Source organism: Microvirga roseola (genome assembly GCF_020866965.1).
Taxonomy (GTDB): Bacteria; Pseudomonadota; Alphaproteobacteria; order Rhizobiales; family Beijerinckiaceae; genus Microvirga; species Microvirga roseola.
The window spans coordinates 54,365-111,441 of sequence record NZ_JAJATX010000009.1; the positions used below are offsets into that span (position 1 = coordinate 54,365).

At 65.0% G+C, this 57,077-nt stretch carries 48 protein-coding genes and 1 tRNA gene (2 of these 49 running past the window's edge); 25 read left to right on the forward strand and 24 right to left on the reverse strand.

Annotated features, from left to right (window positions below):
• The 4 genes from LG661_RS08280 to cpdR all read right to left on the reverse strand — a co-directional run.
• A protein-coding gene (locus LG661_RS08280) for a tetratricopeptide repeat protein (protein WP_230531401.1) crosses the window boundary here: on the reverse strand, nt 1–245 show its 5' portion. 388 nt of this gene lie to the left of the window's left edge; the window shows 245 of its 633 coding nt (coding positions 1–245); the start codon lies at nt 243–245; the stop codon falls past the left edge of the window.
• Between the two features lie 43 nt (nt 246–288).
• Nucleotides 289–414, reverse strand: coding sequence for a type B 50S ribosomal protein L36 (ykgO, locus tag LG661_RS08285; protein WP_009763379.1), 126 nt, complete (start codon nt 412–414; stop codon nt 289–291).
• Between the two features lie 41 nt (nt 415–455).
• Nucleotides 456–530 (reverse strand) — tRNA-Val (locus LG661_RS08290).
• A gap of 93 nt (nt 531–623) precedes the next feature.
• Entirely contained in the window at nt 624–980 is a 357-nt protein-coding gene (gene cpdR / locus LG661_RS08295) for a cell cycle two-component system response regulator CpdR (RefSeq protein WP_230531402.1), read from the reverse strand.
• Between the two features lie 177 nt (nt 981–1,157).
• Here cpdR and LG661_RS08300 point away from each other — a divergent pair, with 177 nt between their 5' ends.
• Nucleotides 1,158–2,048 (forward strand): N-formylglutamate amidohydrolase, encoded by an 891-nt coding sequence (locus LG661_RS08300; RefSeq protein WP_230531403.1) that lies wholly within the window; start codon nt 1,158–1,160, stop codon nt 2,046–2,048.
• 167 nt (nt 2,049–2,215) lie between these two features.
• Here LG661_RS08300 and LG661_RS08305 read toward each other — a convergent pair whose 3' ends face one another.
• Nucleotides 2,216–3,469 carry an MFS transporter gene (locus LG661_RS08305; protein WP_230531404.1) on the reverse strand — a complete coding sequence of 418 codons (1,254 nt, stop codon included), beginning with the start codon at nt 3,467–3,469 and terminating at the stop codon, nt 2,216–2,218.
• Nucleotides 3,470–3,587: 118 nt separating this feature from the next.
• Between LG661_RS08305 and hisN the strand changes: the two genes are divergently transcribed.
• Nucleotides 3,588–4,370 carry a histidinol-phosphatase gene (gene hisN, locus LG661_RS08310; protein ID WP_230531405.1) on the forward strand — a complete coding sequence of 261 codons (783 nt, stop codon included), beginning with the start codon at nt 3,588–3,590 and terminating at the stop codon, nt 4,368–4,370.
• On the opposite strand, the gene LG661_RS08315 is transcribed toward hisN, so the two are convergent.
• Entirely contained in the window at nt 4,290–5,351 is a 1,062-nt protein-coding gene (locus LG661_RS08315) for an alpha/beta fold hydrolase (RefSeq protein ID WP_230531406.1), read from the reverse strand. The two genes, hisN and LG661_RS08315, sit on opposite strands and share 81 nt — an antisense overlap.
• A gap of 189 nt (nt 5,352–5,540) precedes the next feature.
• Between LG661_RS08315 and LG661_RS08320 the strand changes: the two genes are divergently transcribed.
• Nucleotides 5,541–5,999 carry an Hsp20 family protein gene (locus LG661_RS08320; RefSeq protein WP_230531407.1) on the forward strand — a complete coding sequence of 153 codons (459 nt, stop codon included), beginning with the start codon at nt 5,541–5,543 and terminating at the stop codon, nt 5,997–5,999.
• Nucleotides 6,000–6,167: 168 nt separating this feature from the next.
• On the opposite strand, the gene LG661_RS08325 is transcribed toward LG661_RS08320, so the two are convergent.
• On the reverse strand, nt 6,168–7,244 hold the full coding sequence (locus LG661_RS08325) for a threonine aldolase family protein (protein ID WP_230531408.1): 1,077 nt from the start codon (nt 7,242–7,244) through the stop codon (nt 6,168–6,170).
• Between the two features lie 495 nt (nt 7,245–7,739).
• Between LG661_RS08325 and gltB the strand changes: the two genes are divergently transcribed.
• Nucleotides 7,740–12,458 carry a glutamate synthase large subunit gene (gltB, locus tag LG661_RS08330; protein ID WP_407666680.1) on the forward strand — a complete coding sequence of 1,573 codons (4,719 nt, stop codon included), beginning with the start codon at nt 7,740–7,742 and terminating at the stop codon, nt 12,456–12,458.
• Nucleotides 12,459–12,476: 18 nt separating this feature from the next.
• A complete protein-coding gene (locus LG661_RS08335; RefSeq protein WP_230531409.1) occupies nt 12,477–13,898 on the forward strand; it encodes a glutamate synthase subunit beta in 1,422 nt (473 codons plus the stop codon).
• A gap of 84 nt (nt 13,899–13,982) precedes the next feature.
• Here LG661_RS08335 and LG661_RS08340 read toward each other — a convergent pair whose 3' ends face one another.
• The gene (locus LG661_RS08340; protein WP_230531410.1) at nt 13,983–15,242 is read right to left on the reverse strand and encodes an SGNH/GDSL hydrolase family protein; all 1,260 of its coding nucleotides are present in this window, start codon (nt 15,240–15,242) and stop codon (nt 13,983–13,985) included.
• Nucleotides 15,243–15,298: 56 nt separating this feature from the next.
• Complete coding sequence (locus LG661_RS08345) at nt 15,299–16,525, reverse strand: lytic murein transglycosylase (RefSeq protein ID WP_230531411.1); 1,227 nt, start codon at nt 16,523–16,525, stop codon at nt 15,299–15,301.
• 321 nt (nt 16,526–16,846) lie between these two features.
• Between LG661_RS08345 and galU the strand changes: the two genes are divergently transcribed.
• Nucleotides 16,847–17,713 (forward strand): UTP--glucose-1-phosphate uridylyltransferase GalU, encoded by an 867-nt coding sequence (gene galU, locus LG661_RS08350; protein WP_230531471.1) that lies wholly within the window; start codon nt 16,847–16,849, stop codon nt 17,711–17,713.
• A 51-nt stretch (nt 17,714–17,764) separates the two neighbouring features.
• Complete coding sequence (locus LG661_RS08355) at nt 17,765–18,760, forward strand: KpsF/GutQ family sugar-phosphate isomerase (protein ID WP_230531412.1); 996 nt, start codon at nt 17,765–17,767, stop codon at nt 18,758–18,760.
• A gap of 64 nt (nt 18,761–18,824) precedes the next feature.
• Here the strand turns inward: LG661_RS08355 and LG661_RS08360 are convergent, their stop codons facing one another.
• A complete protein-coding gene (locus tag LG661_RS08360; RefSeq protein ID WP_230531413.1) occupies nt 18,825–20,630 on the reverse strand; it encodes a methyl-accepting chemotaxis protein in 1,806 nt (601 codons plus the stop codon).
• A 450-nt stretch (nt 20,631–21,080) separates the two neighbouring features.
• Between LG661_RS08360 and LG661_RS08365 the strand changes: the two genes are divergently transcribed.
• Entirely contained in the window at nt 21,081–21,803 is a 723-nt protein-coding gene (locus LG661_RS08365; protein WP_230531414.1) for an alanyl-tRNA editing protein, read from the forward strand.
• A 9-nt stretch (nt 21,804–21,812) separates the two neighbouring features.
• Here LG661_RS08365 and hemH read toward each other — a convergent pair whose 3' ends face one another.
• The 3 genes from hemH to LG661_RS08380 form a co-directional block, all read right to left on the reverse strand.
• The gene (gene hemH / locus LG661_RS08370; RefSeq protein ID WP_230531415.1) at nt 21,813–22,874 is read right to left on the reverse strand and encodes a ferrochelatase; all 1,062 of its coding nucleotides are present in this window, start codon (nt 22,872–22,874) and stop codon (nt 21,813–21,815) included.
• 140 nt (nt 22,875–23,014) lie between these two features.
• Nucleotides 23,015–25,150, reverse strand: a complete 2,136-nt coding sequence (locus tag LG661_RS08375) for an HWE histidine kinase domain-containing protein (RefSeq protein WP_230531416.1) — start codon at nt 25,148–25,150, stop codon at nt 23,015–23,017.
• Nucleotides 25,151–25,468: 318 nt separating this feature from the next.
• The gene (locus LG661_RS08380; RefSeq protein ID WP_230531417.1) at nt 25,469–26,977 is read right to left on the reverse strand and encodes a bifunctional metallophosphatase/5'-nucleotidase; all 1,509 of its coding nucleotides are present in this window, start codon (nt 26,975–26,977) and stop codon (nt 25,469–25,471) included.
• 218 nt (nt 26,978–27,195) lie between these two features.
• Between LG661_RS08380 and LG661_RS08385 the strand changes: the two genes are divergently transcribed.
• Together LG661_RS08385 and LG661_RS08390 are read left to right on the forward strand one after the other, a co-directional pair.
• Complete coding sequence (locus LG661_RS08385) at nt 27,196–27,903, forward strand: uracil-DNA glycosylase (protein ID WP_230531418.1); 708 nt, start codon at nt 27,196–27,198, stop codon at nt 27,901–27,903.
• 132 nt (nt 27,904–28,035) lie between these two features.
• Complete coding sequence (locus LG661_RS08390; RefSeq protein ID WP_230531419.1) at nt 28,036–29,244, forward strand: amino acid aminotransferase; 1,209 nt, start codon at nt 28,036–28,038, stop codon at nt 29,242–29,244.
• 88 nt (nt 29,245–29,332) lie between these two features.
• On the opposite strand, the gene LG661_RS08395 is transcribed toward LG661_RS08390, so the two are convergent.
• Together LG661_RS08395 and LG661_RS08400 are read right to left on the reverse strand one after the other, a co-directional pair.
• Nucleotides 29,333–30,094 carry a DUF2243 domain-containing protein gene (locus tag LG661_RS08395; protein ID WP_230531420.1) on the reverse strand — a complete coding sequence of 254 codons (762 nt, stop codon included), beginning with the start codon at nt 30,092–30,094 and terminating at the stop codon, nt 29,333–29,335.
• Nucleotides 30,095–30,195: 101 nt separating this feature from the next.
• Nucleotides 30,196–33,696, reverse strand: coding sequence for an indolepyruvate ferredoxin oxidoreductase family protein (locus LG661_RS08400; protein ID WP_230531421.1), 3,501 nt, complete (start codon nt 33,694–33,696; stop codon nt 30,196–30,198).
• A 195-nt stretch (nt 33,697–33,891) separates the two neighbouring features.
• Between LG661_RS08400 and LG661_RS08405 the strand changes: the two genes are divergently transcribed.
• From LG661_RS08405 to LG661_RS08415, 3 genes are all read left to right on the forward strand, one after another.
• On the forward strand, nt 33,892–34,539 hold the full coding sequence (locus LG661_RS08405; protein WP_230531422.1) for a DUF1007 family protein: 648 nt from the start codon (nt 33,892–33,894) through the stop codon (nt 34,537–34,539).
• Nucleotides 34,530–35,555, forward strand: coding sequence for a nickel/cobalt transporter (locus LG661_RS08410; RefSeq protein ID WP_230531423.1), 1,026 nt, complete (start codon nt 34,530–34,532; stop codon nt 35,553–35,555). The genes LG661_RS08405 and LG661_RS08410 overlap by 10 nt, the downstream gene beginning before the upstream one ends.
• 125 nt (nt 35,556–35,680) lie before the next feature.
• Entirely contained in the window at nt 35,681–36,295 is a 615-nt protein-coding gene (locus tag LG661_RS08415) for a YitT family protein (protein WP_230531424.1), read from the forward strand.
• 9 nt (nt 36,296–36,304) lie between these two features.
• Here the strand turns inward: LG661_RS08415 and LG661_RS08420 are convergent, their stop codons facing one another.
• Nucleotides 36,305–37,900: a gamma-glutamyltransferase family protein gene (locus LG661_RS08420; protein ID WP_230531425.1), complete on the reverse strand. Its 1,596-nt coding sequence runs from the start codon at nt 37,898–37,900 to the stop codon at nt 36,305–36,307.
• A 151-nt stretch (nt 37,901–38,051) separates the two neighbouring features.
• Here LG661_RS08420 and LG661_RS08425 point away from each other — a divergent pair, with 151 nt between their 5' ends.
• Nucleotides 38,052–38,234, forward strand: a complete 183-nt coding sequence (locus tag LG661_RS08425; RefSeq protein WP_230531472.1) for a hypothetical protein — start codon at nt 38,052–38,054, stop codon at nt 38,232–38,234.
• A gap of 2 nt (nt 38,235–38,236) precedes the next feature.
• Here the strand turns inward: LG661_RS08425 and LG661_RS08430 are convergent, their stop codons facing one another.
• The 3 genes from LG661_RS08430 to LG661_RS08440 all read right to left on the reverse strand — a co-directional run bounded on the left by LG661_RS08430 (nt 38,237) and on the right by LG661_RS08440 (nt 41,969).
• Nucleotides 38,237–38,605 (reverse strand): DUF1850 domain-containing protein, encoded by a 369-nt coding sequence (locus LG661_RS08430; RefSeq protein WP_230531426.1) that lies wholly within the window; start codon nt 38,603–38,605, stop codon nt 38,237–38,239.
• Nucleotides 38,602–40,905: a TRAP transporter permease gene (locus LG661_RS08435; RefSeq protein ID WP_407666681.1), complete on the reverse strand. Its 2,304-nt coding sequence runs from the start codon at nt 40,903–40,905 to the stop codon at nt 38,602–38,604. The genes LG661_RS08430 and LG661_RS08435 overlap by 4 nt, the downstream gene beginning before the upstream one ends.
• Before the next feature lie 95 nt (nt 40,906–41,000).
• Complete coding sequence (locus LG661_RS08440; RefSeq protein ID WP_230531427.1) at nt 41,001–41,969, reverse strand: TAXI family TRAP transporter solute-binding subunit; 969 nt, start codon at nt 41,967–41,969, stop codon at nt 41,001–41,003.
• A gap of 153 nt (nt 41,970–42,122) precedes the next feature.
• On the opposite strand from LG661_RS08440, the gene LG661_RS08445 reads away from it, so the two are divergent.
• The 6 genes from LG661_RS08445 to LG661_RS08470 all read left to right on the forward strand — a co-directional run bounded on the left by LG661_RS08445 (nt 42,123) and on the right by LG661_RS08470 (nt 47,657).
• A complete protein-coding gene (locus LG661_RS08445) occupies nt 42,123–43,700 on the forward strand; it encodes a glucan biosynthesis protein (protein WP_230531428.1) in 1,578 nt (525 codons plus the stop codon).
• A 93-nt stretch (nt 43,701–43,793) separates the two neighbouring features.
• The gene (locus LG661_RS08450; RefSeq protein WP_230531429.1) at nt 43,794–43,943 is read left to right on the forward strand and encodes a hypothetical protein; all 150 of its coding nucleotides are present in this window, start codon (nt 43,794–43,796) and stop codon (nt 43,941–43,943) included.
• Nucleotides 43,944–43,946: 3 nt separating this feature from the next.
• Nucleotides 43,947–44,702: a zinc ABC transporter ATP-binding protein AztA gene (gene aztA / locus LG661_RS08455; RefSeq protein ID WP_230531430.1), complete on the forward strand. Its 756-nt coding sequence runs from the start codon at nt 43,947–43,949 to the stop codon at nt 44,700–44,702.
• A gap of 12 nt (nt 44,703–44,714) precedes the next feature.
• Nucleotides 44,715–45,581, forward strand: a complete 867-nt coding sequence (locus LG661_RS08460; RefSeq protein ID WP_230531431.1) for a metal ABC transporter permease — start codon at nt 44,715–44,717, stop codon at nt 45,579–45,581.
• Between the two features lie 24 nt (nt 45,582–45,605).
• Complete coding sequence (locus LG661_RS08465; protein ID WP_230531432.1) at nt 45,606–46,535, forward strand: metal ABC transporter solute-binding protein, Zn/Mn family; 930 nt, start codon at nt 45,606–45,608, stop codon at nt 46,533–46,535.
• A gap of 159 nt (nt 46,536–46,694) precedes the next feature.
• The gene (locus tag LG661_RS08470; RefSeq protein WP_230531433.1) at nt 46,695–47,657 is read left to right on the forward strand and encodes a CobW family GTP-binding protein; all 963 of its coding nucleotides are present in this window, start codon (nt 46,695–46,697) and stop codon (nt 47,655–47,657) included.
• Between the two features lie 60 nt (nt 47,658–47,717).
• Here LG661_RS08470 and LG661_RS08475 read toward each other — a convergent pair whose 3' ends face one another.
• A complete protein-coding gene (locus LG661_RS08475; protein ID WP_230531434.1) occupies nt 47,718–48,962 on the reverse strand; it encodes a Gfo/Idh/MocA family protein in 1,245 nt (414 codons plus the stop codon).
• Nucleotides 48,963–49,225: 263 nt separating this feature from the next.
• On the opposite strand from LG661_RS08475, the gene LG661_RS08480 reads away from it, so the two are divergent.
• From LG661_RS08480 to LG661_RS08490, 3 genes are read left to right on the forward strand one after another with little or no spacing between them, the layout of a single operon-like run.
• Nucleotides 49,226–50,233 carry a WD40 repeat domain-containing protein gene (locus LG661_RS08480; protein WP_230531435.1) on the forward strand — a complete coding sequence of 336 codons (1,008 nt, stop codon included), beginning with the start codon at nt 49,226–49,228 and terminating at the stop codon, nt 50,231–50,233.
• A gap of 8 nt (nt 50,234–50,241) precedes the next feature.
• Nucleotides 50,242–50,520, forward strand: a complete 279-nt coding sequence (locus LG661_RS08485) for a hypothetical protein (RefSeq protein ID WP_230531436.1) — start codon at nt 50,242–50,244, stop codon at nt 50,518–50,520.
• Between the two features lie 11 nt (nt 50,521–50,531).
• Nucleotides 50,532–51,056: a DUF2937 family protein gene (locus tag LG661_RS08490; RefSeq protein ID WP_230531437.1), complete on the forward strand. Its 525-nt coding sequence runs from the start codon at nt 50,532–50,534 to the stop codon at nt 51,054–51,056.
• Nucleotides 51,057–51,058: 2 nt separating this feature from the next.
• Here the strand turns inward: LG661_RS08490 and LG661_RS08495 are convergent, their stop codons facing one another.
• The gene (locus LG661_RS08495) at nt 51,059–51,397 is read right to left on the reverse strand and encodes a hypothetical protein (protein WP_230531438.1); all 339 of its coding nucleotides are present in this window, start codon (nt 51,395–51,397) and stop codon (nt 51,059–51,061) included.
• Nucleotides 51,398–51,504: 107 nt separating this feature from the next.
• A complete protein-coding gene (locus tag LG661_RS08500; protein ID WP_230531439.1) occupies nt 51,505–52,935 on the reverse strand; it encodes a homospermidine synthase in 1,431 nt (476 codons plus the stop codon).
• Nucleotides 52,936–53,182: 247 nt separating this feature from the next.
• Here LG661_RS08500 and LG661_RS08505 point away from each other — a divergent pair, with 247 nt between their 5' ends.
• Nucleotides 53,183–54,412: an MFS transporter gene (locus tag LG661_RS08505; RefSeq protein WP_230531440.1), complete on the forward strand. Its 1,230-nt coding sequence runs from the start codon at nt 53,183–53,185 to the stop codon at nt 54,410–54,412.
• Between the two features lie 10 nt (nt 54,413–54,422).
• Here LG661_RS08505 and LG661_RS08510 read toward each other — a convergent pair whose 3' ends face one another.
• Complete coding sequence (locus LG661_RS08510) at nt 54,423–54,995, reverse strand: GNAT family N-acetyltransferase (protein ID WP_230531441.1); 573 nt, start codon at nt 54,993–54,995, stop codon at nt 54,423–54,425.
• A gap of 131 nt (nt 54,996–55,126) precedes the next feature.
• Nucleotides 55,127–56,281, reverse strand: coding sequence for a type III PLP-dependent enzyme (locus LG661_RS08515; protein WP_230531442.1), 1,155 nt, complete (start codon nt 56,279–56,281; stop codon nt 55,127–55,129).
• 638 nt (nt 56,282–56,919) lie between these two features.
• On the opposite strand from LG661_RS08515, the gene LG661_RS08520 reads away from it, so the two are divergent.
• Nucleotides 56,920–57,077, forward strand: partial view of a glucan biosynthesis protein gene (locus LG661_RS08520; protein WP_230531443.1) — the beginning only. Its footprint extends 1,414 nt past the window's final position; 158 of the gene's 1,572 nt are visible here — the first part of the coding sequence; its start codon is at nt 56,920–56,922; its stop codon lies off the right edge, out of view.

Sequence of the window (57,077 nt, forward strand, 5' to 3'; positions counted from 1 at the left end):
AAGCGCCGCTCGATGAGGGAGGCTATGCCCTCGGCTTCCCGCTCGGATTCGGCCCTGGCCAGCCGCTCGAAAAGGGTATCGAGGCGCGAGGCGTCCGAACTCGGCCGCGCTGCGGGCGCGGCTTCTCCGGCAGGAGCCTCAGGGCGAACGGCCTCCTGCGCCCCGAGGGGGAACGCGGCGAGGCTCAGCGAAGCGGTCAACAGGCACGCGAAAAAGCGCATGCCGGGATTGTAGGATCCCGGCATGCGTGGTCAATTCAAATTGGTGTGCGGCATCGCCGCAGCGGACTTAGCCCTGACGAGCCTTGTAGCGCTTCTGGGTCTTGTTGATGATGTAGACCCGGCCCTTACGACGTACCAGCTGGTTGTCGCGGTGACGGCCGCGGATCGACTTCAACGAGTTGCGGATCTTCATATCCGGTCTCCTGCGGCCCTTCGGGAAGGCCGGAAAAACAATGGTGGGCGCGGCTGGGATCGAACCAGCGACCCCTACGATGTCAACGTAGTGCTCTCCCGCTGAGCTACGCGCCCGGGAAACGGTGATCCTGTGCAGGTCCCGCTTCACGCGTGGAGGGCGATATACCCACAAGCGGTCGCGGACGCAAGCCGGATAGCCAACCTTTTTCAGGCGGCCATCATTTTATCGACCTCGGTCACAAGATCGCGCAGGTGGAAGGGCTTCGACAGGACCTTGGCGTCCCGGGGAGCCTGGGAATCGGGGTTGAGCGCCACGGCGGCGAAGCCCGTGATGAACATCACCTTGATGTCGGGATCGAGCTCGGTGGCCCGGCGGGCCAGCTCGATTCCGTCCATCTCCGGCATGACGATGTCGGTCAGGAGGAGTTCGAAGGGTTCCTCGCGCAGCCGGTTATAGGCGGCAAGGCCGTTGTCGAACGAGGCCACGTCGTAGCCCGCGTTCTGCAGCGCCTTCACCAGGAAGCGCCGCATATCGTTGTCGTCTTCGGCAAGAAGGATCTTCATCGGTTGCCAGCCCCGAATCGTGGCGGATTGCTATCAAGCCTTCATGAGGGCTCTGGGTAAATAAGCCGTGAAAGAACGACGCGGTTTCCAGTCGATATTCTCATGGACAGAACGCAGCGCTGCCTTACACTAATCCGACGCCGCCGCCTGTCCAGCACAACAAAGACAAAGATCCTGATGCGTCCAGTCATCGCTGACGAGTTCGATCCCCCCTTCGCCGTGATTGAGCCCGATGGGCAGACGATTCCCTTCGTCTTCAATGTTCCGCACTCGGGGGCGATCTATCCGGCCTCCTTTCTCGCCGCATCCCGGCTCGACGCCATGGCGCTGCGCCGCTCTGAGGACGCCTTCGTGGACGAGCTCTTCGCTCCGGCCGTGGGGCTTGGCGCTCCCCTCATGACCGCGCATTTCCCGCGGGCCTATCTCGACCTGAACCGGGAGCCGTACGAACTCGACTCGCGCATGTTCGATGGGCGGCTGCCGCCCTTCGCCAATACGCGCTCGATGCGGGTCGCCGGGGGCCTGGGCACCATTCCCCGGATCGTCGCCGACGGACAGGAAATCTACCGTTCGCGCCTTCCCGTCGAGGAGGCCCTGCGCCGGATCGAATGGCTCTACAAGCCCTACCACCGGATGCTGCGCCAGCTCGTGCGCCGCACGGCCCAGGTCTTCGGGCACGCGGTCCTGATCGACTGCCATTCCATGCCCTCCTCCAGCGTGAGCCGGGAGGACGGAGCCAAGGCGGACATCGTTCTCGGCGACCGCTACGGCACGAGCTGCGCCACGCTGCTGGTCAATCTGGTGGAGGCGGCCCTGCGCGAGCGCGGCTATACGGTTCTGCGCAATAAGCCCTATGCGGGCGGCTTCATCACCGAGCATTACGGCGAACCGGCCCTCGGACGCCATGCCCTGCAGATCGAGATCAACCGGGCTCTGTATATGGACGAGCGGTCCATGCAAAAGAAGCCGGGTTTCGCCTCCCTGAGCCACGATCTCACCCGGGTCTTCGCCCAGGTTATCGCGGAGATCGACGGGGAGCTCACGGTCAGGCCTATCGCGGCCGAGTAGGTCCGCAGGATTCCGGGCAAGAAAAAAGGCCGCCTTGTGAGCGGCCCGAAGTTTAGGGAGGAAACGCCCAAGAAGGGCTGCGATACGGCGACGCCATCGCCATATCGCACTGCAATATTTACGCCGCGTCGCACAAATTGCAACTATAATTTCGGCTTTAGCCATGCCTAGCGCGCATGTCTGCTCGGATGTAGATCGATAGCCCTTGTGTAGAAGACAAGGCTTAGCAGTAACCAGCCTGCGAGGGCCGCAAAGACGAGACGGTAGCCCTCCGGATCGTAGACCCCGCTTTCCGTTCGGTCCGCCAGGTCCATCAGGCCGCCGGTAGCGCTCTGGGATAGGAAGGCTCCTCCGATGGTGCCGATATTCATGAGCGTGATGCCCCTCCCCGTCAGCTCGGGCGGGAACAGGGATTTGCCGTGCGCCGTCAGGATGGGCGTGAAGGCAATAAACATCCCGAACAGAGCGATCCAGACCGTGGCGGCGGGCAGTCCGAGTGGGGTGAAGGCCGCGATGGCTAGAAGCGTCACCGTCGTCAAGCCCCCGATGAGAACCGGCTTCTTGTAGCTCCCCCAGAACCGGTCCATCGCGCCCCAGAGCAGGAGCCCGCCCATCTGCGCCGTCGCGCCCAGGAGCAGGATGTTGCCCCGCGTGGTCAGGTCCGCCCCGTGGACATCGGTGAGCCAGGGCCCGCCCCAGAGGCCGATCACGGTGACGAAGCAGGAATAGCCCGTCAGGTGCACGAAGAAGACGGTCCAGAAGGAGCGCACCCGGAAGGCGGCGGCCACGCCCCGGAAGGTCTCGGCCCAGCTTTCCCGCGCCTTGGTCGGGGCCGGCTCCTTCGGGACGGCCCAGACGATCACGAGGACGACGGCGACGGTGATCACTGCAACGGCGAGGAAGGATTCACGCCACCCGATCAGCGCGGTCGAGGCTGCGAGCGGCGCGGTGGCGGAGAGCGTGCCGATATTGGCGAGCCCCATCTGCAAGCTCGTGAGGCTCGCGAATCGCACGGGCGGAAAGCGTCGCGCATAGAGGACGAGCGGGGCCATGAAGAAGGTGGAGCAGCCGAGCCCCATGAGGGCACGCGCCGCGATCAGCCAGGGGGCGGAGGGCGCCAGCGCGAAGAGCACCGTGCCCGACACCGCCAGCACCGCCGTCGCCAGCATGGCGCGCTTGGGGCCATAGCGGTCGATGGCGATTCCCACCGGGATCTGAGCCGCCGCGAAGGCGAAGAAGAAGGTGCTGGAGAGAAGCCCCACCTGGGTCGCGGACAGGTCGAGCTCGGCGGCGAGATTGGTGGCGATAACGCCGATGGAGTTTCGCAGGAACTGGCTGATCGCATAGATCGCCACCAGCGCAGCGATCAGGAACAAGGCCGTCTCGGAGCGGCTCGAAACGGTAGTGGGCGCAGTATTCATGGCTGTGGTATTCCCCTGGGACCAAACCGTCCCTTGCCGCACGAGAGGCGGCTGATAAAAGCGGATCGGCGACGGGACGCCAAGGCCGTCCGACAATATTCGAGGGGATTCGCGCATCATGGGGCTCATCGACTTCACGCATTTCGTCAACGAGCTCGCGACCCAGTCGGGCCAGGCGATCCTGCCCTTCTTCCGCACGGCCATCGCTTCGGAGGACAAGTCCCGCGGGGGCGCCTTCGATCCGGTGACGGAGGCCGACCGGGCGGGCGAGGCCACCATGCGCCACCTTATCAAGCGGAGCTTCCCCACCCACGGCATCGTCGGCGAGGAATTCGGCGCCGAGCGTGAGGATGCGGATTACGTGTGGGTGCTCGATCCCATCGACGGAACCCGCGCCTTCATTTCCGGGCTCCCCACCTGGGGCACCCTCATCGGCCTCACCTACAGACGCAACCCGGCCTTCGGCATGATGCACCAGCCCTTCACGGGCGAGCGCTTCTTCGGCGACTGCGGCAGCGCGACCTATCGCGGTCCCGGCGGCGAGCGCAAGCTCAGGACCCGCCGCTGCGCCTCCCTCAAGGAGGCGGTGATTTCCACCACGAGCCCGCGGCTCTTCGCCGGCGACGAGCTCAGGGCCTATGACCGGGTCGAGAGCGTCGCCCGTCTCGCCCGCTACGGGTGTGATTGCTACGCCTATTGCATGCTGGCTGCCGGCCACATCGACCTGATCGTGGAATCGGGCCTCAAGCCTTACGACATCGTCGCCCTGATCCCGATCATCGAAGGGGCAGGCGGCGTGGTGACGGCCTGGGACGGCGGCTCAGCGGCCGAGGGCGGGCGCATCGTCGCCGCCGGCGACCGCCGCGTCCATGCCGCCGCCGTCGAGCTCCTCAGCCGGTAGGCGCTCCGCCGCCGGCTCCGGTTCGGCCTCCAGGACCCTGTCCGGCGTGCCCGGAATGAAGGCGTCGAAGGCGGCCCAGAACTGCTCGCGGATCTCGTCCCGCTCCATCAGGATCTCGTGCTTCGCGCCGGGAATCACGATGGCATGGCCCGCCTTCAGATGCGCGGCGAAGCGCTCCGTGGCCGGCGTCGCGCAGATCGGGTCCGCGCCGGCCGCCACGATCAGCGTCGGCAGGCGGATCCCGAGGGCGTAGCGCGGATCGGTGAAGCGGCTCATGAAGCGGAAGGCGGAGGAGAGCCACGCGACAGTCGGCGCACCGACGGCTCCCGCGCCGATGGCGGTCGCAGCCTCGGCATTGCGGGAATAGCGGACGGGATCGGTGGTCAGCCGGTTTCCCTTGAAAGGCATGGTCGAGATGGAGGTCTCGCCGCCGCCCGGGATGAAAGACTTGCCGAAGCCCAGCATGTGCAGGAGGCGCGCGAGGAACGCCGCGGATCGGGTGCGCTTGACGATGCAGAGCGCGATCATGGGGGTCGTGGTGACGAGGCGGCGGAAGGGCAGCCACTCGTCATGGGCAGCCCCGAGCGCGATGGCGCCGCCCATGGAATGGGCGAGGCCGAAATGCGGCTCCGGCATCAGCGGCACCAGGACCTGATCGCGGATCGCCTCCAGGTCGCGGCGGTAATCGGAGAAGCGCCGGACATGGCCCTTGCGGTGATTGCTCACCTGCCGGCCGGAAAGGCCCTGCCCGCGCCAGTCGAAGGCGACCACGGCGAAGCCCCGAGCGAGCAGCTCGCCCACCACTTCGAAATATTTCTCGATGAACTCCGCCCTGCCTTGCAGGAGACACACGGTGCCCCTGGGCTTCTTGGCCTCCGGCATCCAATAGGCCACGCGCAGCGGAATGCCGTCACCCGTGGTGACGGTCAGAAGCGTCGCCTCGCCGGGCGGGGGATTGTCGGGCGTGATGATGAATTCCACGGCAGGTCTCGAGGTACGGGCTTGAGCTCTTTATAGAGCGTTTCCGACAGGGAAGACGAGCCTCTTGAAAGCAACTTTATCCATTCCCACATGGATATCGTGCCGGCCATGACGGCGGCGCGACACCCGGATCCAGCCTGATAAGGTGGATCTTCATTGATGCATGTCGCTTCAAGCGGAGGATATGCCATGCGACAATTCGATCTTTCCCCCCTCTACCGCAACACGGTCGGTTTCGACCGCCTGTTCTCGATGCTCGACCAGATGGTCGGCGTCGATGCGGCTCCCAGCTACCCGCCCTATAACATCGAGCGCACCGGCGAGAATGCCTATCGCATCTCGATCGCGGTGGCCGGCTTCACCGATCGCGACCTGACCATCGAGGTCAAGGAGAACACCCTCTCCGTGCGCGGCGAGAAGAAGCCCTCCGAGGATCGCAAAGCGGAAGTCCTGCACCAGGGCATCGCGGCGCGCAGCTTCGACCGGCGCTTCCAGCTGGCCGACGGTGTCCAGGTCACGGGAGCGGCCCTCGAGAACGGTCTTCTTCATGTGGACCTCGTGCGCGAGATCCCCGAGCAGAAGAAGCCGAAGCTCATTCCAATTTCGTCGAACGGCGCCCAGACCATCGAGGCTCAGCAGGCCGCGTAACGGTTTCGCGTCGAACGCCCAAAAAGAGAGCGCCCCGGTTCGTCCGGGGCGCTTTTTTTATGTTTGAAACCTGGTCCTTTGGTCCCGCCGGGGTTGGAGGAGCCCCGTTGGCTTAAAGGTCTCGTTGCGGCACAGATCACGGGAGAATGCGGCAAGGATAGGGCAGGATCACTCCGCAGCCAGCCGGGACATGGCCGAACGGGCAATCTCCACGACCTTGTGAACGTCCTCCTCCCGGGTGGCGAAGGAGACGACGAGGCGGATCAGAGCCTCCTCCGCACCAACCGATTCGCCTTTCGGCAGGCTCGTTCCCGGCCAGGGGTGATAGATGACTCCGGCATCCTTCAGGGCCTTGTCGAGGACCTGCGGGACGATGGGGAAGACCTCGTTGGCTTCCGTCGGCCAGCCCATGCGTACGCCGGGGATTCGGGCGAGACCGTCGGCGAGCAGCTGCGCCAGCCGGTTGGCATGGCGGGCATTGGCGAGCCAGTGCCCGTCCGCGAAGTAGCCCTCGAACTGCGCCGAGGCGAGGCGGCCCTTGGAGATGACCTGTCCTGCGCGCTTTGCCCGGTAGTCCAGCGCCTCCGCGAGTTCCGGCTTGACCACCACGATGGCCTCGGCCATGAGGCAGCCGTTCTTGGTGGCGCCGAAGGAAAGAATGTCGACGCCCTGCTTCCAGGTCAGCTCGGCCGGGGTGCAGCCGAGCGCGACCAGCGCATTGGCAAAGCGCGCCCCATCCATATGGAAGTGAAGGCCGTGCTCGCGACAGACCCGGCCGAGGGCCGCGATTTCGTCGAGGCCGTAGACGAGCCCGCATTCGGTCACCTGGGAGATCGAGAGCGCCTTCGGCGGCATCTGCTTGATCGACTTCGACAGGCCGTGGAGATAGGCCGACACGTCTTCGGCCCCGAGCTTCGCCCCGGCGCCGGGCAGGCCCGCGAGCTTCGCGCCGCCCATGTAGAATTCAGGGGCGCCGCACTCGTCGTCGATCACATGCGCCTCCTTGTGGCAGACGCAGAGCCCGTAGGGCGGCACGGCGGAAGAAAGCGCCAGCGCGTTGGCGGCGGTTCCCGTGGTCACCAGGAGAACGGTGACGTCCTTCTCGAAGATTTCGGAAAAGCGCGCCTTGACCCGCTTCGTGATGTCGTCCGCCCCATAGGCCGCCATCGCCCCGTCATTGGCCTTTACCAGAGCCTGGAGAACGGGGTCGCTGGCGCCCACGATGTTGTCGCTCGCAAAGTTCATGAATCAACTCCTCGGGGGTGAAGCCTCGCGACTGGGGCGCACATGTCAAGATCATTGACCCATCGGCGCAGACTTTCGTCTCCAGTGGCTGAAATGTTGTTTTTGTTACACGCCGCAGGCCTGACTTGTAACTTTTGTCTAAAATTATTCCAAACCCTCTTGTGCCCTTGGGCGAAGTCTGGCAATTTGAGCCCATTAGGACAGCGATACTGTCCCATTTGGGGTGCCCGCACCCCTTCGGCCCCGAGGTTTTCTTGATGCTTCGCCAGACGCGAACGAAACGAGATACCAAAAAATCCGCCCGCAAAACGTGGGCGGAGCGGGCGATGCTGGGCTGACACAAGCCCAGGATGCCCGCGAGGAGCGGGCTTCCCTGACGGACCCAACCCTCGAAACAGCGCTGGAAGCGGCGAGCATCCGGAGATCCGATCATCCGGCAGGCCCAAAAGCCGCCTCAAAGCACCATAATGACGTGTTCGGATGTGAGGATCTGATATGAGCGACGTGCCGATGAAGAGACTGGACGATGGAGCCTCGACCCGCACGGCCGCCAAAACGGATACGCTGAAAATCGTCCGGGACCCAGCCCTGCCCGCATCCCAGGGTCTCTACAATCCCGCAAACGAGAAGGATTCCTGCGGCGTCGGCTTCATCGCCGACATGAAGAACCGCAAGTCCCATTCCATCGTCCAGCAGGGTCTCGACATTCTGGAAAACCTCGACCATCGCGGCGCGGTGGGCGCGGACCCGAAGATGGGCGACGGCTGCGGCATTCTCGTCCAGATCCCGCACAAGTTCTTCGCTGCCGAATGCGCCAAGCTCGGCATCTGGCTGCCCGAGGAAGGCCAGTATGGCGCCGGTCACCTTTTCATGCCCCGCGACCCGGAGGGCTTCAAGCTCGTGGAGGAGATCGTCGCCAAGGCGATTGCCGACGAGGGCCTGCAGTTGCTCGGCTGGCGCGACGTGCCGGTGGATTCGAGCGACCTCGGCGAGAGCGTGAAGGCGTCCGAGCCGCAGCACCGCCAGATCTTTGTCGGCAAGGGCAAGGGCATGGACGACCAGGAGACGTTCGAGCGTCGCCTGTTCCTCGCCCGCAAGGTGATCTCGAACGCCGTCTATGACATGAAGGACCCGCGCACCGCGGGCTACTACCCGGTCAGCCTGTCCTCGTGCACCATCGTTTATAAGGGCATGGTGCTCGTGCGCCAGCTCAGGCATTATTACCTCGACCTGCAGGATCCGCGCTTCGAGAGCGCCATCGCGCTCGTGCACCAGCGCTTCGCCACCAACACCTTCCCGACCTGGCAGCTCTCGCACCCCTACCGGATGGTCGCGCATAACGGCGAGATCAATACGCTGCGCGGCAACGTGAACTGGATGGCGGCGCGCCAGGCCTCCGTCGATTCCGAGCTCTTCGGCAACGACATCTCGAAGATCTGGCCGATCTCCTACGAGGGCCAGTCCGACACTGCATGCTTCGACAACGCGCTCGAGTTCCTCGTGCGCGGCGGCTACTCGCTGGCGCATGCCATGATGATGCTGATCCCGGAAGCATGGGCCGGCAATCCGCTCATGAACGACGACCGGCGCGCCTTTTACGAGTATCACGCCGCCCTTATGGAGCCGTGGGACGGCCCCGCCGCCATCTGCTTCAGCGACGGCAGGCAGATCGGCGCGACCCTCGACCGCAATGGCCTGCGTCCCGCGCGCTACCTCGTGACGGAGGACGGGCTCGTGGTGCTCGCCTCCGAGATGGGCGTACTGCCGATTCCGGAAGAGAAGATCGTCGAGAAGTGGCGCCTGCAACCAGGCAAGATGCTCCTCATCGATCTCGAGGAAGGCCGCATCATCTCGGATGACGAGATCAAGCAGCAGCTTTCCGAGGCCCATCCTTACAAGGAGTGGCTGAAGCGCACGCAGATCGTGCTGGAGGACCTGAAGCCCGTTCAGGCGCGCGAGTCCCGCACGGACGTGTCGCTCCTCGACCGCCAGCAGGCCTTCGGCTACACGGCGGAGGACCTCAAGCTCCTCATGCAGCCCATGGCCGTCACGGGTCAGGAGGCGGTCGGCTCCATGGGATCGGACACGCCGATCTCCGCGCTCTCCGACAGGCCGAAGCTACTCTACACCTATTTCAGGCAGAACTTCGCGCAGGTGACGAACCCGCCGATCGATCCGATCCGCGAGGAGCTCGTCATGAGCCTCGTGTCCTTCATCGGTCCGCGTCCGAACATCCTCGATCTCGAGGGCACCTCGCGCCGCAAGCGCCTCGAGGTGCGCCAGCCGATCCTCACCAACGAGGACCTGGAGAAGATCCGCTGCATCGGCCATTTCGAGGACCGCTTCGACACGAAGACCCTCGACATCACCTATGATGCGGAACTCGGCGCGGCCGCCCTCGACGGCGCGGTCGACCGGCTCTGCGACCGCGCGGAGGCGGCGGTTCATGGCGGCTACAACATCATCATTCTCTCGGACCGCATGGTCGGTCCGGACCGCATCCCGATCCCGGCCCTGCTCGCCACCGCCGCCGTGCACAATTACCTCATACGCAAGGGCCTGCGCACCTCGGTCGGCCTCGTCGTCGAGTCCGGCGAGCCGCGCGAGGTGCATCACTTCGCCTGTCTTGCGGGTTACGGTGCGGAGGCGATCAATCCCTACCTCGCCTTCGAGACCATCGAGGCCATGCACGAGGCGGGCGAGCTGCCGCAAGAGGTGGACGCGGACGAGGCGATCAAGCGCTACATCAAGTCCATCGGCAAGGGCCTGCTCAAGGTCATGTCGAAGATGGGCATCTCCACCTATCAATCCTATTGCGGCGCGCAGATCTTCGATGCGATCGGCCTGAAGTCCACCTTCGTGAACCGCGACTTCTTCGGAACCGCGACGACCATCGAAGGCATCGGCATGGACGAGGTGGCGGAGGAGAATGTCCGTCGCCACCGCGACGCCTTCGGCGACGCGCCGGTCTACCGCACCGCCCTCGATGTCGGCGGCGAATACGCCTACCGCCAGCGCGGCGAAGTGCATGCCTGGAACCCGGATACCGTCGCGACGCTTCAGCACGCCGTGCGCCTCAACGCGCAGGAGCGCTATCGCGAGTTCGCCCGCCTCGTGAACGAGCAGGAGAACGAGCTCAAGACCATCCGGGGCCTCTTCCGCATCAGGACGGCGGAGGAAAGCGGCCGCGCGCCCGTTCCGCTGGATGAGGTGGAGCCCGCGCAGGAGATCGTGAAGCGCTTCTCCACGGGTGCCATGTCCTTCGGCTCGATCTCGAGGGAGGCGCACGAGACGCTGGCGCTCGCCATGAACGCCATCGGCGGCAAGTCCAATACCGGCGAGGGCGGCGAGGAGCCGGAGCGCTTCCGGCCGCTCGCCGACGGACGCTCCAAGCGCTCGGCGATCAAGCAGATCGCTTCGGGCCGCTTCGGCGTGACGACGGAATATCTCGTTAATTCCGACATGATGCAGATCAAGGTCGCCCAGGGCGCGAAGCCCGGCGAGGGCGGTCAGCTCCCCGGCCACAAGGTGGACGTGAAGATCGCCCGCGTGCGCCACTCCACCCCCGGGGTCGGCCTCATCTCGCCGCCGCCGCACCACGACATCTATTCCATCGAGGACCTGGCGCAGCTGATCTTCGACCTGAAGAACGTGAACCCCGGCGCGGACGTGTCGGTGAAGCTCGTCTCGGAAGTCGGCGTCGGCACCGTGGCGGCGGGCGTCGCCAAGGCGCGCGCCGATCACATCACGATCTCGGGCTTCGAGGGCGGCACGGGCGCGTCTCCCCTCACCTCGCTCAAGCATGCAGGCTCGCCCTGGGAGATCGGCCTCGCCGAGACCCAGCAGACCCTCGTGCTCAACCGCCTGCGCGGACGCGTGGCGCTGCAGACGGATGGCGGCCTGCGCACGGGGCGCGACGTGGTGATCGCGGCGCTGCTCGGAGCCGACGAATACGGCTTCTCGACCGCGCCGCTGATCGCGGCGGGCTGCATCATGATGCGCAAGTGCCATCTGAACACCTGCCCTGTCGGCGTCGCGACGCAGGATCCGGTACTGCGCAAGCGCTTCAAGGGCCTTCCCGAGCACGTCATCAACTACTTCTTCTTCGTCGCCGAGGAAGTGCGCGAGCTGATGGCCGAGATGGGCTTCCGCTCCATCGACGAGATGGTCGGCCAGTCCGACGTGCTCGACAAGAACGGCGCCATCGACCACTGGAAGGCGAAGGGCCTCGACTTCACCAAGCTCTTCCACAAACCGGAAGTCGGGCCTGAGGTCGCGATCCGCCACACGGAGCGGCAGTCACACCCGATCTCCGACGTGCTCGACCGCCAGTTCATCGCGCAGGCCCTGCCCGCGCTGGAGAACGGCGAGGCGGTCGTGATCGAGGCGGGTGTGCGCAGCGCCGACCGCGCCGTGGGCGCGATGCTCTCCGGCGAGGTCGCCAAGCGCTACGGCCATGAGGGCCTGCCCGACGACACGATCACCGTGAACCTGAAGGGCACCGCAGGCCAGAGCTTCGGCGCATGGCTCGCGGCGGGCGTGACGCTGACGCTCGAGGGCGAGGCCAACGACTATGTCGGCAAGGGCCTTTCCGGCGGCAAGCTGATCATCAAGCCGTCGCCGGACTCCAAAGCCGTGCCGGAGTGCTCCATCATCGTGGGCAACACGGTGATGTACGGCGCGATTGCGGGCGAGGCCTATTTCCGCGGCGTCGCGGGAGAGCGCTTCGCCGTGCGCAACTCGGGCGCCATCGCGGTGGTCGAGGGCACGGGCGATCACGGCTGCGAGTACATGACCGGCGGCCTCGTGGTCGTGCTCGGCCAGACGGGCCGCAACTTCGCGGCGGGCATGTCGGGCGGCATCGCCTATGTGCTGGACGAGGACGGCACTTTCGCCAAGCGCTGCAATCTCTCCATGGTCGATCTCGAACCCGTCGAGGAGGAGGAGGACCTCATGCGCCGCCTCCACCACCATGGCGGCGACCTGGAGACCAAGGGCCGCATCGATATCCTGGCCAACATGTCCGGCCCGGATGAGGAGCGCCTGATGCAGCTCATCACCAATCATCACACCTATACCGGTTCCGTGCGCGCCAAGGAGATCCTCGACAATTGGACGACCTACCGCACGAAATTCGTGAAGGTCATGCCGGTCGAGTATCGCCGCGCGCTCCAGGAGATGGATCGTCTCCGGAACCTGCAGGCGGCGGAATAAGGATTAAGGGGCACACCCATGGGCAAGGTCACAGGCTTTCTCGAATACGACCGGCAGGAGCAGAAGTATCAGCTCGCCGGTGAGCGCGTGCGCCACTTCCGCGAGTTCACGCTGCCGCTCGACGACAACGATCTGAAGAAGCAGGCGGGGCGCTGCATGGATTGCGGCATCCCCTTCTGCCACGGTCCGACGGGCTGTCCGGTGCACAACCAGATTCCGGACTGGAACGATCTCGTCTGGCAGAACGACTGGGAGGAGGCTTCCCGCAACCTCCACTCCACCAACAACTTCCCCGAGTTCACCGGGCGCATCTGTCCGGCGCCCTGCGAGGAAGCCTGTACGCTCAATCTCGAGAACCAGCCGGTCACCATCAAGACCATCGAGCAGGCCATCGCGGACAAGGCCTGGGAGATGGGCTGGGTGAAGCCGGAGCCTGCGGAGCTGCAGACCGGCAAGCGCGTCGCCGTCATCGGCTCAGGCCCCGCCGGCATGGCTGCCGCCCAGCAGCTCGCCCGCGCAGGCCATGAGGTGCATGTCTATGAGCGCCAAGCGAGGCCCGGCGGTCTGCTGCGCTACGGCATCCCGGACTTCAAGATGGAGAAGTACCACATCGACCGGCGCGTGAAGCAGATGCAAGCCGAAGGCGTCGTCTTCCATTGCGGCGTCAATGTCGGCGTCGACAAGAGCTTCGCCTCGCTTCACAACGAGTTCGATGCCGTGCTCTTTGCCGGCGGAGCTGAGGATCCGCGCAACCCGAACCTGCCGGGGCAGGATCTGGCAGGCGTTCACTACGCGATGCCCTATCTCACCCAGTCCAACAAGCGCCTCGGAAACGAGGAGGTCGTCGACGAGCCGATCCTCGCTTCGGGTAAGCATGTGGTCGTGATCGGCGGCGGCGACACGGCGTCCGACTGCGTCGGCACCGCCTTCCGTCAGGGCGCGCTCTCGGTGACGCAGCTCGATATCCGCCCGAAGCCGCCGGAGCGGGAGGACAAGCTCACCGTATGGCCCTATTGGCCCACGAAGATGCGCACCTCGTCCTCTCAGGCAGAAGGTGCGGAGCGCGAGTTCCAGGCGGCGACCCTTGGCATCGAGGGCAAGAAGGACCGCGTCACCGGTGTGCAATGCGCCCGTGTCGATGAAAAGCGCCAGCCGATCCCCGGCAGCGAATTCGTCCTCAAAGCCGACCTCGTTTTCATCGCCATCGGCTTTGTCGGCTCGGTGAAGGAAGGTCTTCTGGAGGAATCAGGCGTTGCCATGGACCGCCGCGGCAATGTCGTCGCCACGGACAAGGACTACCGCACCTCGAACGACAAGGTGTTCGTGGCCGGCGACATGCGCCGCGGCCAGTCCCTCGTGGTCTGGGCCATCCGCGAGGGCCGTCAGGCCGCGCGCGCCATCGACACCTACTTGGTGGGTTCGAGCAACCTGCCGGTCTGAGGCGGGTCCCCTATAGGGGCTTCCAATCGAAAATCATGATGAAGCTCACCTCTCCCCGGCGGGGAGAGGTGAACGCCGCGTCGATCAGGGATTCGGCCAGCGGAAATCGTCTGCCCGGCCCGGCTGGGCGCTGGGGGCAACCCCGGCCCGCAGGGCGCGCTGCACGGAATGGGCCTGATCGCCGTTCAGCTTCGGTGCCCCGGTGACCAGCGTGCCGCCCGGCGCCGTGTCCTGACGGGTGAGCGGCAGGACGGGCCCGACCAGCGGCTTGACGGGCACCACGGGCGTGGCGGCATCGGGCGGCGCGGGAATCGAGGCCTCGATGGAGGCTGCCTCCTGATCGCCGGCAGGGATCGCCGGTGCGCGTACCTGCCGGGTCTCCAGGATATGGTCGATCTCCTTGTCGGCGAAGTGGGCGACCTTTCTCGCCCCGGCCCGGGTGAAGGAGATGCCGTTGCTGGCCCGAAGCTTAGCGAGCTCGCCGCGAACATCGGGGCCGGTCGCCGTATAGCGGTTCTCCTCGTCCACAAAGCCCGGCCAGATGTCCACATACGCTCCGCCGAAGCGCTCCACGCTCTCCCGGTAGATCTCGTTCAGGGTCACCATGTCGGCCGAGGCGGCGCTGTTCTTCATAGGCGGCAGGCCGATCCAGACCACGGGAATGGCGCGCTCCCGGAAAACCTGCAGGATCGCATCGACGCGCTGACGGTACAGCTCCTTCCAGCGCTCGGACGGGAGTTCGACCCGGTCATCGCCGTCCTTGAGGGGCTGCCTGTCGTTCCTGCCCATCATCACGACGGCGAGCGTGATCTTCTGACCTCCGTCCAGGGTCGTCTTGACGAAATTCGGCCAGTCGGCGGGATCGCTCCTGACGAGGCTTGCATCCCGCGCCTTGGTGACGACCGCCACGTTCTCGTTGTCGGCGAAGAGCTCGTCGAGGCCCCGGCCGGCATCGTTGGCGAAGGCATCGCCGAAGACCACCAGATGCGTGGCGGCATTGGCTTTGCGCTTCTCCTGCCGCGCGACGGAAGCGGCCGGCGGTGCGGCCCGGCGCGGACGCACGACGGGCCGCGGCGCCGGAGGCGGAGCGTCCGGGACGCCGAAGAGGCGGCGGAGGCTGAACCCTTGCGGCGGCGCCTGTGGACCCGGCTGGACCAGCTTGCCCGGATAGTAGCCGGGCGGGTAGGCCCTGGGATCGCGATAGGCCGGCTGCGGAGGATAGCCCTGCGGGGCATAGCCTTGCCGTGGCTGCGGATAGCCTTGCTGGGCAACGGCCGCGACGCCGCTCCCCGCCACGAGGAGCAGGGCCATGACCAAGCGAATAAGGGCTGTCGCCAAACTCATGAGCGGCTCCCTGTCGTTTGCGGACCCACTCTTTATAGGGCTTGTTGTCGGATCCGTCAGCGGGCAGCGCGCAATTCGCGCAAGACTGCGTAATCGGCATAGCCGTCAGCAATCAAGCCGCGTGCGAGCTGGAAGTTCCGCACGGCCTCTCGGGTCTTGGAGCCGAACTTGCCGTCTGCCTCGCCCTCGTAAAGACCCATGGCCATGAGGCGCTTCTGCAGTTCCTCGCGCTCGTCCTTGCCGAGCATCGGCTCGTTCTTCGGCCAGGCGCCCTGGATCGGCTTGCCGCCCATGAGCCGGTCGCCGAGATGGGCCACGCCCATGGCATAGGCGTCCGAGGAATTGTAGGTCTTGATGACGTCGTAGTTCTTGGTGACGAGGAAGGCGGGCCCCTGTGCCCCGCCGGGCAGGAAAAGCCTCGCATTGCCCGCGGAAGGCATCGCCTTTCCGTCGACCCGGCGCAGGCCCAGGGTCTGCCATTGCGGAAAGTTCAGCTCAAGATACCGGAAGTCGAAGCCTTTTGGCAGCTGAACCTCGAATCCCCAGGGCAGCCCCGGCTGCCAGCCCTGCTTGCGCAGGTAATTGGCCGTGGAAGCCATGGCATCCGGCACGGAGGCCCAGATGTCGCGCACCCCGTCCCGGTTGCCGTCGACGGCGAATTTCATGAAGCTGGAGGGCATGAACTGGGTCTGGCCCATGGCCCCGGCCCAGGACCCCACCATCTTGCTGCGGTCGATGTGGTCCGCCTCAAGGATCTGGAGTGCGGTGATCAGCTCGTCCCTGAAGAAGTCGCCGCGGTAGCCGGTATAGGCCAGGGTCGCCAGGGCCCGGATCACATAGATCGAGCCGGTGAAGCTGCCGAAATTCGTCTCCATCCCCCAGATGCCGAGAATGACAGAGCGCGGAACGCCGTAGGTCTTCTCGATGGCGGTCAGGGTCTTGGGCCACTCGGCCACCATCTCCCGGCCGCGCTTGAGGCGCTGGGCCGAGACCGCCCCGTCGATATAATCCCATATCGGGCGCACGAATTCGGATTGCTTCTTCGTGAGCGCGATGATCTTGGCATCGGGCTCCACGCCGCTGAACGCGGCGTTGAAGGTCGCCCGCGAGACGCCGCGCGTCTTGGCTGCGGGCCAGAGGCTTTCCACAAAGCGGTCGAAGCTCGCCTGGGATGTCTGCTGGGCCTGGGCTGGAGCAAAGGCTCCGCTCAGCGGCAGAGCCAGGCTCAGACCAAGGGTAAGGGCGCCACTGAGGCGGCGCACCGATCGAAACGGCTGGCGCATAGGAAACGCTCGCAAGGACAGGACTAGGTTCATTCCCCTATTGCGACACTAAGAGGGTTAACGGGCCGTTGAAAGAGGGGCCGGATGCGGCGTTCCGTTGCGCCTCAAGATCTTTGTGGGCTAAGTCCTTTAACCGAAAAGCTTCAGCTTCAATTCATGTCCGGGAACGCAAGGAGGAGCCTGCGGCGGCGCGAAGGGATTACCCCTCAGCGAAGCTTGCCGGGGAGAAGCTTGGCCGTACAGGTTTCCTTTTCGCCCACGTGACTTAGATTTCCAGCACACTATGTCCTCCACGACCCCGATAGACCCATGGCTCGTTCAATGAAGCGCATCCGCAAAGCAGTCCTTCCCGTCGCAGGCCTTGGAACCAGGTTTCTTCCGGCCACCAAGGCCGTTCCCAAGGAGATGCTGTGCGTGGTCGACCGCCCCGTCGTCCAGCATGTGGTGGACGAGGCGCGAGCCGCCGGGATCGAGCATTTCATCTTCGTCACCGGCCGCAACAAGGCGGTGATCGAGGACCATTTCGACATCGCCTACGAGCTGAACCGCACCCTCGAGGCGCGGGGCAAGACCAAGGAGCTGGAGCTCCTGGCCAAGGACCAGCCCCAGGCCGGCCAGACGAGCTTCACCCGCCAGCAGGAGCCCCTTGGCCTCGGACATGCGGTCTGGTGCGCCCGGGAACTCGTGGGCGACGAGCCCTTCGCGGTCATCCTCCCCGACATGCTCAGCCGCGGCTCCATGGAGCAGATGATCGCGGCCTACGAGAAGCACGGCGGCAACGTCATCGCCGTGGAGGAGGTGCCGGAGGACCAGACGCACCAATACGGCATCGTCTCGGTGGGCCAGGAATTCGGCCAGACCTTCGAGATCACCGGCATGGTGGAAAAGCCCCCGAAGGGCACCGCCCCCTCGAACTACATCATCTCCGGCCGCTATATCCTCCAGCCCAAGATCTTCGATCTGCTCTCCAACCAGGAGCGCGGCGCGGGCAACGAGATCCAGCTTACCGACTCGATGATCCGCCTGATGAAGGACCAGAAGTTCTTCGGCATGAAGTACCGGGGCAAGACCTACGACACCGGCTCCAAGGTCGGTTTCCTCATGGCGAACGTCGCCTATGCCCTGGAGCGCGAGGATCTGGGCCCGGCCTTCCGGCAGGAGCTCGAGGCCTTCCTGCGGCAGAGTTAAGCAGAGCGGCAAGGGTTCCGCAGGGCCGCCCCGATATGCTAGAGGGCGGCCATGGCACTCGCACAACCGACCCCCTCCCCGTCCGATCAGGCCGTTTCCTCGGCCCTGCGGACCCTCGCCACCGAGCGGGATGGCCTGACCATCCTCATGGACGCCATCGGCAACGGCCTCGGCGCCCTGTTCACGGCGGCGGTCGAGACCATCGCCGCCTCGCAGGGCCGGGTCATCGTCACGGGGATCGGAAAGTCGGGCCACATCGCCCGCAAGATCGTCGCCACCCTCGCCTCGACGGGAACTCCCGCCCATTACGTCCACCCGGCCGAAGCCAGCCACGGCGATCTCGGCATGGTGCAGGCCGAGGACGTGATCGTCGCCCTGTCCTGGTCCGGCGAGACTGCGGAGCTCGCCGACATCATCGGCTATTCCAGGCGCTTCCGGGTGCCCCTGATCGCGCTTACCTCCAATGCGTCCTCAAGCCTTGGCCACGCGGCGGATATCTGCCTGGCGCTCCCCAAGGCGAACGAGGCCTGCCCCAACGGGCTCGCCCCCACCACCTCGACCACCATGCAGCTGGCGCTGGGTGACGCGCTCGCCATCGCGCTCCTGGAAAAACGCGGCTTTACGGCGGAGCATTTCCGGGTCTTCCACCCCGGCGGCAAGCTCGGCGCGCGCCTCAAGCTCGTGCGGGACATCATGCACAAGAACGAGCGCCTCCCCATCGTCGGCATCGAGGCGCGCATGGACGAGGCCATCGAGGAGATCGGCCGCAAGGGCTTCGGCTCGGTCATCGTCGCGCATCCGGACGGGACGCTCGCGGGCATCGTCACGGACGGCGACCTGCGCCGCAATCTCCGGCCCGATCTCGGCACGCTCCCCGTCTCCGCCATCATGACGAAGACGCCGCGCACCATCGCGCCGGACGACCTCGTGGCGACGGCCCTGGAGATCCAGGAGACCTCCAAGATCACGGCGCTGATCGTGGTCGAGAACGACAGGCCCGTGGGCCTCGTCCACTATCTCGATCTGCTTCGCGCAGGCGCTGCCTGACGTCTGAACGAAAATGGCCGCCGTGGATCATCCACGGCGGCCGCTCTCCAATCTCCAGGATTGCTTAGGCAGCCTTGACGCCGGAGAGGAAGTTCGCGACCTCGCGGCCGAGATCCTCGGAGTGGCGCGCCAGCTCCTGGGCCGCGCCCAGAACCTGGGCCGCGGCGGATCCGGTCTCGCCTGCACCCCGACGAACCTCGCCGATATTGCCGGTCACCGCTTCCGTGCCGCGCGCCGCCTCCTGCACATTGCGCGAGATTTCACGCGTGGCCGCGCCCTGCTCCTCGATGGCGGCCGCGATGCCGGTCGAGATCTGAGCCATCGAGCCGATCGTCTGCGCGATCTCCTGAATGGCCCCGACCACGTCCTGTGTCGCCTGCTGCACCGAGGCGATCTGCGTGCCGATCTCCTCGGTCGCCTTGGCGGTCTGGTTGGCCAGCTCCTTCACCTCGCTCGCGACAACGGCGAAGCCCTTGCCGGCCTCGCCTGCCCTGGCCGCCTCGATGGTGGCGTTGAGCGCGAGCAGGTTCGTCTGGCCGGCGATGGTGTTGATGAGCTGGATGACGTTGCCGATCTTCTCCGCCGTCTCGGCGAGGGCCTGGACCGTGACGTTGGTGCGCTGGGCGCCTTCCACCGCCTGGTTGGCGATCTGGGAGGACTGCGTCACCTGAGAAGCGATCTCCTGGATCGAGATCGACATCTCTTCCGTGGCGGCGGCGACCGTCTGCACGTTGGCCGAAGTCTGCTCGGCGGCAGACGCCACCTGCACCGACTGGCCCGTGGTCTGGTCGGCGATCCCGGTCATGGACTGCGCCGNGGCGGCGGCGACCGTCTGCACGTTGGCCGAAGTCTGCTCGGCGGCAGACGCCACCTGCACCGACTGGCCCGTGGTCTGGTCGGCGATCCCGGTCATGGACTGCGCCGTGGCTTCCATCTCAGTGGCCGCACTGGAGAGGCTCTGCGTCAGAGCCGAGACATTGGCCTCGAACTGCTTCGTGAGCTGGTCGAGTCTCTGGGCGCGGCGCATCTTGGCCTCGTTCTCGACCTCCTGCTCGCCGGCGAGACGGCGGGCCTCAATGGCATTGTCCTTGAACACCTGCAGCGCACGGGCCAATTGGCCGACCTCGTCCTTGCGCTCGGCCCCGCTCACGTTCACCGTCAGATCGCCATTGGCGAGACGGCTCATAGAACCGGTCATGCTACCCAGCGGGCGAACCACACCATAGAGGGCAATCGCCCCGAGCAGGCCCACGGCGATAAGAATACCAACTGCACCCGACAAGATGAGCATCGTTGAGGTGCTTGAGGCGAGGTCTTCTGCCTCGTGCTTGGCGTTGTCGAGCAACTTCTCACTCGCAACAATGTTCTCGCTCAGAATATCGCGCACCTTAATCCGCCAGTCCCGACCTTCCCCATTAGAGATCACGATCGCCTCGGCGTCGTTGTCTTTAGCCGCAAGCGCGACACTCTTGTCCATAAGCTCGAAATACTTGGATACCGTTGCCTTGATATTCTCGTTGATAGCGCGGCGCTCGGAACTCCTCGAGAGTGCAACCAAGTCTTCCAGGTGCTCATGCGCCTTCGCCCTGAATTCCTGATAGACATTGAAGGTTCGCTCGATACGGTCCGGCTGGGCCGCCGACAGCATGATCAGGTTCTTTTCCTGAATGGTTGCCTCGTTCACCTCAGCATTGATCTGCAGAATCCCGGTCAGGCGAGCTGCATCGTACTCGACCAATTCCTGGGTGTCGGCCGACATTTCGTCCAAGCCGATTTTCGCAAAAGCAACCAGTCCGACGGTGATGGCAATAAAGATTGCGACCGGGATCGCCAACTTTGTGATGAGCTTGAGATTGTTGAGAAGCTGCATTGTCTTTCGATGGCCTGCCCGCATCGCCGCGGGAAGCGCGCGCCCCCTGACGCGACATTTCCAGGCCCATCAATATCTGCGAGGAGAAGGTGAACAGTTCCTTTCTGGAAGTATTCAAAATAAGCAAAAAGCTGAGGTAAATTCTATTACTTAGGCATTTATCCTTTGCCGGCGTAAAAAATCAGAACAATATTCCTAACGCACAGCATCTACAACCCTGCGTATACATTGAACAACTTTTGCGAAACGGCTTATGCGCTTCCGGCAGCTACGACAACTTGAAGTATTCCTGAGAATAGTCATGCATCTCCGAGTGCGGGAATGTGTCATCCATTCTCGGAGCACCAAACGCCCGCTATGCTCACGATGCATTTTTTGGTGAACTGAATCCGGTTCGCCGCCAGAATGCTCTGCTGTAGAGAAGAGAGCCGAAAACCGAAGGCTGTGACCATGCCCCGCATCTTCTGTCAGGACCATCCTGACGTGCTCGAGCTTGCAGCAGAAGTGCTGGACGCGCATCCCGGCGCGGTCCTGCTCGACCGCTCGCCCTTCTTCCCGGGCGGCGGCGGCCAGCTGGCCGACAAGGGTAGCATCGAGTGGTCCGGCGGCATCATCAGGGTCACTCGCATCCAGGCCGACAGTGGCGGCCTATGGCATGAGTTCGAGGGATCGGCCGAACCGCATAGCAGCGTCCTGGCCAAGGTCGATCCGGACTTCCGGCACCTCATGTGCGAGCTTCACACCCTCGCCCATGTAGCCAACAGCATCGTCTATCGCGATTTCGACGGAGCGCTCCTGACGGGAGCTCAACTGGCAGAGGACGGCACATTCCGGGTTGATTTCGATCTCTCCGGCGGCGATGCCGAGCGGCTTCGGCAACTGGACGGCCCGATCAACGACGTGATCCGCGCAGACTACGAAATCCGGACCCATTCCATGCCCTGGGCGAAAGCGGAGGCCGAGCCCGGCACGTTCCGCAGCAAGACCGTCTCCCCTCCCCCGCAGGAAGACGGGACGGTCAGGATCGTGGAGATCGCAGGCCTCGACCGGCAGGCCTGCGGCGGAACGCATCTGCGCTCCACCGGGCAAGCCCGCCTGGTTAAAATCCTCAAGGTCGACAACAAGGGCCGGCAGAACCGGCGCATCCGTGTCGGATTCGCGCGATCCCTCTAGCGCCTAGTCTCAGAGCCAGCCCTGCAGCTCGCGGCGCACGATGTTGCTGATCACCCGCATGCCATCGTCGCTGTCATTGAGGCAGGGCAGATAGGCGAACTCCTCGCCGCCATTGTGCATGAAGATCTCACGGTTCTCGCCATCGAGCTCCTCCAGCGTCTCCAGGCAGTCGGCGGAGAAGCCGGGCGCGACGATGGCCATGCGCTTCACGCCGCTCTGCGCCAGCGCCTCGACGGTCTTGTCCGTGTAGGGCTGCAGCCATTCCGCCGTGCCGAAGCGGGACTGGAAGCTCATGCGGAACTTGTCCGCCGGCCAGCCGAAAGCCTCGCGCATGAGACGCCAGGTCTTCACGCAGTGACAATGGTAGGGATCACCCTTCAGGAGATATTCCTTCGGCACCCCGTGGAAGGAGACGAGGATCACCTCCGGCTCGAAGGGCAGCTTCGCCAGATCCCGCTTCATGGAAGCGACCAAGGCGTCGATATAGACCGGGTCGTCGTGGTAGGGCGGCGAGACGCGGATCGTCGGCTGCCAACGCATGTCCATGAGCGCGCGGAAGGCCTGGTCGCAGGCCGTGGCCGAGGTGGCGGCGGAATATTGCGGATAGAGCGGCACGAGGAGAATGCGGTCGCAGCCCTGGTCGAGGAGGGCCTGGATGCGCTCGCGCACCTCCGGCTTGCCGTAGCGCATGGCCCAGTCGACCGTGATCCTGTCGCCGGCGACGGCCTTCAGGTCCGCCGTCAGCTTCTCGGCCTGGCTGCGGGTGATGGTCTTGAGGGGCCCCTCGTTGCGCTCGTTGTTCCAGATCGAGGCATAGTCGCGCCCCTTGGGACCAGGCCGCTTGGTGAGCACGATGAGGTTGAGGATGGGCCACCAGATCAGGCGCGGGGTTTCGATGACGCGCCGGTCGGAGAGGAACTCCTTTAGATAGCGGCGCATGGGCCAGTAGGTCGTGCCCTCCGGCGTGCCGAGGTTGAGGAGCAGGACCCCGATCCGCCCGGTCTTGATGGCGGGATGGTCCGCCGGGCGAACGCCCTGACGAATGTCGGTCAGATTCACTCTCTCGTTCATCGAAAAGCCCCTTGGCAGCGGACCCGTCCGGGATCCCGCTCATTGATGCGGTTCTAAATAGGGGTTTTCCATGAATTCCGCCAACGTGATCCTGTGTCACGTTGTCGAGATGCCAACACGTTCCTTAACCGGACGAGGGATCAGGAGAGCGTATCGATGAGGGTCGTCGGCTTGAGCACGGCCTCGATGGCGACCTGCAGCCCTTTCGGCCGGTAATCCACATCGACCTTGGCGCTGAGCTGCGTGGCGAGGACCCTGTGGAGCAGACGAGAGCCGAAGCCCTGCCTCTCCGGTGGCGAAACCTCAGGCCCGCCACTTTCACTCCAGACGAGCCTGAGCCGGTAGCCGTCAGCCTCGGGCTCGGAAGTCCAGGTGACGGAGACCCGTCCGGTGCTGACCGAGAGGGCGCCGTATTTCGCAGCGTTGGTGGTGAGTTCGTGGATCGCCATGCCGATGGGCACCGCTGCCTCGGAAGGCAGTTCCACGATGGGTCCGTCGAGCACGATCCGCTCGCCGCTTCCGTCGCTGTAGGGGCTGAGCTCCTTCTCGAGAATCTCGCGCAAGGACGCGGTCTGCCAGACCGCCTCGGTCAGCAGGGAATGGGTGTTGGCGAGCGAGACGATGCGGCCGACGAAGGCCTTGTAGAAATCGTCGATGCTGGAGGTCGAGCGGGCGGTCGCGCCCACTACGGCCTGCACCGTCGCCAGAGTGTTCTTGACCCGGTGATGGAGCTCGCGGATCAGGAGGGATTGCTGTCTCTGGGCATGCCTGCGGTCGTCGATCTCGCGCTGCGCATCCTGGTAAAGACGGCCGTTTTCGAGCGCGATGGCCGCCTGCGCCGCAAGGCCCGCCATCAGGTGCTCGGCGCGCTCGGTAAAGATCCCCGGCTGCTCATGGGCAAAGAGCAGGACGCCGCCGACCGCGCCCGCGCGGGACAGCACGGGCACCGCCATGAAGCTTCGAGCGGGGCAGCGGCTCAGGAACGCCGCGCCGAAAGACCTCTCCGTCGCAAAGCGCGGATCCGCTTCGATGTCCTCCGACCGCAGTACTTTTCCATTCGCAAGCTCGACGGGGAAAGGCGCAGCGTCGAGGTCCTGCGCCGCCTCGGCGAAGGAGGCGCTGGAAGCACCCGACAGGGCCTGGAGGGCGAGACTCACGCCATCCTCGCTGCGCCGCGTGGTCACGAAGAACGCGCCGATCTGCGCATGCGTCAGCTCGACGCCCGCATCGGTGACGTTCTGGACGATCCGGCCGACATCAAGTTCGCCGGCGAGCGCGCTGCCGGTCCGGTTGAGAATTTCGAGCGCCCCCGTCTCGGCCTTCAGCTCGGCCGTGCGGGCAGCGACCTCCCTCTCCAGCAGAGCGGAAGTCGCCGTCTGTTCCTTGAATTGCTGCGATGCGAGCGCAGTGAGCGCGGCCAGCGCGAGAAGGGCGATGAGCGCGAAGGCGCCGTAGAGCCGCGCCTGGACGACCCACTGGTTCCAATAGGCGTCTTCCGGCAGGCTGACATGGATGTAGAGCGGCTTCGTGCCGACCCGGTGATAGGCCCCGGCGCGCTCGCCACTGTTGCCGATGAAGGAATAGATGCCGGACCGGGCATCCAAGATCAGGGCATCATAGAAGGCATCCTCGTTCAGCGGCACGAAAGACAACCGGTCGGCAGGCGGAGGATACTGCGCGATGATTTCCCCGTCACTGGCGCGCAGGAGACTGATCCGGCTGCCCTTGGGCAGACGCAGCTTGCCCCAGTATTCATCGAAGTAGGACAAGGCGACCGTGACCGAGACCGTGCCGGCGAAAGCCCCGTCCGGATCGGACAGACGGCGGCTGATCATGAAGGTCGGCCTCCCCATGACACGTCCGACGATCGGCTCGCCGATGAAGAGCCCCTGATCGGCCAGGGCCTGCGCATCGAAGGCATCGCGGCCCGCGACGTTCGAGGAGGGGGTGGGGAACGCCACCGACGTCAGGCGCAGATTGCCGGTGGCGTCGTTGAGCCAGACGTCGTCGATATAGGGCAGAGCCTCGTTGATCCCGCGCAGCTGCTTCCACAGCGGCCGCGATCTCTCGATCCGGTCCCAGCTCTCCCCCTGGATCTCCGCCGCCGTCTGTTTCAGGGAGAGATCGGTGACCTCGAGCAGGCGGGCGATATGGTCGGCGAGGAAAAAGGCATTGCCAGCGATTTCGTTGAGGTTGCGCTGAATCAGGCGGTTGCGCTGCTCCCAGGCGATATAGCCGAAGGTGATGAGGATGAAGGCGACGCCGAACAGGCCCATGACGAACGTCAGCCGACCGCGGAAGCGTGACTGGCGGCGCTTGCGCGACGAATTCGCTAGGTCTGAACGCGGAGAGGCCAACAAGGACGAATCGCTTTTTCTTCGGGCTTCGCTGCGCGTCGAGAATGGCATGGCAGCGCCGGGGGAGAATATACCTGCCGGGGGCATTTCCAAGCACCCGGTGCAGCGCGCTGAGATAATGCCTTCCAGGCCCGAATTGGATGCGCCGCAAGGTCACGTGTCAACCGGGGCGCTGCTTCGGCAAAAGAAAACGCCGGGGCCCGAAAGGACCCCGGCGTTCGAACCACGTTGCAAGTATCAGCGCAGGACGACGCGGCCTTCGACCTTCGGCGCGACCTTGCCTTCCTTGTTGATATAGTCGATCACTTGGCTCGCCATGAGCTGGCTGGCCGAAGCGTCGATCAGCGACTTGGCGTCGGCGAAGACCTTGTAGCCGTCGCCGCCGCGGGCCACGAAGTCGTTGGTCGCAAGCGTGTAGGTCTTGGCCGGATCGAGGGGCTGGCCATTGATCTTGACCGACTTCACGCGGCTGCCGACGGGCTCCTTCACGTCGACCTCGGCCGTGATGCCGGAGACCTGCGGAAAGCGGCCGCCGAGCTCGCGCACCTGGCTGACGCCGTTCTCGAGCGCTTCCTTGATCTGCGCGCCGGTGACCTCGAGCAGCACCGTCGTGTTGCCGAAGGGCATTTCGGACAGGATATCGCGACGTGTCAGCTTCTGGCCCGCATTGTACTGCTTGTCGGCCCGGATGCCGCCGCCATTGGTGATGGCGACGTCGGCGCCCACCGCCGCCTTCATGGCGTCGGTGATGAGATTGCCGATGGCCGCCTCGCCTCCGCGCACCGTCGCGCGGCGGCTGTCGAGGGGTGTCTCGGTCATGCCGATCTCGATATCGAGCTCCTTGGAGAGCTTGTCCTCATAGCCCTTCACCACGGCCTCGATCTCGGGATCGGGCTTCACAGTGGCGGTGTCGATGATGCGGAAGTTCGGCGACCAGGAAACGGTGGTCTTGCCGTCCTTCGTGGCCTTCTTCACCGAAAGCTCGACGACGTTGACGAAGTTGGCCTGGGACTCGGATTCCGATAGCACGACCTTGCCATCGTAGAAGGCGAGCAGGTGCTCGTCATGGCCGCCGATGATCACGTCGACGCCGGCGGAGCGGGCGATGATCATATCCACTTCCAGGGGCGTGTGGGCGATGGCGACGACGATGTCGGCGCCCTTCCCGCGCAGCTCCTTCGCCTTGGCGCGGGCCGTGTCGATGGTGGAGGAGAACCTGATGTCGCCGGGGCTTGACGCGATCGGCGTGTCCTCGGTGGTCAGACCGAAGAAGCCGACCTTCACGCCCTGCACGTCGACGATCTTGTCCGCCTTGGTGTTGGCGGGCAACCCGTTGCCGTCGACGATGTTGGTGGCGAGCACGTCGAACTTGGCCTCGGCCATGCGGGCGCGGAAGGCGGCGGGGCCGAGATCGAACTCGTGGTTGCCCGGCGCCATGACGTCGACGCCCATGTGGTTCAGGATGTCGATGATGTGCGCGCCCTTGTCGAAGCCCGAGAGCAGGGAGGGCGAGATCGTGTCGCCCGCATGGATGAAGAGGGCGTTGCCCTTGGCCCGCTCCTCCTTGATCACCGTCATGAGCTTGGCAAATCCGCCGCGTCCCTTCGCGGGGCTCATCCGGTCGATGTCGTTGGTCTGGACGAAGCGGATGGTCACGGCCTCCTGGGCGAGCGCAGCGCCCGACAGGAGCATGGACATTCCGAGAAAGCCGGCGCGCAACGCGGCGAAGGAGCGGCTCTGAAGCATAGTCGTTATTCCCCACTAAAGGCTTGATCCACAAGGCAGCCTCATGGAACCTAGACCAGCAACGTGTCACAGAAGTAACAAGCTGTCGATTCCCGCAGCGGTCGGTTTCGGGGCATCCCTTGACGCCTTTTTCGGCGTCGGCCCGGCGGCTGCTTAGCCTGGGAAAACATGTTGTTAGCCGGCATTGGGCAAAACCCGGCGGAAAGGTGCATTTACCCATGACAGGTCCCGTCAGCCAAGCCCTTGCGGAATTCCGCTCCCGTCCCGAAGCGGCGGGCTGGCTCTCCCTGCCCTTCTTCCGCGACGGCAGCGCCGAGGCGGTGGCGGCGAAGGTCGATGGGGCGATCGGCGCGGGCGCCCATGTGCTGCCGCCCCCCGAGGCCGTGTTCACCAGCATGTCGCTGACCCCCCTGGACAAGGTGAAGGTGGTAGTGCTGGGCCAGGACCCCTATCCGACGCCAGGGGATTCCCACGGGCTCGCCTTCTCCTACCGGGGCTCGCGCCGCCTGCCCGCATCGCTGCGCACGATTCTCGCCGAGATGGCGGAGGATCTGAGCCAGCCCATGCCGAAATCCGGCGACCTGTCCCAATGGGCGCATCAGGGCGTGCTCCTCATCAACACGGCGCTGACGGTGGAGGCCGGAAAGTCAGGAGCCCACATGAAGTTCGGCTGGTCGGCCCTGGTCGATCAGGCCGTTTCCGCGATCTCCGAGCATCAGCCCGCCGTCGTCTTTCTTTTCTGGGGAGGCCCCGCCCGCAAGCGCGCCGCACTGGTGGATCGGGACAAGCACCTCGTGATCGAGTCGGGCCACCCCTCCCCGCTCAACCGCCTCAACGACTTCCGCAGGACCCGCCCCTTCAGCCGGGCCAATGCCTGGCTCGCCGGGAAGGGCCTGGAGCCGGTGGACTGGCGGCTGGAGGCCTGAATACAGGTTTGTGCAAGGAAAGTGCGGGCTTCACGAAGAGCCTTGCGGGACCGCCGACCGAAGGGATAGGTCTCGAAGGGAGCAAGCGATGCTATCGCGGACGCAGGGCCACGACAGGCTTGGAGACCAGCAATGACGGAATCACTGTTTGGACGCGTAGAGGCTTTCGCAGGCGACCCGATCCTGTCCCTCAACGACAACTTCAAGGCCGATCCTCGGCCCGAAAAGATCAATCTCAGTATCGGCGTCTACACGGACGAGCATGGCCGCATCCCGGTCCTGGATTCGGTCAGGGCCGCCTATGAGCGCATCGGCTTCGCGGAGCGGCCCTATCTGCCCATGGAAGGGCATCCTCTCTACCGTGAAGGCGTGCAGAAGCTCGTCTTCGGAGAGAAGCACCCTGCCCTGGCCGAGAAGCGCACCGCAACGATACAGACCATCGGGGGAACGGGCGCGGTCGGCATCGCAGCCGACTTCCTGGCCAAGCATTGCCCCGGCCGGACCGTCCTCGTCAGCGATCCGACCTGGGAGAACCACCACGGGCTCTTCCAGCGGGCCGGCTTCACAACGACGACCTACCCCTATTGGAACCACAACGGCCGCTCCGTGGATTTCAACGGCATGGTGCAGGCGCTCGAGGCGGCGGAGCATGGCTCCATCGTCGTCCTTCAACCTGTCTGCCATAACCCGACCGGCGTCGACCTCGACGAAGGACAACAGATGGCCGTGACCGAGGTGCTGCTGGCCAAGCGCCACATCGTGGTGTTCGACATGGCCTATCAGGGCTTTGGAACCAGCCTCCACGAGGATGCCGCCTTCGTGCGCCGCTATGCGGAGCGCGCAAGCTGCCTCGTGGCCAATTCCTTCTCGAAGAACTTTTCGCTTTATGGCGAGCGCTGCGGCGGCCTGAGCGTCGTCTGCCGCGACAAGGACGAGGCGGAGCGCGTGCTCGGACAGCTCAAGCTCGCGGTGCGCCGCAGCTATTCGAGCCCGCCGATGACCGGCGGCCTCCACGTCGCCACAGTGCTCGGCAACGACCACTTGCGCGCTCAGTGGACGCGCGAGGTCGAGACCATGCGCAACCGCATGGACTCCGTGCGCAGGCTCCTTGCCGACGAGATTCGCGCCCTGTCGAACGAAGTCGATGTGGGATTCCTGCTGAACCAACGCGGCATGTTCAGCTTCACGGGCCTGTCAGAGCAACAGGTTACCGCCCTGCGCAAACGGGACGGCGTTTATCTGGTGGGCTCCGGCCGCATGTGCGTGGCGGGCCTCAACGAGGTGAATGTCCCCAAGGTCGCAAGGAGCTTCGTCGAGGTAAGCCAGGCGGTTCGAGGCTGAACAATCTGCTCCGTGGGGCAGTCTTTCCGTTCACCGGCGAGGGGCAGGATGACCTGCTCCTCGATCCTGCTTCGACGGTGAGGTTCGACTACGTGCGCAGATAGTTGAAGCACCCCGGCGGCAGGCCTGCGCCGCTCACCAGGATCGCGCCCTCGCGAAACAGGCGCCATCCCGACATCCCGTCCGCGAGGCGGATCACCACGAGCTCTCCGGATGGATCCGTCCAGACCACCTGCCCTCCGGCAGAGGAAACGGCTCTCATGGCTCCGGCCGGTCCGGTTCCCGAGGCGAACAGCACGGCCGTCAGCCCGTCCTCTTGAGGCTGCATGGCCTGAAAGCCAGCCGCGAACGTTAGGAGTGCCGCCAGCGCTTGGGCTTTCGTGGCGGATCGCCGGATCCCGTCACCATGCCTGTCGATCCTGCGCAGCATTAGCCAGCCCAGGAGCCAAGGGGCGAGGCCGAAGACGGCAAACCACAAGAGATCCCAGAACAAGGGATTGCCGCTGTCCATCCGAATGCGATGAATGCCGAGGAGCCAATGCGACAGAAAACTGTCCGCCACATGCCAGGCGCCGAATCCGATCAGGATGCAGGCCGCCAGCAAGCGGGGGGAGACATGTCTCGATATCGCGAGCATCCAGAGGCCGAGGCCTGCAATCACATACATCGCAGCATGGAAGTAGCCGTCCGCGGCGACCTGGAAACGGACATCATCGGAATTGATGGCGCTTAGAAGATGGTGCCACTGCAGGATCTGGTGCAGCAGAATGCCGTCGAAGAAGCCGCCGAGCGCAAATCCAAGACAGTAGCCGGACCACCGGGCACGATGACGGGTCTCGGCTGCGGCCATCGCTCTTCTCCATCGTGAACCGTTCCTGCCTTCAAGCCGAACGGCACGACGATGTTCCAGAAATGCCTGACCCCGGCCAATGGCCGGGGTCAGGGAGTATCTTACTCCGCTGCGACCGGGAGCGGTTGCTGCGGGGAGCGGAAGCGGGCGAGGAGGTCGGCCTCTTCCGCCTTGGCCGTCTTCAGGTTCCGCTCCTTGATGTGGCCGAAACCGCGGATCTTCTGCGGGATGGAGGCGAGCCCCACGGCCGTCGCATGGTTCTCCGCGTTCAGCTTCTCCACGATCTCGGCGACGAGCGCCTCGTAGTCGCGGATGAGCTGGCGCTCGGTCTTGCGCTCGTGGGTGTAGCCGAAGACGTCGAGCGGGGTGCCGCGCAGGCCTTTCAGGCCGGCGAGCACCTTGAAGCCCTTCATCATCCAGGGGCCGAAGGTCATCTTGCGCGGAACGCCCGTCGCCGGGTCTTTCCGCGCCAGGATCGGCGGCGCCATGTGGAATTCGTAGCGCAGGTTCTCGCCCTCGAAGGTCGAGGCGACCTGACGCTCGAAGTTGCCGTTGGTGTAGAGGCGCGCAACCTCGTACTCGTCCTTGTAGGCCATGAGCTTGAAGAGCGAGCGGGCGACGGCCTCCGTCAGCGCGGTAAAGCTCGGCGACACCCTCATCTCCGCCGTGCGCACGCGCTCGACGAGATTGCGGTAGCGCTTGGCATAGCGCGCGCTCTGGTACTCGGTGAGGAAGCCCACGCGCCGCTCGATCACCTCGTCCAGGGTCTCGGAGATCTTGCGCGCTTCCGTCGGGGCCTTCAGTTCGCCCATCATGCCCGCGATCACTTCGGGCTGGGCCGCCGCGCGGCGGCCCCACTCGAAGGCGGATAGGTTCATCTTCACGGCCTCGCCGTTCAGCTCGATGGCCTTGCGGATGGCCTCGCCCGAGAGCGGCACACGGCCGGTCTGGTAGGCGTAGCCCAGCATGAACATGTTGGCCGCGATCGCATTGCCGAGAAGCGCGGTGGCGATCGCCGTCGCGTCCACGAAGGCCGCACCGTCCGCGCCCGCAGCCGACTTGATGGCGCGCTTGATGCGCTCCGTCGGCAGCGAGAAATCAGCGTTGCGCGTGAACTCACCCGGCATCACCTCTGCGGTGTTGACCACCAGCGTGGTCTGTCCCGACTTCACGGAGGCCAGCACCTTCTTGGTGCCGGTGACCACAAGGTCGCAGCCCAGCACCAGATGGGCCGATTCCGCGCTCACGCGGATCGCATGGATGTCGTCCTGGTGGTTGGCCAGACGCACGTGGCTGTAGACCGCGCCGCCCTTCTGCGCCAAGCCCGCCATGTCGATCATGCCGAGGCCCTTGCCCTCGAGATGCGCCGCCATGCCGAGGATCGCACCGATGGTGACGACGCCCGTGCCGCCCACACCCGTCACGATGATGTTGAAGGTGCGGTCGATGGAGGGGATCGTCGGCTCGGGGAGCGGCTTGAACGTCATGCCGTCCGTCGGGACGGTCTCCGGCACCGCCTTCTTGGTCTTCGCCCCGTGCACTGTGACGAAAGACGGGCAGAAGCCCTTCACGCAGGAGAAGTCCTTGTTGCAGTTCGACTGGTCGATCTGCCGCTTGCGGCCGAATTCCGTCTCCACCGGCTGCACGGCGACACAGTTCGACTGCACGGAGCAATCGCCGCAGGCCTCGCAGACGAGCTCGTTGATGATGACGCGCTTGTCCGGATCCGGGAACTCGCCCCGCTTGCGGCGGCGGCGCTTCTCGGAGGCGCAGGTCTGGTCGTAGATCATCACCGTGACGCCGGAGATCTGGGCGAGATCCCGCTGCACCGCGTCGAGCTCGTCGCGGTGGTGGATCGTCATGCCTTCCGGCCAGCGGACCGACTTCGGGTACTTGTGCGGCTCGTCGGTAACGAGGGCGATGCGCTCCACGCCCTCCTCGCGCACCTGGCGCGCGATCATGTCGACGGTGAGCCCGCCCTCATGCTTCTGCCCGCCAGTCATGGCGACCGCGTCGTTGAAGAGGATCTTGTAGGTGACGTTGGTCTTGGTGTGGGTCGCCCAGCGCAGGGCCAGCACGCCCGAATGGTTGTAGGTGCCGTCGCCGAGGTTCTGGAACACGTGGCCGCGATTGGAGAACGGCGCCTCGCCGATCCAGTTCGCACCCTCGCCGCCCATCTGCGTGAAGCCGTCGGTGGAGCGGTCCATCCACTGCACCATGTAGTGGCAGCCGATGCCCGCATAGGCGCGCATGCCCTCGGGCACCTTCGTGGAACTGTTGTGCGGGCAGCCGGAGCAGAAATGCGGCACGCGAGTCGCCACGTCGCCGGTCGCAGCCAGCACTTCCTGCGCATGGCGCAGGCGCTGGACCCGTCCGCGCAGGTCGTCGTTGTTGTGGTAGGCGAGAAGCCGCTCGCCGATGACGATGGCGATGTCGTTGGGATCGAGCGCGCCCTTCACCGGGAAGAGCCAGTTGCCCGCCTCGTCCTTCTTGCCGATGCAGAGGGGCTGGTTGGCGGTGCCGTAAAGCTCCTCGCGCAGCTGCACCTCGATGAGGGAGCGCTTCTCCTCCACCACGATGATCTTGTCGAGGCCCTGCGCGAACTCGAGAAGCTCGCGCTGCGAGAGCGGCCAGGGACAGGCGACCTTATAGAGGCGAAGCCCCATGTCGTTCGCCTTCACCTCGTCGAGGCCGAGCTCGTCCATGGCCTGGCGCACGTCGAGATAGGACTTGCCGACCGTGATGATGCCGATCTTGGGATTGCGCCCTCCGGAGAGGACGATTCGGTTGAGGTTGTTGGCGCGGACGAACGCCAGCATGGCGTCGCGCTTGAAGTCCTGAAGCCGCGCCTCCTGGTCAAGCACGCCATCGCGGGCGCGGATGTTGAGGCCGCCGGGCGGCATCATGAAGTCATCGGGCATGATGATCTTCACGCGATCGAGTGATCCGTCGACGGAGGCCGTCGATTCGATGTTCTCCTTCACGCACTTGAACGCCGTCCAGCTGCCGCAGAAGCGGCTCATGGCGTAACCGTAGAGGCCGTAATCGAGGATCTCCTGAACGCCCGCCGGGTTCAGGATCGGGATCATCACATCGACGAAGTGAAACTCGGACTGGTGCGCGACCGTGGAGGATTCCGCCGTGTGGTCGTCGCCCATGAGCGCCAGCACGCCGCCATGCTTCGAGGAGCCGGCCATGTTGGCGTGGCGAAAGACGTCGCCGGAGCGGTCGACGCCCGGACCCTTGCCGTACCAGAGGCCGAAGACGCCGTCATACTTGCCGTCGCCGCGGATCTCGGCCTGCTGCGAGCCCCACACGGCGGTCGCGGCCAGCTCTTCGTTGAGGCCTGGCTGGAAGACGATGTTCGACTGCTCCAGCCACTTCCGGGCCCGCCAGAGATTCTGGTCCAGGCCGCCGATGGGCGAGCCGCGATATCCGGACACGAACCCGGCCGTGTTCAGGCCCGCCAGCCGGTCCCGCTCGCGCTGCATCAGCAGCATGCGGATGATCGCCTGCGTGCCCGTGATGAAGACACGGTCCTTGGTGAGATCGTACTTGTCGTCGAGCGTAACGTTACGGAGCGCTACATGACCTTCGGTCATTCTTCACTTCCCTCCTGGAGCCCTCGCCCCATTGCCGGTCGGCCCGGTCTTCTTGTTTTTGGAAATATGTCAGTAATGCTGACATAAGTACCGGAGCCCGTCAATCAACCGTCATCGTTTCGCCTCTGTTAACCATGAGACCTCATGCTCTATTTCCTCCGGCATGCCCAAAGCGTCGCCATAGAAGTGAAACGCATGACAGGTCGTCTTGGTCTTAAACTCCTCCTCACGTCTGTGCTAGCGGGGCTGGCCTCGCCCGCTCTGGCCCATCCCCACGTCTGGGTCACGGCCAGGGCAGAGCTGATCTATGATTCGAGCGGACAGGTGACGGGCGTCCGCCACGCCTGGACCTTCGACAAGGGCTATTCGGCCTATGTGACGCAGGGGCTCGACGCGAATAGCGACGGGAAATTCACGCCCGAGGAGCTGAAGGATCTCGCCAAGGAAAACACGGAATCCCTGGTGGAATTCGACTATTTCACCTCCCTGAAGGCCAATGGGAAGAAGCAGGATTTCGCCCCGCCCCGAGACTATGCCATGTCGTACGAGAACGAGGCGGCCACCCTGACCTATTTCCTGCCCCTCAAGAGCGCCGCCACCGCCAAGACCCTGGCGCTGGAGGTGTACGACCCAACCTATTTCGTCGCCTTTTCGCTTGCCGAAGGGGACGACGCGGTGAAGCTGGCGAGCGCGCCGAAAGGCTGCGCCACTACTATCTCCCGGGCCAAGCCCGCCGACCCGTCCAAGCAGCAGAACATGTCGGAGGCCTTCTTCGAGACCCTCACCGCAGCCTCCGATTTCGGCACTCAGTTCGCCAACAGGGCCATCGTCGCATGTCCGTAAGCGCCGAACCCTTCGGCCTGCCCGAACGAAGGCAGAGCCGCCTCTGGCCACGCCTGGGCTTGGCTGCCGCCGCCATCGCCCTGATCGCGGGCGCATTCGCCCTCCTCGCCTGGTGGCTTGCTCCGGTGACCGCGCCTCCGGTCCGCAATCCCTTCGGCATGGGCCTGCGGGAAGCCGCCCCCTCCGGCGGGATCGGGGCCTATCTCCTGGCGGTCCAGAGCGGCTTCTACCGCAGCCTGCAGGAGGCGGTCTCCGCCCTGAAGGACCAGGGATCGGCTCTCTGGACCCTGCTCACCATCGGCTTCGCCTACGGAATCTTCCACGCCGCCGGTCCTGGCCACGGCAAGGGGGTCATCGCCGCCTATCTCGTCGCCGACGAGAAGGCCCTCGCGAAGGGCTTCGGCCTGAGCCTGGCGGCCGCCCTCGTCCAGGCTCTGGTCGCGATCCTGATCGTCGGCCTCGTCGCCCTTCTCTTCAAGGCGACCGCCGCGACCATGAACCAGGTCACGAAGGGGGTGGAACTAGCGAGCTTCGCCGCCGTGGCGATTCTCGGTGCGGTCATCACCTGGCGCAAGGCCGGGAAACTCATTGGCACCTTCGATGTGACACGCCATGCCGGTGTTCTGTCGGAGGATTCCTGCGATCACGTCCACATGCCCCCGCCCGAGGAGCTGCGCCGCCTCACCCGCTGGCGGGATATGGCGGGCGTGGCGCTGGCTGCCGGCATCCGCCCCTGCGCCGGGGCGCTCGTGGTCCTCGTCTTCGCCCTCTCCCAGGGCCTCTTCGCCGCCGGAATCGCCGCCACCTTCGCCATGGCGCTCGGCACGGCGCTCACGACCGGCGCCATCGCGGCCCTTGCGGTCTTCTTCAAGGCGGCTGCTCTGAAGGTCGCCGGTGGACGCGGCGCTGCGGGCGAGATTGCCATGGCCGGAATCGAACTCATTGCCGCCGCCTTCGTGCTGGTGCTCGGAGCAAGCCTGCTCTTCGGCCTTTGGACGTCCACGGCAGGCAGCTAGAGGTGAGCGCCCCTCCGGCATGAGGGGCATGCTCACGCCGCATCCCTGCGAAACCTTGGCATTGTGGCCTCTGAAGCGCCTCGCTATAGCGGGCGCGCATCCAAAAAGCCGCAGGGAACCCAATCGTGTCCGAGCCATCGTCGACGAGCGTTCATCGCCCCCACGAGGACCTGATCGCCGGGCTCACGGGCACCCTTCTCGTCGCTCTCGGCGTCACCTTTTATTCCGAAACCACTTTGCTGACGGGCGGCACGGCAGGGCTTGCGCTCCTGCTGCAATACGCGACGCCGTTCGAGTTCGGACCTCTCTTCCTCGTCCTGAATCTCCCCTTCTACGCCCTGTCTATCCTGCGGATGGGCTGGAAGCTGACGATCCGGACGTTCCTGGCCGTGCTCATGGTCTCGGTCTTCTCCAAGCTCACGCCCAGCTGGATCGGCCTCGGCCACCTGGACCCGATCTATGCTTCGCTGGCCGGCGGCATTCTCATGGGCGTCGGGCTGCTGATCCTGTTCCGGCACCGGACGAGTCTTGGCGGCGTCAACATCCTGGCCCTGTACGCCCAGGAACGCTACGGCCTGCGCGCCGGCTATGTCCAGCTCGTCATCGACGCCGCAATTCTGCTGTCGGCCCTGCTGGTCATCGATTTCGGGAAGGTGGCCCTTTCCCTCGTCGGCACGACGGCGATCAATCTCGTGATCGCGACCAATCACAAGCCCGGGCGCTACATGGGCGTCAGCTGATCCTCCGGCTTACAATCCTGCCGCACCACCGTCGGAACGCGGATCGTGCGCTGCCTCCACACGGCCGTTGCGGGAATGACGCACCAGCATCCCCGCATGGCCGAATGTGTCGGCATAGGACTCGTCCATCTCCTCAACCTGATGGCCGAGCTGCAAGAGGCCCCGGATAAGGCCGGGATCGAACTCGCTTTCCACCTTCAGCATGGCCCCGGATCCGCGCATGCGCTTGTCGATCAGCCAGCGGGATGCCTCCAGGGCATCTGCCAGCCCCATGCCGAAGGCATAGCGCGTGAAGATCTGGCCAAGGAACTGAGGCTGGGTTTCGCCGCCCATGGTGCCGAAGGAGAGGACGCGCCCATCGTCGAACACGGCGAGGCCCGGATTGAGGGAATGGAAGGGCCTGTGGCCCGGCTCCAGCCGGTTGGGGCTTGCGGGATCCAGCGAGAAGGCCGAGCCGCGGTTGTGCCAGAGAATGCCGGTTGCCGGCAGCAGGCAGCCGGAGCCGTAGGCCCAGAAGATCGACTGGATGTAGGAAACGGCGAGCCCGTCCTTATCGATGGCTCCCATCCAGATCGTGTCCCCGTCGATGGGGCGTGGGAGCGGAAAGGAGGCGGCCCGGCGCATGTCGATGAGCGCCGCCTCCCGTTCCAGCACGGAGGCCTCCAGGAAAGCGGCCGGGTCGTGGACGAGGTTCATCGGGTCCGCCACCGCCCGGTCGCGGGTGGCGAAGGCGCGCTTCGAGGCTTCGATCAGGGCGTGATGGTGCTCCGGCGTCTCTGCCTTCGCGACCTTCAGGCGCTCGAACAATCCGAGAATGAGAAGGGTCGCCAGCCCCTGGGAGGGCGGCGGGAGATTGTAAACGGTGGAACCCTTGAGCCGCAGGGATAGAGGCTGCACGACGCGGGCCCGATAGGTCTCCATGTCGCGCCGTGCGATCGGAGCGCCAAGCCGCTCCAGATCCGTCGCGATCTCGCGCCCCACATCGCCCCGGTAGAAGTCGGAGAAACCCGTATGAACGAGTTGCTCCAGGGTATCTGCAAGGCGCGGAGCTCGCCGGATCGTGCCCGCAGGCGCCCGCTTGCCTTCGACGAGAAAGGCCTCCGCGAAGCCAGGAACCGCATAAAGCGCAGCCTCCTCGCTCGTCCTGAACCGGGCCTCGGATCGGGAGACGGGATAACCGTCGCGGGCGAAGCGGATGGCATCTCCCAGGAGCAGGTCACGAGGCATCTGGCCGCCGAGCGCTTTTGCGAGTTCGAGCGCCAGTCCCCAACCGTTTACGGCACCGGCCACGGTCAGGGCCGCATCCGCCCCACGGGAGGGAACGGCATCGTAGCCTTTCTCCCGATAGCGCCTGAGTGTCGCGAGCGAACCGGCAGGCCCGGAGGCATCGATGGCGTGAAGACGGCCCTTCGGCTCCCGCACGAGCCAGAACCCGTCCCCGCCGAGACCGTTCATGTGGGGGTAGACGACGGCGATCGTCGCCGCCATAGCGACCATGGCCTCGACGGCATTGCCGCCCGCGGCAAGGATCATCTGGCCGGTTTCGGCGGCAAGCCTGTGGGGAGCGGCAACGGCGGCAGTCGAAAAGACGGGTGTCTCGGGCATGACCGGATTTGTGCGTAGCAGAATGAGGAACGGGGAGAACTTGCACCGGAGGGGGCGTTTAGGGTAGTCCCCTTCTTCAAGAACGGAGTAAGCGACCTTGGCTCAGGCGAACCGCACCAACTGGCGCAATGTCATCACCATCGTGAGCATCATGATCCTGATCGGGACGGAAGTCTTCGGGATTGCTGTCGCGGCTGGCTGGGCCGTCGCGGGACTGTTCGAACTCGGCGACCCCGTAAGCTATGTACTGATGGTCTTGTTCAGCCTGTTGGGCGTCTACATCATGCTTGGCCTCTGGCGCCGCAGCGTCGCCATCGAGCCGCTGACCGAGTAGGCCTAAGAGCCCTCGCAAACCTTCATCGTGACAGGATCGGCCTCGGCCGGCACGTAGGCTTCCATCGGGCGGCAGGCGCCCGAGATGCAGATCCGCCAGTCTGCCGTCGCTCCTGAGCGCCGCATGACGACCTCCTGCTGCTGCGGGAGATTCGGATGCCAAATCCAGGCTCCGTTCACAAGCCTCGCTTCAGGCGGCGGCTCCATCCCGGCCCCGGAACCCCGTACCCGCGCCTCGACGAGTTCAAGCCCCGCAGGACCGGCACGCCATTCCTCCTCCCAGACGATCTTCTCGACCGAATGCGTCCAAGCCAGGGTGATCGCGCCCGCCATGAGAGGCGCGATCTTGGAACCTGCGAGCAGGCAGATCATCGGCTGGCGACCGCCACCCTGGACTTGCGGGCTCGCCAGAAATGCGCGCCGAGAGCAACGATGGCGAGACCGAAGCCGATCTCGTCGGTGATGGGCAGCGCCAGAACGAGGCTTGCGGCGGCGGCGACAGCGATAATCCGCTCCCACCACAACATCTTCACCTGGAGATAGCCCACGGAGGCAGCGCCCCACAGCACTACGGCGAGACCGGCCTTCACCACCATGTAGGCGACCTTGAGCCAGAAGGTTGGCCCTCCGTCGGCAAACTGGCCCACCGCCTGCATCATGAGCGCCGGGTCATAGACCGCCATGTAGGGGATCACGAAACCAGGAAGCGCGATGCGCAGAGCAGCAAAGCCGATCCGGAAGCCGGAAGCCTTCGCGATCGGGGCGGCCGCAAAGGCGGCCAGCGCCACCGGAGGCGTCAGGTCGGCCATGATGCCGAAGTAGAAGACGAACATGTGCGAGACGATAAGCGGCACATCGAGCGTCAGGAGAGCCGGCGCGGCGAGCGACGAGGTGATGATGTAGTTCGGGATCGTCGGGATGCCCATGCCCAGGATCAGGCTGACGAACATCGTCAGGATCAGGGACAGGATCAGCGAGTCCTCGCCGATGGAGACGACCCAGTTACCGAAGATCGTGCCGATGCCGGTGAGCGTCATCGTGCCGATCACGATGCCGACGACGGCGCAGGCGAGACCGACCGGCAGCGCCTGGCGGGCGCCGTCAGCCAGGGCGTCGCGGCAGGCTTCCAGGGTTTCCGTCCCGCCACGGGTGAGCAGGCTCAGAAGCACGAGGACGGCCACCAGAACCAGGACGAGGGTGACGCCGACCCAGAGGAAGGCTGCCGCGAGCAGGCCGAGGCCGACCCAGAACACGAGGCGCACCGTCTCGCTCACGAGGCCCAGCGCAAGCGCGCCCGCCAGGATGAGCACAACCGTGAGCGCGAGTCCGACGGAGCCTGCGAAGAGCGGCGTGTAACCTGAGAACAGGAGATAGACGAGAACCGCCAGCGGCAGGATGAGGTGCCACTTCTCCCGCAGGGCGCGTCCGGCGCTCGGCAGTTCCGCCTTCGATAGACCCATCAGGCCGGAGCGGCCGGCTTCGAGATGCACGGCCAGGAAGGCGGAGGCGTAGTAGAGGATCGCCGGGATGATGGCGGCCTTGACGATTTCGACGTAAGGAACGCCGATGGTCTCGGCCATTATGAAGGCCACCGCGCCCATGACCGGAGGCATGATCTGGCCGCCCATGGATGCCGTCGCCTCGACACCGCCCGCGAACTCGGAGCGATAGCCGAAGCGCTTCATCAGGGGAATGGTGAACTGGCCCGTGGAGACCACGTTGGCCACGCCCGAGCCCGAAATCGTTCCCATCAATGCGGAGGAGAAGACCGCCACCTTGGCGGGCCCGCCTCTCGCACTTCCGAACAGCCCCATGGCCACGTCCGTAAAGAGCTGGATCATGCCGGCGCGCTCGAGGAAAGCCCCGAACAGGATGAAGAGGAAGATATAGGTGGCCGAAACGAGGGTCGGGGTGGCGTAGAGTCCCTCCGTTCCGAAGGACATGTGCTCGATCACCTGCTCGAGGGGATAGCCACGGTGATCGAAGGGAGCCGGCAGGTAATTCCCGAAGAGGCAGTAGGCGAGGAAGAGGCCGGCGACGATGGGCAGCGCCGGTCCCATGACACGCCATACGAGATAGAACAGGATCGCGATCGCCGTGACGCCCACGATGAAATCCGCCTGTGTCAGCTCGCCTGCGCGGATCACAAGTTCGTCATAGAGCGCCCAGTGATAGAGCCCGACGCCGAAGCCGGCGAAGCCGATGATCCAGCCGATGGCGCGCGTGACGGAGTTTCCGGCCCGGTGGTTCGCCAGCATGGCGCCGGCGACGAGGCACAGGAAGCCTACATGCAGCGCTCGCACGACCTGGCTCGGCAGGCTCCCCGGAAATTTGAGGATCAGGCCGTAGACGACCGCAAGCGACACAAGGGCCAGCACCCCATCGGTGACGCGATGCCCCTTCATGGCGCTGAAGACGAGCCAGCCCGCCCATGTGACGAGGACTGCGCCGATGAGATAGATCAGCGTGACGTTGCCGAAGAACGGCCGATCGAGGGGGATGCCGAAGGCGGTGATGATCTGGAACGTGGAGAACGCAATTGCGATCCAGAACAGAAGGCTGCCGAGGATCCCTCCGCCGAAATTCTCAGGCAAGCCATGCTCGGGATTCGCTTGCGGCGTCGACGGCGCCTCCAGCTCTGCGACCTCAGATGCATTCACACCGTGACTCATGGTGCGTTGTCTCCCTCGAGCGTTGTTGCCGGCTCACATGAAAAAAGGCCGGAGCAGTTCACCTGCCCCGGCCTTTTTGTCAAATGGATTAAGGCTTACGAGCCCTGCTTCTTCACGCCCTTCTCGTCGAAGTAGCGCTGCGCGCCCGGATGCACCGGCACCGGCATCCCCGACAGAGCGTTCTCGAGCTTGATGTCCTTGGCAGCCGAGTGGGCCGCCGCCAACTCGGGCAGGCTCTCATAGAGGGACTTGGTCATCTTGTAGACGGTGTCGTCGCTCACGCCGGAATGCGTGACGAGGTAGTTCACCACCGCTGCGGTTGGCACGTCCGCGCTCTGGCCCTCGTAGGTGCCGGCCGGAATCGTGGACTTCACGTAAGGCGAGCCGACCTTCTCGACCACGGACGTGGGGATCTCCACCACGGTGATCGGAACGGAGGTGGCGAGGTCGCGGATCGAGGACACGCCGAGGCCTGCCGACTGCAGGGTCGCATCGAGCTGACGGTTCTTCATGAGCTCGACGGACTCGCCGAAGGGGAGGTACTCGACCTTGCCGAGATCCTTGTAGGTCATACCGGCGGCTTCCAGGATCGCGCGGGCGTTGAGCTCGGTGCCGGACTTGGGCGCACCGACGGAAACGCGCTTGCCCTTCAGGTCAGCCAGCGTCTTGATGCCGGAGTCCTTCGTGGCCACGATCTGGATGTGGTTGGGATAGATGGCCGTAACGCCACGCAGCTTGTCGAGCTTCGACCGGAAACCGGCCTCCTCGTTGCCCTGCCAGGCGAGCGCAAGGCTGTCGCCGAGCGTGAAGCCGAGCTCGCCCCGGCCCTGCTGCAGCAGGTTGAGGTTCTCGACGGAAGCCTTGGTGGCCTGGACCGACGGACGGGCGCCCTCGATCTTGTCCGTGTAAACCTTGGAGATGGCCACACCGAGGGGGTAATAGACGCCGGAGGTGCCGCCGGTCAGGATGTTGATGAAGTCCTGCGCCTGGGCGGGAAGGCTCGCACCCGCGAGGGCGATGGCTGCTGCGGCACCGATGAGCCGGCGCGTGAGTTTTTGACGCATGGCGTACTCCCTGTTGTGAGGCGCCGCACATGTGGCGCCTGTGTGTGAGGCTAGTTTGGCGGCTGACGCCGAATTCTCAAGAGGCTAAGAGGGACTTAATCCTGCCATCTTGGTTGGTAGGGGTCCGCACTCCACAAATCAATGCGTTTTTCCATGCTCAATCGCCGTCAGTTCCTTCACGCCGCAACAGCCACAGCCGGCATGGCCGCCGCCGGGTTCCCCCACGATGCCCTGGCGCAGCAGGGGCTGAAGATGGGCTCGCCCGCTCCCTTCTCCTTCGCGGCCCTGAAGAAGCGCGCGCGGGAAATGGCTAGTGCGCCCTATACGCCACCTCCCAGGCCCGCCTCCGAGGTGCTCCAGCAGATCGACTATGACGCCCATGGCAAGATCAAGTTCAAGACGGATCTAGCCCTGTGGGCCAATGGGCCCAGCGAGTTTCCGGTCACCTTCTTCCATCTCGGGCGCTACTTCCAGAAGCCCGTGCGGATGCACGTGGTGGACAAGGGACAGGCCCGGGAGATCGTCTACGACTCCGACTACTTCGAGATGCCGGCGGATTCGCCGGCCCGGAAGCTGCCGGACAATTCGGGCTTTGCGGGCTTTCGCTTTCAGGAGGCGCGGCGGGGTAAGCTCGACTGGCGCAAGAATGATTGGGTCGCCTTCCTCGGCGCCTCCTATTTCCGAGCCATCGGCCAGCTCTACCAATACGGCCTCTCCGCCCGCGGCCTCGCGGTCGATGTCGCTGTCTATGGGAAGAACGAGGAATTCCCGGACTTCACCCACGTCTATTTCGATACGCCACAGCCCGGCTCGAACACGGTGACGGTTTATGCCCTCCTCGAGGGGCCGAGCGTGGCGGGAGCCTATCGCTTCGTCATGCAGCGGGCGGCCTCCGTGATCATGGAGGTCGAGGCGGCCGTCTTCCTCCGTCACGACGTGAGCCGCCTCGGTATTGCGCCGCTCACATCCATGTACTGGTACTCGGAGAAGGCGAAGACCACTGCCATCGACTGGCGCCCGGAGATCCACGATTCCGACGGCCTTGCCATGTGGACGGGCTTGGGCGAGCGTATCTGGCGTCCCCTCAACAACCCGCCCCACATCATCACCTCGGCTTTCTCGGACGAGAACCCGAAGGGTTTCGGCCTCCTCCAACGCGACCGGAACTTCGATCACTACCTCGACGGCGTCTATTACGACCGCCGCCCCTCGCTCTGGATCGAGCCGCAGGGGTTCTGGGGCAAGGGCACCATCCAGCTCGTCGAGATCCCGACCGACGACGAGATTCACGACAACATCGTCGCCATGTGGGTGCCGGCGGAGCCCGCCCGGGCCGGACAGGCCTATGAGTTTCGCTATCGCATGCACTGGTCGGCGGACGAGCCCTATCCGACACCGCTCGCCCGCGTCGTTGCGACCCGTTTCGGCAATGGCGGGCAGGCCGGAACCGTGCGGCCGAAAGGCGTGCGCAAGTTCATGGTGGAGTTCCTCGGCCCTCCCCTCGCCCGCCTGCCGAATGGCGTCATTCCGCGCCCGGTCCTTACCGCCTCCCGCGGCGAGTTCTCCAACATCCTGACAGAGGCGGTGCCGAACGACGTGCCTGGCCACTGGCGGACCCAGTTCGACCTGACCGTCGCCGGAGCGGAGCCCGTGGAGATGCGCTGTTACCTACGCAGCGGCGACTTGGTTCTGAGCGAAACCTGGCTGTACCAGCACCACCCGATCGCCTAAAGGTTGCGGCGCAGTTGCACTGCAATCAAAAAATGCGTATAAAATACTGTACGCCCTCTGGAAACGGCGGAAATACCGGTTTATCTGGGTGGTATGACGCATAGCGACCATCACCACGAGCACCGTGCGATTGCCGCCGCACCGACTTTTTCGCTCCTTCGCCTCTCGGCGGGGCAGCGCTTGGCCGGCGCGGCTGCCGTGATCACCGGCATGTGGCTGCTGGTCTTCCTGGTAGTGGCCTGAGCCATGACCGCGCCCGCGACCGCCATCCGTTTCGATGAAGTGACCCTCGGCTATGGCCGCAGGCCCGCCGTCCACCATCTCGACGGTGAGATCCCCGCCGCGAGCCTGACCGCAGTGGTGGGCCCGAACGGGGCCGGCAAGTCGACCCTGCTCAAGGGCATCGTCGGCACGCTCAAGCCTCTCGACGGCCGCATCCGCCTCACGGGCGCCGCCTCCAGGACCCCGATCGCCTATCTTCCGCAGGCGGCGGAGATCGACCGATCTTTTCCGCTCTCGATCTACGATCTGGTGGCCATGGGCCTCTGGTCCCGTTCCGGCCTCTTCGGCGGCATCACCCGCAAGGACAACACCCGGATCGAGGAGGCGTTGGCCGCCGTAGGGCTGACCGGGTTCGAGCGTCGCCCGATCTCGACCCTCTCGGGCGGACAGATGCAGCGCGCGCTCTTCGCACGATTGCTCCTGCAGAACTCGCCTGTCATTCTCCTTGATGAGCCCTTCACGGCCATCGACGCCAAGACGACGGCCGATCTCCTGGAGCTCGTCCAGCGCTGGCATGACGAGTCCCGCACGGTCGTCGCCGTGCTGCACGACCTCGACGTGGTCAAGCGCGTCTTCCCGCAGACCCTTCTGATCGCCCGCGAGCCGGTGGCGTGGGGCGAGACGCAGGAGGTCCTGAAACCGGAGAACCTTCTCAAGGCGCGCCGCATGGTCGAGGCGCACGACCCCCATGCCGCCGCCTGCCATCGTAATGTCGCGTAAGGGCGCACGGGCATGATCGAGGCGCTTTTCAGTCCCTTTGCCGAATTCGAGTTCATGCAGCGCGCCCTGGTGGGCGTGATCGCCATCGCCCTGGGAGGCGGTCCCGTCGGCGTGTTCCTGATGCTGCGGCGCATGAGCCTCACCGGCGACGCCATGGCCCATGCGATCCTCCCCGGCGCGGCCGTCGGATACCTGCTGGCGGGTCTTTCACTCCCGGCCATGACTGTCGGCGGGCTCGTCGCAGGCGTCGTGGTCGCCATGGCGGCCGGTCTCGTCTCCCGCCTGACGGCGCTGAAGGAGGATGCCTCGCTCGCGGCCTTCTACCTCCTCTCCCTCGCGCTCGGCGTCACCATCGTCTCTCTCCGGGGCTCGAACGTGGACCTACTGCACGTTCTCTTCGGCACGGTCCTGGCGCTCGATGACAATACGCTGCTGCTCCTGGGCGGAATCTCCACCCTGACGGTGCTGGCGCTGGCCGTCCTCTACCGCCCTCTCGTGCTCGAATGCGTGGACCCCACCTTCCTGCGGTCTGTCAGCCGGGCCGGTACGCCGACGCACCTGATCTTTCTCGGCCTCGTGGTGATGAACCTGGTCGGCGGTTTCCATGCCCTCGGAACGCTGCTTGCCGTCGGCATGATGATGCTGCCGGCCGCCGCCTCCCGCTTCTGGGCCAGCGACATCACCTTGATGATGATCCTCTCCGTCGTCATCGGCATCGCCTCCGGTATTTGCGGCCTTCTGCTCTCGTTTCACCTGGAACTCCCGGCGGGTCCCGCCATCATCCTGGCGGCCGGTGTCGCCTATGTGATCTCCCTCATGCTGGGGCGTGAGGGCGGCCTGCTCTGGCTCGCGTGGCCCGGCAGGCACCTGGAAGCCTGATACCTCTCAAGAAAGGATCGGTTCATGCTGACGAGAAGAACTGCCATCTCCCTCCTGGCGGGCGGCCTGGCCCTGGCCGGCGCGATGGTTCCTGCATCCGCGCAGACTGCCGAGAAGCTCAAGGTCGTCGCCACGTTCTCGATCCTGGGCGACCTGGTGCGCAATGTGGGCGGCGAGCGGGTCGAGGTCGTGACCCTCGTCGGCCCCAATGGCGACGGCCACGTCTATTCCCCCACGCCCGCCGACGGACGCCGCCTGACCGAGGCGAAGGTCGTCTTCGCCAACGGTCTCAAGTTCGAGGGCTGGATCGACCGCCTGATCAAATCCTCGGGCACCAAGGCCGCGAAGGTCGAGGCTGCCAAGGGCGTGGAGCCGCTTGAGGGCGAGGAGGATGATCACGGGCACGGGCATGACCACGGCCATGGCGCCGTCGATCCCCATGCTTGGCAGAGCATCGGCAATGCAAAGAAGTACGTGGCCAATATCCTCGATGCGCTCATTGCCGCCGATCCGGAAGCCAAGGCCGCCTACGAGGCCAATGCCGCCGCCTATCTCAAGCAGCTCGACGAACTCGAGGCCGAAGTGAAAAGCCTCGTCTCGCGCATCCCCGCCGACCGCCGCAGGATCATCACCTCCCACGATGCCTTCCGCTACTTCGAGGAAGCCTACGGCATCGACTTCATCTCGCCCCAGGGCGTCTCCACAGATGCGGAGGCCTCCGCCAAGGACGTTGCGAAGATCATCCGGCAGATCAAGCGCGAGAAGATCGGTGCGGTCTTCGTGGAGAACGTCTCCGATGCCCGCCTCATGGAGCGGATCGCCCAGGAAACCGGTGCGAAGATCGGCCCACAGCTGTATTCGGACGCGCTCTCGGAGCCGAACGGCCCAGCCGGGACTTACATTGACATGATGCGACACAATATAAGGGCCTTCAGCACGGCTCTGTCGAGCTGAAAGCTCCCTCTTCGCGAGTTCGCCGGGATATCACTCCCGGCGGGCGGAGCGAGGGAAGGGAATGCAGATACGGCTCAACCCGAAATCTGGATCCCCTTCCCGGCCTGAAGTCAGGCCGCCGGGGACGACACCCACACCATCGCCTTTTGGATCACTCCGATGACCGACAAGCTTCCCGTTACCGTTCTCACCGGCTATCTCGGCGCTGGCAAGACCACCCTCCTCAACCGCATCCTCACCGAACAGCACGGCAAGAGATATGCGGTGATCGTCAACGAGTTCGGCGAGATCGGAATCGACAACGAGCTCGTCGTCGGCGCGGACGAGGAGGTGTTCGAGATGAACAACGGGTGCATCTGCTGCACCGTTCGCGGCGACCTGATCCGCATCCTCGACGGGCTCATGAAGCGCAAGGGCAAGTTCGACGCCATCATCGTCGAGACCACAGGCCTCGCCGACCCCGCCCCCGTCGCCCAAACCTTCTTTATGGACCAGGACGTGTCCGACACCGCCCGCCTCGACGCGGTGGTGACTGTGGCCGATGCCAAGTGGCTTTCCGACCGGCTGAAGGATGCGCCCGAGGCCAAGAACCAGATCGCCTTCGCGGATGTGATCATCCTCAACAAGATCGATCTGGTCTCCGCGCAGGAGCTGGAGGAGGTCGAGGCCCGCATCCGCGCCATCAACCCCTACGCCAAGATCCATCGGACGCAGAACTGCGCCATTCCGATCACGGAGGTGCTCGACCGAAAAGCCTTCGATCTCGACCGCATCATCGAGATCGAGCCCGCCTTCCTGGAGGAAGGGCACCATCATCACCATGACGAGGAGATGCAGTCCGTCTCGGCTCAGATCGATGGCGAGGTCGATCCGGAAAAGTTCATGCCGTGGATTTCAAACCTCACCCAGGTCGAGGGTCCGAACATCCTGCGTTGCAAAGGCATCGTGGCCTTCCCGAACGAGCCGAAGCGCTTCGTCTTCCAGGGCGTCCACATGATCCTCGACGGCGACGTGCAGGGTGAGTGGAAGCCGGGCGAGAAGCGCACCTCGAAGGTCGTCTTCATCGGCCGCGACCTGAACGAGACGGCGATCCGCGAAGGCTTCCAGGCCTGCGCCGCCTGAAAGATCGCAGCGTCTCCCATGATGCAGCTGGGCCGCCCTTCGACGGCCCAGCGCGTGTATTTATCCCCTCATCGTGCCGTCGGGATTGAGCTCCACCCAGCTCCCACGCTCGGCCGAGGCGTAGATCGCCCTGATGAGCGCCACGTCGCGAAGCCCCATCTCGCCCGGCGTATCCGGCGTGAAGTTCTCGATGATGGCGCGGGAGAGATGGTCGATCTCGCCCGTGAACTGCCGCAGGGATGAATCCTGCACCGGCACCTTGCGCGTCCCCACATCGGAACCGGTCTCGTAGAGCGTGTTCCCGACATAGCTCGTCGCCGGGTTCAGGAGCCCCGTTCCCTCGGAGCCGAGGATCTGGATGCGGTTCTCGTTCATCGTGTAGGAAGAGGACAGGTTGGCGAGCGCCCCCGAACCGAAGCGCAACTGCACCGTCACGAGATCCTCGACCTGCCGGAAGCGGATGTCATCCGGCGGGTTCGAGATTGAGGCTACGAGCGCGACCGGGCTCTCCTCCAGGAAGTACAGGGTTCCGTTCAGGGCATAGATGCCGATATCCATCATGCTGCCGCCGCCGGCGAGGTCGCGCAGGACGCGCCATTCGTCGCGCGGGCGGGAGAGATCGAGCGGGCGCATGGTATCGCCGATCACGAGTCTGATATCGCCGAAGGCTCCCTCCTTCTTCATGCGCAAGGCGCGCTGGTTGTGCGGCTCGAAGTGTGCGCGGTAGGCGATCATCAGCTTGCGGTCCGCCTCCTGCGAGGCCTGGATCATGGCGCGGCATTCCTCGACCGTATTGGCCATCGGCTTCTCGCACATGACATGCTTGCCGGCCTCGAAGGCGCGGATCGTGTATTCGGCGTGCAACCCGTTCGGCAGCACGATGTAGACGACATCGATGGAATCGTCGTTCGCGATATCGTCGAAGCTCTCGTAGTCATAGATCCTGGCGTCGGGCACGCCGTAATGAGTCGCCACGCGCCGCGCCTTCTCGGCATTGCCGGAGACGAGACCGGCGAGCCTGCAGGTCTGCGAACGGGTGATGGCGGGAATGACGTGGTTCAGGGCGAATGCGCCGAGGCCGACCACGCACCAGCCGAGCCGCTGATCCGGCGGCAGGGGCATCTGGAGATCGGCCTCCGGAAAGGGGCGGCCCACGGCATCGTCGGGAATGTTCGGCAGGTTCTCCGGCTGTTGCGCCTGCGCTCCGGATGAAGCGAGACCTGCCCCTGCAACGGAGCCTGCCGCCGCGGCTAGAAAGCCCCGGCGCGAGAGGTCGAGGAAGGATTTTTCTGAAGGATCTGTCATGCCGCTACCCTGCTGAAGTGATTGCCGCCAGGAAGAACGGATGGGTATGCCGCCTCGGCAGGTCGTTCAGAGCTTGCCATCGGTGCTGACTGCCGCAGATTCCCGGTCACGAACCTTGTGAACACCCTGCCCCCGGAGCGGTTCCGAATGCTCCGCTTTCGCTGGAATGGAGCCGGCTGAACAGCTGGCGTGGGATTTCACCCGCCGCCTCTTGCCTTCGATCCGCCAACATATGCTATGCCTCCCTTGAAGGGATTGCCTCAATGAGTTCTGGAACCGCCCCGTCTCTCACCCAAAGCGTCACGCCCGTCGATGCGGGGGCCCACGTGACGGCCATCGGCTGGCTGAAAGGCACTGTCGCCTTCGGCCTCGGCGATGGTGGCGTGGTGCTGGCCAAGGATGGCGAGACTCACCGGGTCGAATCGCACCCGGATGCAGGAATCCTGACGGGCGCCAGCGACGGGGAGCGCTTCGTCACTGGTGGCGACGACGGCCGTGTCGCCGTGACCGGTGCCGACGGCTCCACGAGGACGCTCGCTGAGACCAAGGGCGCTTGGATCGACGCGCTCGCGATCAGTCCCGGCGGGGCTTTCGCCTACAGCGCCGGCAAGCGCGTGATGACCCGCGACGACAAGGGGCGGGAGAAGACGCTGGAGGTTCCTACCACCGCTCGTGGGCTCGCCTTCGCTCCCAAGGGCTACCGCCTCGCGATCTCACATTACAATGGCGCGACGCTGTGGTTTCCCAATGTGGAAGCCAAGCCCGAGGCGCTCGAGTGGAAGGGCTCGCATCTCGACGTAACCTGGTCGCCGGACGCCCGTTTCGTCGTGACCTCCATGCAGGAGAATGCACTCCATGGCTGGCGGCTCATCCCCGACAAGGGCCATATGCGCATGAGCGGGTATCCGTCCAAGACCCGCTCCTTCTCCTGGTCTCATGACGGAAAATGGCTCGCCACCTCCGGCGCGGAAGCCGCGATCATCTGGCCCTTCGAGTCGAAGGAAGGCCCGACGGGCAAAGCCCCGCGGGAATGCGGCGTGCGCCATGCGAAGGTTAGCCAGGTCGCCTTCCACCCCAACACCTATGTGCTGGCGGTGGGCTACGAGGATGGCTGCATCCTGCTGATCCGCTTGGCCGACGCCTCCGAGCTTCTGGTGCGCCCGGCCGTGAAGGAAAGCGGCATCACGGCCATGGCCTGGGACAGGTCCGGCCGCCGCCTCGCCTTTGGCTGCGAGGACGGGCAGGCGGGCATCCTGACGCTTCCCGCATGAGGTCGCCCGTGGCCCTGTTCGGCGCGTTCTTGAGAGGTTCGTTCGGCCTGCCCAAGCCGGACAAGCAGGCCGTCGACCGGGTGAAGGACATGGCGCGGGCCGCCCTTCAGGTCTCGCCTGAGACGGCCTTCGCCGTCAACGAGATCGCATGCAACGATCCTGGCTGCCCCGGCATCGAAACCGTGATCCTCGTCATGGAGCCGGGCCGCAAGACGAAAGCGCTCAAGGTCACCAAACCCCTGGATGAAGTCACGGAACAAGATATCCGCACCGCGCTTGACTCCTAGGGAGGTCAAGCTTGTTCCGTATCGCGCGCATCTTTGCTTTCGGACTTGGGCTGCTGGGCGGAATTGCGGCCTCGCAGTTACCTGAATTCGCGCAGCAATACCGTCAGCGCCTCGGTGGGGCGGTCGACGAGTTGCGGATCGTCGTCAGGCGCTTCGAGGCGGATGCCAGCGCCAGCGGAGAGACGCGGGAGAGCGCGATCGCCCGCCTGCGCTCCAACCCGGATGTTCTTGTGAGCAATCAGGGCGCAGCCATGCAAACCCATGTGGAGCGCCTGGGCCGCCTCGAAACCCAGCGCAAGGCCATGATTCAGGCAGGCCCCTTCAAGCGTATCGCCGTCCTCATGCGCGAGGGCGATGGCGGCGTGATGCGCGCGGCCTACCGTGATTTCGAGCCGGCCGTGCCGGTGACGCAGGAGGGCATCATCTCGGCTGCCGCCGGGTTCTTCGCCGTCTGGGGCGGCGTACTCCTGTTGGCCGGCCTTGTCCGTACCCTCAGGCGGTCGCGCCGCCAGCCCCCGGCCGCGGCGCGGGCCTGAGTTCAGCCGGTCCGCTCCGGCTTCCCTGCCAGGATGACATAAAATCCGAGACCGTCCTGCGCGGGCAGAGTCTGCAGGCGGTCGATCCAGCCGCGCTTCTTGGCTTCGAGCAGGGCCTTGCCAACGGGCTGGAACAGGGTCTCGCCGCCACCCTCCGGCGGCGGAGCAAGGCGGATGGCGACGGACTTTCCTTGAGCGAAACGGCTGCGCTCCAGCATGTCCTGAATCGAGGCAGCCGCCTGCTCCCGCGAGGCGCCGCGCAGGTCCAGCACGGCCTCCGCATCCACGACCCCGAGGGAGCCGCGCAGCTTGTTGGCGTAGAATTCCTCGAAATGGGGCATCGCAGCTCTCCGTTCCTTGCGCCCAGGCCTCATCCTGAGCATCCACGCCTCCGCTCAGGCATGAAAGACGGCGATGGCCGGCTCAAGGCCGGCCGTCGCCGGTGTGATCAACGCACCAGGATGTTCCGGAACTGCCAAGGATCGGAGGTGTCGATGTCCTCCGGGAAGAAGCCGGGACGGTCGTCGAGGGGCGTCCAGTCCGTATAGACGCCGACGACGGGACCGAGATAAGGCGCCTGCACCTCGAGGCAGCGGCGGAAGTCGATGTCGTCCGCTTCCACGATGCCCGCATTCGGGTTCTCCAGAGCCCAGACCATGCCCGCAAGCACGGCCGAGGATACCTGGAGGCCGGTGGCGTTCTGGTAGGGCGCGAGTTTGCGGGTCTCCTCGATGGAGAGCTGCGAACCGTACCAGTAGGCATTCTTGCCATGGCCGTAGAGAAGCACGCCGAGCTCGTCGATGCCGTCCTGGATCTCGTCTTCCGTCAGGATGTGGTGCTGCTCCTGCACCTTGCCCGCACTGCCGAACATCTCGTGCAGCGACAGCACGGCGTCGTTCGCCGGGTGATAGGCATAGTGGCAGGTGGGACGGTACACGACCTTCTCGCCTTCGCGGACGGTGAAGTAATCCGGGATCGAGATCGCCTCGTTGTGCGTCACGAGGAAGCCGTATTGCGGTCCGGGCGTAGGGCACCAGGTGCGCACGCGGGTATTGGCGCCGGGTTGGAGCAGATAGATCGCGGCGCCGCAGCCGGTCTTATGGGTGCGGCCGTTTTCCGGCATCCACTTCTCGTGCGTGCCCCAGCCGAGCTCCGCCGGCTGCATTCCCTCCGACACGAAGCCCTCCACGGACCAGGTGTTCACGAACACGCCCATGGGCTTCGGGTTCTCGGAGCGCTGCGTGTCGCGCTCGGCGACGTGGATGCCCTTGACGCCCACGCGCTGCATGAGGCGCGCCCACTCCTCGCGGGTCTTCGGCTCGTCGTATTCGAGGCCGGCATCGTTGGCGATGTTGATGAGCGCCTGCTTGACGAACCAGGAGACCATGCCGGGATTGGCGCCGCAGCAGGATACGGCCGTGCCGCCGCCGGGCGACTGGCGACGCGCATCGAGGATGTTCTCGCGCAGCATGTAGTTGGTGCGGGAGGCAGGGCCCGCGCTCTTGTCGAAGTAGAAGCCGGCCCAGGGCTCGGCGACAGTATCGATGTAGAGCGCGCCGAGCTCACGGCAAAGCTCCATGATGTCCCGCGAGGAGGTGTCCACCGACAGGTTCACGCAGAAGCCCTGGCCGCCGCCTTCGTTAAGCAGGGGCGTGAGGATCTCGCGATAGTTCTCGCGGGTCAGAGCCTTGTGGACGAGGTCGATGCCGCGCACGTCGAGCATGCTGCGGTCGGCATCATTGGGATCGATGACCGTGAAGCGGTTCTTGTCGAACTCGAAATGGCGTTCGATCAGGGGCAGCATGCCCTTGCCGATCGAGCCGAAGCCGATCATCACGATCGGGCCAGTGATGCGGCCATGGATGGGCCAAGTGGTCATCGGATCTGTCTCCTTGCGAAAGCAGAGATGGGAACGTCAACGCCGGACAACGGTTGCGGGCGCATCTAGGATTGAGGAGACCCTTGGGTCAATGCCTGCGGCCCCTCCTGACGACAGGTGAATGTTCTTCCACGGATTTCGTGCGGTCTGCGCTCAGGTGAGCCCTGCCATGTTTCTCGGGCCTCGACTTCGCGAGACAATGCTCCATGATCGGACCTCCCGACATGTTCCATCATCTCCCCGGCCGATGACATTCCAACAACTCCTCGCCCGCCATGGCCGCATCATCGGCATGGGCTTCGCCCTGACCTTTCTCTCGTCCTTCGGCCAGACCTTCTTCATTTCCCTATCGGGACCCAACATCAGGGACGCCTTCGGCCTGTCGAACGGAGGCTTCGGCCTCATCTATTCCGCGGCGACGCTGACCTCCGGCCTCCTGATGATCTGGATCGGGAGCATCATCGACCGGGTCGATATCCGCCTCTATGCCACGGCGGGTCTCGTCGGGCTTGCAGCGGCAACCTTGAGCCTTTCGCTCGCCCCCAACGTCATCGTGCTCGGCCTGAGCCTCTTCGGCCTTCGCCTCTTTGGGCAGGGAATGCTGAACCATGCCGGCGTAATGAGCACCGCACGTCTGCCCGAGGGCGTGCGCGGCCGGGCCGTCGGCATAGCGACCCTGGGGTTTCCGGCTGGCGAGGCGACCCTTCCGGGCATCGCCGTCGCCCTGATCGCGGCTCTCGGATGGACCGGCCTCTGGCGAACCGCGGCGCTCGTGATTCTCGCCTGTCTCGGGCTCGGCTGGCTTCTGGGCTTTTTCTTGAAGCGCAAGGACCCGGCCCTGAGCGGGACGGTGCGGGTGCAGGGGACCTCGGATGCCGGCCCGCGCTGGATCGACATCCTGCGCGACTGGCGCTTTCTCGCCCTCGTGCCGACAATGGTCGGCTATCCTGCGATCGTGACGGCCTATTTCTTCCACCAGCGCTTCATCGCCGAGGTGAAGGCTTGGCCGCTCGAGCTTCTGGCCAGCAGCATCACCATCTTCGCGCTGGTGTCCGTGGTGGTGGCGATGCTGGCAGGCACTCTTGTGGACCGGTTCGGCGCCATCCGCCTCAGCCATTTCTATCTGCTGGGCCTGACCGTCGCGTCGCTGGCTCTGGCGGCCTTCAGCGGTCCTCTCCTCGCGCCGGTCTTTTTCGGGCTCATCGGCCTGTCTGCTGGCGCGACCAACGTGATCGTCGCAGCCGTCCTCGCCGAACTGTTCGGCACGCAGCATTTGGGGAAGATACGGGCGCTGGCAGGCGCGATCATGGTAGTGGCCTCGGCAGCCACGCCTGGCATCATCGGATTATTGCTCGACGCGGCCGTCGGCCTGGGGGCAATCGGAATCGGCTTTGCAGCCTATCTCGTGCTCGCAGCGGGGATCACCTTTGCACTACCCAATCCGAGGGCCCAGCGTTCAGGGCCCTCGGACAAGTAGGACCGGAGATTCAGGCCGCCGGACGAAGCCCGGCGAGCTGGCCCTGAGCGGACGCTGCGACCAGCACCGCGAGATCCGGCTTCTGTGCGAGCGCTCCCGTTGCGGTGACAAGGCCGTTTGCGCCTTCGAGATAAGCGGCCTCGAATTCGAGCGCGAGGAAACGCTCGCGCTCGACAGGTCCCGGCAGCCAGAGGGCAGCCGTCTTCTCCGTGGAAAAGCCGAAGCGCTGGTAATAGGGCGCATCGCCCACAAGCAGCACCGCCCTGTGGCCGAGATCGGCCGCGCGTCCGAGCGCCTCGCGCATGAGCTTGCCCCCGAGACCGAGGCTCTGGCAGGCGGGATCGATGGCAATCGGACCCAGCATCAGCGCAGGGCAGTCAAGGCCGGCGGAGATGTGCCAGAGGCGCACGGTGCCAATGACCTCGCCGCCCCGGTCGATCACGAGCGACAGGCCGTCGGCCGGCATCCTGCCCTCGCGCAGGCGTTCGCCGGTCTTCAGGAACCGGGCGGGTCCGAAGCAGGCATCGAGCAGCGCCTCGCGCGCCGGTACATCGCGGAAGGTTTCTTCGCGGATCGTGATCATGGCCGTGGCCTCCCAAAAACACGTGGGGTGAGCGACAGCCCTCGCACCGGCCCAATACTGGGCAGGCCGTCCGGGACAACTCTTGTTGAGGTTGATGCCTGCCCCATGGAGCGGGACAGGCGGGACGTGAGTTAGATCACGTAGGACTTGAGCGGCGGGAAGCCGTTGAACGCGACCGCCGAGTAGGTGGTCGTGTAGGCGCCCGTACCCTCGATGAGCACCTTGTCGCCGATCTCCAGCGAGACAGGGAGCAGATAAGGCTCCTTCTCGTAGAGAACATCGGCCGAGTCGCAGGTGGGACCCGCGAGAACGCACGGCACCTTGCGGTCGTCGTCGCGCTCGCTGCGGATCGGATAGCGGATCGACTCGTCCATCGTTTCGGCGAGACCGCCGAACTTGCCGATGTCGAGATACACCCAGCGCACCTCGTCCTCGTCGCGGCTCTTCTTCGAGACGAGGACGACCTCGGCCTCGATGATGCCCGCATTGCCGACCATGCCGCGGCCCGGCTCGATGATCGTCTCAGGGAGACGGTTGCCGAAGTGCTTCGACAGCGCCCGGAAGATCGACTCGCCATAGGCTTCCACCTGAGGCACGCTCTTCAGGTACTTCGTCGGGAAGCCGCCGCCGAGATTGACCATCGAGAGATGGATGCCGCGGTCGGCGCATTCCCGGAAGATCGCCGAAGCAGAGCCCAGCGCCTGGTCCCAGGCTCCGGTGTTGCGCTGCTGCGAGCCGACGTGGAAGGACACGCCATAGGCTTCGAGTCCCTGCCGGTACGCATGCTCCAGCACGTCCACGGCCATTTCAGGCACGCAGCCGAACTTGCGGGAGAGCGGCCACTCCGCTCCGGCGCCGTCGCACAGGATGCGGCAGAACACCTTCACCTGGTCAGCCGGGACGCCCACGAGCGCCGCCGCACGGGCGATCTTCTCGACCTCGGCCTCACAGTCGACCGCATAGAGGCGCACGCCAAGCTCGAGGGCGCGCGCGATGTCGCGCTCCTTCTTGATCGTGTTGCCGAAGGAGATGCGGTCCGGCGTGGCGCCGGCGTCGAGCGCAAGCTGGATCTCGACGACCGAGGCCGTGTCGAAGCACGAGCCGAGTTCGGCGAGAAGCTTGAGTACCTGCGGCTCCGGGTTGGCCTTCACGGCGTAGAAGACACGCGTGTCAGGAAGCGCACGGGCAAACTTGGCATAGTTGTCGCGCACGACCTCGAGGTCGACGACCACGCACGGGCCGTCCTCGCGTCGGTTGCGCAGAAAATCACGGATGCGCTGCGTCATGGCGCTCTCCCCACCAAAGGTTCAATGGGGCTCTTCAGGCCCCGGATTGAAGTTCAGACGGTCAGGAGTTCCTGCCGCCCGGCGTCAGCGAGGGAAGACGCATCCCGCTTCGTGCGATGGAGACACGAGAAGCGTAGATGGGCTCTTCACCCGACGATGCTGCCTTGGATTGGAAGGGTGATTCCCCGTCCGCACGCCTGGCAATGAGAAACAAGCCTCTTCGGTGCTGACCTTTGGAGGGCCAGCGAGACCAAAAAAGCCCGTTCGTCGTTGCTTTAAGCCACGTCCCCCGCTGAGAGCGAGGTGCGCCGGTTTCGCCTCCGGCTGCCGGTTAGGGGTATCGAGAGCTAGGTTGCTCTCGGGCGGCTGTCCGGCCTCTTGTCCGGATGCCCACCAACCGGCACGCGACCACAGGCACGTGCGAAATTGGGCACGACTCAAATAGGCGGAATGAGACGGGATCACAAGACCTTTTGAGCCCCTCGGAAGGATTTTTTTGATCCGGCTCCGTCCCTTGTCCTAACGGCCGCGGCATTCAGCCTGTATTAAGCGGCAGAGCTACACGGGAGAGGGCTGCAACCCCATATTCCGTTTTCGCTTTATCCCTCTTTTCAGCCCGGAAAGACCCGATTCCCGTCATGACGAACCTGTCCCGCCGTGTCCTCCTGCAAAGCCTCCTCGCGGCGACTGCGCTTCCCGCCTTGGCGCAGCAGCCCCAGCCTACGGGAGTGCCGGCCCCCAATCCCTTCGACTACGAGGATGTGGTGCGCCGGGCGCGCGAGCTGGCCGCCGCCCC

What these genes read in the sequence shown, in the direction of transcription:
- gltB (WP_407666680.1), top strand. Translation starts at nt 7,740, where the DNA reads ATGAGCGACGTGCCGATGAAGAGACTGGACGATGGAGCCTCGACCCGC.
- hisN (WP_230531405.1), top strand. Translation starts at nt 3,588, where the DNA reads ATGGGGCTCATCGACTTCACGCATTTCGTCAACGAGCTCGCGACCCAG.
- LG661_RS08345 (WP_230531411.1), bottom strand. Translation starts at nt 16,525, where the DNA reads ATGCGCCAGCCGTTTCGATCGGTGCGCCGCCTCAGTGGCGCCCTTACC.
- LG661_RS08495 (WP_230531438.1), bottom strand. Translation starts at nt 51,397, where the DNA reads ATGCCCCATTTCGAGGAATTCTACGCCAACAAGCTGCGCGGCTCCCTC.
- LG661_RS08305 (WP_230531404.1), bottom strand. Translation starts at nt 3,469, where the DNA reads ATGAATACTGCGCCCACTACCGTTTCGAGCCGCTCCGAGACGGCCTTG.
- hemH (WP_230531415.1), bottom strand. Translation starts at nt 22,874, where the DNA reads ATGAACGAGAGAGTGAATCTGACCGACATTCGTCAGGGCGTTCGCCCG.
- LG661_RS08515 (WP_230531442.1), bottom strand. Translation starts at nt 56,281, where the DNA reads ATGACGCAGCGCATCCGTGATTTTCTGCGCAACCGACGCGAGGACGGC.
- LG661_RS08465 (WP_230531432.1), top strand. Translation starts at nt 45,606, where the DNA reads ATGCTGACGAGAAGAACTGCCATCTCCCTCCTGGCGGGCGGCCTGGCC.
- LG661_RS08435 (WP_407666681.1), bottom strand. Translation starts at nt 40,905, where the DNA reads ATGAGTCACGGTGTGAATGCATCTGAGGTCGCAGAGCTGGAGGCGCCG.
- LG661_RS08410 (WP_230531423.1), top strand. Translation starts at nt 34,530, where the DNA reads ATGTCCGTAAGCGCCGAACCCTTCGGCCTGCCCGAACGAAGGCAGAGC.
- LG661_RS08425 (WP_230531472.1), top strand. Translation starts at nt 38,052, where the DNA reads ATGATCCTGATCGGGACGGAAGTCTTCGGGATTGCTGTCGCGGCTGGC.
- LG661_RS08380 (WP_230531417.1), bottom strand. Translation starts at nt 26,977, where the DNA reads ATGCTTCAGAGCCGCTCCTTCGCCGCGTTGCGCGCCGGCTTTCTCGGA.
- LG661_RS08365 (WP_230531414.1), top strand. Translation starts at nt 21,081, where the DNA reads ATGCCCCGCATCTTCTGTCAGGACCATCCTGACGTGCTCGAGCTTGCA.
- LG661_RS08500 (WP_230531439.1), bottom strand. Translation starts at nt 52,935, where the DNA reads ATGACCACTTGGCCCATCCATGGCCGCATCACTGGCCCGATCGTGATG.
- LG661_RS08460 (WP_230531431.1), top strand. Translation starts at nt 44,715, where the DNA reads ATGATCGAGGCGCTTTTCAGTCCCTTTGCCGAATTCGAGTTCATGCAG.
- LG661_RS08400 (WP_230531421.1), bottom strand. Translation starts at nt 33,696, where the DNA reads ATGACCGAAGGTCATGTAGCGCTCCGTAACGTTACGCTCGACGACAAG.
- LG661_RS08510 (WP_230531441.1), bottom strand. Translation starts at nt 54,995, where the DNA reads ATGATCACGATCCGCGAAGAAACCTTCCGCGATGTACCGGCGCGCGAG.
- cpdR (WP_230531402.1), bottom strand. Translation starts at nt 980, where the DNA reads ATGAAGATCCTTCTTGCCGAAGACGACAACGATATGCGGCGCTTCCTG.
- LG661_RS08355 (WP_230531412.1), top strand. Translation starts at nt 17,765, where the DNA reads ATGGCACTCGCACAACCGACCCCCTCCCCGTCCGATCAGGCCGTTTCC.
- LG661_RS08325 (WP_230531408.1), bottom strand. Translation starts at nt 7,244, where the DNA reads ATGAACTTTGCGAGCGACAACATCGTGGGCGCCAGCGACCCCGTTCTC.
- galU (WP_230531471.1), top strand. Translation starts at nt 16,847, where the DNA reads ATGAAGCGCATCCGCAAAGCAGTCCTTCCCGTCGCAGGCCTTGGAACC.
- LG661_RS08430 (WP_230531426.1), bottom strand. Translation starts at nt 38,605, where the DNA reads ATGATCTGCCTGCTCGCAGGTTCCAAGATCGCGCCTCTCATGGCGGGC.
- LG661_RS08505 (WP_230531440.1), top strand. Translation starts at nt 53,183, where the DNA reads ATGACATTCCAACAACTCCTCGCCCGCCATGGCCGCATCATCGGCATG.
- LG661_RS08385 (WP_230531418.1), top strand. Translation starts at nt 27,196, where the DNA reads ATGACAGGTCCCGTCAGCCAAGCCCTTGCGGAATTCCGCTCCCGTCCC.
- LG661_RS08440 (WP_230531427.1), bottom strand. Translation starts at nt 41,969, where the DNA reads ATGCGTCAAAAACTCACGCGCCGGCTCATCGGTGCCGCAGCAGCCATC.
- aztA (WP_230531430.1), top strand. Translation starts at nt 43,947, where the DNA reads ATGACCGCGCCCGCGACCGCCATCCGTTTCGATGAAGTGACCCTCGGC.
- LG661_RS08405 (WP_230531422.1), top strand. Translation starts at nt 33,892, where the DNA reads ATGACAGGTCGTCTTGGTCTTAAACTCCTCCTCACGTCTGTGCTAGCG.
- LG661_RS08390 (WP_230531419.1), top strand. Translation starts at nt 28,036, where the DNA reads ATGACGGAATCACTGTTTGGACGCGTAGAGGCTTTCGCAGGCGACCCG.
- LG661_RS08475 (WP_230531434.1), bottom strand. Translation starts at nt 48,962, where the DNA reads ATGACAGATCCTTCAGAAAAATCCTTCCTCGACCTCTCGCGCCGGGGC.
- LG661_RS08340 (WP_230531410.1), bottom strand. Translation starts at nt 15,242, where the DNA reads ATGAGTTTGGCGACAGCCCTTATTCGCTTGGTCATGGCCCTGCTCCTC.
- ykgO (WP_009763379.1), bottom strand. Translation starts at nt 414, where the DNA reads ATGAAGATCCGCAACTCGTTGAAGTCGATCCGCGGCCGTCACCGCGAC.
- LG661_RS08450 (WP_230531429.1), top strand. Translation starts at nt 43,794, where the DNA reads ATGACGCATAGCGACCATCACCACGAGCACCGTGCGATTGCCGCCGCA.
- LG661_RS08375 (WP_230531416.1), bottom strand. Translation starts at nt 25,150, where the DNA reads ATGGGCCTGTTCGGCGTCGCCTTCATCCTCATCACCTTCGGCTATATC.
- LG661_RS08445 (WP_230531428.1), top strand. Translation starts at nt 42,123, where the DNA reads ATGCTCAATCGCCGTCAGTTCCTTCACGCCGCAACAGCCACAGCCGGC.
- LG661_RS08480 (WP_230531435.1), top strand. Translation starts at nt 49,226, where the DNA reads ATGAGTTCTGGAACCGCCCCGTCTCTCACCCAAAGCGTCACGCCCGTC.
- LG661_RS08395 (WP_230531420.1), bottom strand. Translation starts at nt 30,094, where the DNA reads ATGGCCGCAGCCGAGACCCGTCATCGTGCCCGGTGGTCCGGCTACTGT.
- LG661_RS08300 (WP_230531403.1), top strand. Translation starts at nt 1,158, where the DNA reads ATGCGTCCAGTCATCGCTGACGAGTTCGATCCCCCCTTCGCCGTGATT.
- LG661_RS08420 (WP_230531425.1), bottom strand. Translation starts at nt 37,900, where the DNA reads ATGCCCGAGACACCCGTCTTTTCGACTGCCGCCGTTGCCGCTCCCCAC.
- LG661_RS08320 (WP_230531407.1), top strand. Translation starts at nt 5,541, where the DNA reads ATGCGACAATTCGATCTTTCCCCCCTCTACCGCAACACGGTCGGTTTC.
- LG661_RS08335 (WP_230531409.1), top strand. Translation starts at nt 12,477, where the DNA reads ATGGGCAAGGTCACAGGCTTTCTCGAATACGACCGGCAGGAGCAGAAG.
- LG661_RS08470 (WP_230531433.1), top strand. Translation starts at nt 46,695, where the DNA reads ATGACCGACAAGCTTCCCGTTACCGTTCTCACCGGCTATCTCGGCGCT.